At 32.8% G+C, this 52521-nt stretch carries 79 protein-coding genes (2 of these 79 running past the window's edge); 34 read left to right on the top strand and 45 right to left on the bottom strand.

Annotated elements, in window-relative coordinates:
- The 3 genes in view from ACQY2P_RS03590 to ACQY2P_RS03580 are tightly spaced (at most 8 nt apart) and all read right to left on the bottom strand, a layout consistent with a single transcriptional unit that may run on beyond the window.
- On the bottom strand, window positions 1-82 hold the beginning of the coding sequence (locus tag ACQY2P_RS03590) for a SemiSWEET family sugar transporter (RefSeq protein WP_428327035.1). The gene continues 200 nt to the left of window position 1, outside the view; 82 of the gene's 282 nt are visible here — the first part of the coding sequence; the start codon lies at window positions 80-82; its stop codon lies beyond the left edge, outside the window.
- Window positions 83-90: 8 nt separating this feature from the next.
- Window positions 91-2649, bottom strand: coding sequence for a DNA-directed DNA polymerase I (locus tag ACQY2P_RS03585; RefSeq protein WP_428327034.1), 2559 nt, complete (start codon window positions 2647-2649; stop codon window positions 91-93).
- Between the two features lie 4 nt (window positions 2650-2653).
- Window positions 2654-3199 carry a deoxycytidylate deaminase gene (locus ACQY2P_RS03580; protein ID WP_428327033.1) on the bottom strand — a complete coding sequence of 182 codons (546 nt, stop codon included), beginning with the start codon at window positions 3197-3199 and terminating at the stop codon, window positions 2654-2656.
- Between the two features lie 94 nt (window positions 3200-3293).
- On the opposite strand from ACQY2P_RS03580, the gene ACQY2P_RS03575 reads away from it, so the two are divergent.
- Window positions 3294-3482, top strand: coding sequence for a hypothetical protein (locus tag ACQY2P_RS03575; protein WP_428327032.1), 189 nt, complete (start codon window positions 3294-3296; stop codon window positions 3480-3482).
- A 23-nt stretch (window positions 3483-3505) separates the two neighbouring features.
- On the opposite strand, the gene ACQY2P_RS03570 is transcribed toward ACQY2P_RS03575, so the two are convergent.
- Window positions 3506-3751, bottom strand: a complete 246-nt coding sequence (locus ACQY2P_RS03570) for a hypothetical protein (RefSeq protein ID WP_428327031.1) — start codon at window positions 3749-3751, stop codon at window positions 3506-3508.
- Between the two features lie 173 nt (window positions 3752-3924).
- Here ACQY2P_RS03570 and ACQY2P_RS03565 point away from each other — a divergent pair, with 173 nt between their 5' ends.
- On the top strand, window positions 3925-5430 hold the full coding sequence (locus ACQY2P_RS03565; protein ID WP_428327030.1) for a DEAD/DEAH box helicase: 1506 nt from the start codon (window positions 3925-3927) through the stop codon (window positions 5428-5430).
- Here ACQY2P_RS03565 and ACQY2P_RS03560 read toward each other — a convergent pair.
- The 3 genes from ACQY2P_RS03560 to ACQY2P_RS03550 are packed head-to-tail and all read right to left on the bottom strand — an operon-like array spanning window position 5427 to window position 7278.
- On the bottom strand, window positions 5427-5702 hold the full coding sequence (locus tag ACQY2P_RS03560; RefSeq protein ID WP_428327029.1) for a hypothetical protein: 276 nt from the start codon (window positions 5700-5702) through the stop codon (window positions 5427-5429). The genes ACQY2P_RS03565 and ACQY2P_RS03560 overlap by 4 nt on opposite strands.
- A gap of 13 nt (window positions 5703-5715) precedes the next feature.
- On the bottom strand, window positions 5716-5994 hold the full coding sequence (locus tag ACQY2P_RS03555; protein ID WP_428327028.1) for a peptidylprolyl isomerase: 279 nt from the start codon (window positions 5992-5994) through the stop codon (window positions 5716-5718).
- Window positions 5995-6027: 33 nt separating this feature from the next.
- Entirely contained in the window at window positions 6028-7278 is a 1251-nt protein-coding gene (locus ACQY2P_RS03550; RefSeq protein ID WP_428327027.1) for a two-component system sensor histidine kinase NtrB, read from the bottom strand.
- Window positions 7279-7338: 60 nt separating this feature from the next.
- Between ACQY2P_RS03550 and ACQY2P_RS03545 the strand changes: the two genes are divergently transcribed.
- Window positions 7339-8007, top strand: coding sequence for a DsbA family protein (locus ACQY2P_RS03545; RefSeq protein ID WP_428327026.1), 669 nt, complete (start codon window positions 7339-7341; stop codon window positions 8005-8007).
- A gap of 117 nt (window positions 8008-8124) precedes the next feature.
- Window positions 8125-8322, top strand: coding sequence for a hypothetical protein (locus ACQY2P_RS03540; protein ID WP_428327025.1), 198 nt, complete (start codon window positions 8125-8127; stop codon window positions 8320-8322).
- A gap of 41 nt (window positions 8323-8363) precedes the next feature.
- Here the strand turns inward: ACQY2P_RS03540 and ACQY2P_RS03535 are convergent, their stop codons facing one another.
- Together ACQY2P_RS03535 and ACQY2P_RS03530 are read right to left on the bottom strand one after the other, a co-directional pair.
- On the bottom strand, window positions 8364-8768 hold the full coding sequence (locus tag ACQY2P_RS03535) for a pyridoxamine 5'-phosphate oxidase family protein (RefSeq protein WP_428327024.1): 405 nt from the start codon (window positions 8766-8768) through the stop codon (window positions 8364-8366).
- On the bottom strand, window positions 8765-9043 hold the full coding sequence (locus ACQY2P_RS03530) for a hypothetical protein (RefSeq protein WP_428327023.1): 279 nt from the start codon (window positions 9041-9043) through the stop codon (window positions 8765-8767). The genes ACQY2P_RS03535 and ACQY2P_RS03530 overlap by 4 nt, the downstream gene beginning before the upstream one ends.
- 71 nt (window positions 9044-9114) lie before the next feature.
- Between ACQY2P_RS03530 and ACQY2P_RS03525 the strand changes: the two genes are divergently transcribed.
- Complete coding sequence (locus ACQY2P_RS03525; RefSeq protein ID WP_428327022.1) at window positions 9115-9516, top strand: DUF2203 domain-containing protein; 402 nt, start codon at window positions 9115-9117, stop codon at window positions 9514-9516.
- A 33-nt stretch (window positions 9517-9549) separates the two neighbouring features.
- Here ACQY2P_RS03525 and ACQY2P_RS03520 read toward each other — a convergent pair whose 3' ends face one another.
- Entirely contained in the window at window positions 9550-9765 is a 216-nt protein-coding gene (locus tag ACQY2P_RS03520; protein WP_428327021.1) for a hypothetical protein, read from the bottom strand.
- Between the two features lie 85 nt (window positions 9766-9850).
- On the opposite strand from ACQY2P_RS03520, the gene ACQY2P_RS03515 reads away from it, so the two are divergent.
- From ACQY2P_RS03515 to ACQY2P_RS03500, 4 genes are all read left to right on the top strand, one after another.
- Complete coding sequence (locus ACQY2P_RS03515) at window positions 9851-10741, top strand: prenyltransferase (RefSeq protein WP_428327020.1); 891 nt, start codon at window positions 9851-9853, stop codon at window positions 10739-10741.
- Between the two features lie 30 nt (window positions 10742-10771).
- Complete coding sequence (locus tag ACQY2P_RS03510; RefSeq protein ID WP_428327019.1) at window positions 10772-11872, top strand: aldo/keto reductase; 1101 nt, start codon at window positions 10772-10774, stop codon at window positions 11870-11872.
- A 69-nt stretch (window positions 11873-11941) separates the two neighbouring features.
- A complete protein-coding gene (locus tag ACQY2P_RS03505; RefSeq protein ID WP_428327018.1) occupies window positions 11942-12307 on the top strand; it encodes a DUF6659 family protein in 366 nt (121 codons plus the stop codon).
- 48 nt (window positions 12308-12355) lie between these two features.
- On the top strand, window positions 12356-12493 hold the full coding sequence (locus ACQY2P_RS03500; protein WP_014963322.1) for a YHS domain-containing protein: 138 nt from the start codon (window positions 12356-12358) through the stop codon (window positions 12491-12493).
- Between the two features lie 2 nt (window positions 12494-12495).
- Here ACQY2P_RS03500 and ACQY2P_RS03495 read toward each other — a convergent pair whose 3' ends face one another.
- Window positions 12496-13440, bottom strand: a complete 945-nt coding sequence (locus tag ACQY2P_RS03495) for an asparagine synthase C-terminal domain-containing protein (protein ID WP_428327017.1) — start codon at window positions 13438-13440, stop codon at window positions 12496-12498.
- Between the two features lie 108 nt (window positions 13441-13548).
- Between ACQY2P_RS03495 and ACQY2P_RS03490 the strand changes: the two genes are divergently transcribed.
- Entirely contained in the window at window positions 13549-13965 is a 417-nt protein-coding gene (locus ACQY2P_RS03490; RefSeq protein WP_141975375.1) for a transcriptional regulator, read from the top strand.
- On the opposite strand, the gene ACQY2P_RS03485 is transcribed toward ACQY2P_RS03490, so the two are convergent.
- Window positions 13962-14276, bottom strand: coding sequence for a DNA-binding protein (locus ACQY2P_RS03485; protein ID WP_428327016.1), 315 nt, complete (start codon window positions 14274-14276; stop codon window positions 13962-13964). The two genes, ACQY2P_RS03490 and ACQY2P_RS03485, sit on opposite strands and share 4 nt — an antisense overlap.
- A gap of 51 nt (window positions 14277-14327) precedes the next feature.
- Entirely contained in the window at window positions 14328-14837 is a 510-nt protein-coding gene (locus ACQY2P_RS03480) for a DNA-directed RNA polymerase subunit K (RefSeq protein WP_428327015.1), read from the bottom strand.
- A gap of 88 nt (window positions 14838-14925) precedes the next feature.
- Here ACQY2P_RS03480 and ACQY2P_RS03475 point away from each other — a divergent pair, with 88 nt between their 5' ends.
- Window positions 14926-15276, top strand: a complete 351-nt coding sequence (locus ACQY2P_RS03475) for a cyclophilin-like fold protein (RefSeq protein WP_428327266.1) — start codon at window positions 14926-14928, stop codon at window positions 15274-15276.
- Here the strand turns inward: ACQY2P_RS03475 and ACQY2P_RS03470 are convergent.
- Window positions 15258-15569 (bottom strand): MarR family transcriptional regulator, encoded by a 312-nt coding sequence (locus ACQY2P_RS03470; protein ID WP_428327014.1) that lies wholly within the window; start codon window positions 15567-15569, stop codon window positions 15258-15260. The genes ACQY2P_RS03475 and ACQY2P_RS03470 overlap by 19 nt on opposite strands.
- Before the next feature lie 98 nt (window positions 15570-15667).
- On the opposite strand from ACQY2P_RS03470, the gene ACQY2P_RS03465 reads away from it, so the two are divergent.
- Window positions 15668-15880: a hypothetical protein gene (locus ACQY2P_RS03465; RefSeq protein ID WP_048069839.1), complete on the top strand. Its 213-nt coding sequence runs from the start codon at window positions 15668-15670 to the stop codon at window positions 15878-15880.
- Here ACQY2P_RS03465 and ACQY2P_RS03460 read toward each other — a convergent pair.
- Window positions 15877-16968, bottom strand: a complete 1092-nt coding sequence (locus ACQY2P_RS03460; protein WP_428327013.1) for a homospermidine biosynthesis protein — start codon at window positions 16966-16968, stop codon at window positions 15877-15879. The two genes, ACQY2P_RS03465 and ACQY2P_RS03460, sit on opposite strands and share 4 nt — an antisense overlap.
- A gap of 89 nt (window positions 16969-17057) precedes the next feature.
- On the opposite strand from ACQY2P_RS03460, the gene ACQY2P_RS03455 reads away from it, so the two are divergent.
- From ACQY2P_RS03455 to ACQY2P_RS03440, 4 genes are all read left to right on the top strand, one after another.
- Window positions 17058-17393: a hypothetical protein gene (locus tag ACQY2P_RS03455; RefSeq protein WP_428327012.1), complete on the top strand. Its 336-nt coding sequence runs from the start codon at window positions 17058-17060 to the stop codon at window positions 17391-17393.
- Window positions 17394-17450: 57 nt separating this feature from the next.
- On the top strand, window positions 17451-19319 hold the full coding sequence (locus ACQY2P_RS03450; protein WP_428327011.1) for a threonine--tRNA ligase: 1869 nt from the start codon (window positions 17451-17453) through the stop codon (window positions 19317-19319).
- A gap of 3 nt (window positions 19320-19322) precedes the next feature.
- Entirely contained in the window at window positions 19323-20198 is an 876-nt protein-coding gene (gene speB / locus ACQY2P_RS03445) for an agmatinase (protein WP_428327010.1), read from the top strand.
- 77 nt (window positions 20199-20275) lie between these two features.
- Window positions 20276-20848 (top strand): CDP-alcohol phosphatidyltransferase family protein, encoded by a 573-nt coding sequence (locus ACQY2P_RS03440; protein WP_428327009.1) that lies wholly within the window; start codon window positions 20276-20278, stop codon window positions 20846-20848.
- A 2-nt stretch (window positions 20849-20850) separates the two neighbouring features.
- Here ACQY2P_RS03440 and ACQY2P_RS03435 read toward each other — a convergent pair whose 3' ends face one another.
- Window positions 20851-21138: a 30S ribosomal protein S26e gene (locus ACQY2P_RS03435; protein WP_012215306.1), complete on the bottom strand. Its 288-nt coding sequence runs from the start codon at window positions 21136-21138 to the stop codon at window positions 20851-20853.
- 261 nt (window positions 21139-21399) lie between these two features.
- Between ACQY2P_RS03435 and ACQY2P_RS03430 the strand changes: the two genes are divergently transcribed.
- Together ACQY2P_RS03430 and ACQY2P_RS03425 are read left to right on the top strand one after the other, a co-directional pair.
- A complete protein-coding gene (locus ACQY2P_RS03430; RefSeq protein ID WP_428327008.1) occupies window positions 21400-22269 on the top strand; it encodes a PfkB family carbohydrate kinase in 870 nt (289 codons plus the stop codon).
- Window positions 22270-22308: 39 nt separating this feature from the next.
- Window positions 22309-23307, top strand: coding sequence for an NAD(+)/NADH kinase (locus ACQY2P_RS03425; protein ID WP_428327007.1), 999 nt, complete (start codon window positions 22309-22311; stop codon window positions 23305-23307).
- A gap of 4 nt (window positions 23308-23311) precedes the next feature.
- Here the strand turns inward: ACQY2P_RS03425 and pyrG are convergent, their stop codons facing one another.
- Window positions 23312-24913, bottom strand: a complete 1602-nt coding sequence (gene pyrG / locus ACQY2P_RS03420) for a glutamine hydrolyzing CTP synthase (RefSeq protein ID WP_428327006.1) — start codon at window positions 24911-24913, stop codon at window positions 23312-23314.
- Window positions 24914-24993: 80 nt separating this feature from the next.
- Between pyrG and ACQY2P_RS03415 the strand changes: the two genes are divergently transcribed.
- Together ACQY2P_RS03415 and ACQY2P_RS03410 are read left to right on the top strand one after the other, a co-directional pair.
- Window positions 24994-25836 (top strand): PEFG-CTERM sorting domain-containing protein, encoded by an 843-nt coding sequence (locus ACQY2P_RS03415; RefSeq protein ID WP_428327005.1) that lies wholly within the window; start codon window positions 24994-24996, stop codon window positions 25834-25836.
- Between the two features lie 254 nt (window positions 25837-26090).
- The gene (locus tag ACQY2P_RS03410; protein ID WP_428327004.1) at window positions 26091-26774 is read left to right on the top strand and encodes a hypothetical protein; all 684 of its coding nucleotides are present in this window, start codon (window positions 26091-26093) and stop codon (window positions 26772-26774) included.
- Window positions 26775-27303: 529 nt separating this feature from the next.
- Here ACQY2P_RS03410 and trpA read toward each other — a convergent pair.
- From trpA to ACQY2P_RS03380, 6 genes are read right to left on the bottom strand one after another with little or no spacing between them, the layout of a single operon-like run.
- On the bottom strand, window positions 27304-28110 hold the full coding sequence (gene trpA / locus ACQY2P_RS03405; RefSeq protein WP_428327003.1) for a tryptophan synthase subunit alpha: 807 nt from the start codon (window positions 28108-28110) through the stop codon (window positions 27304-27306).
- A complete protein-coding gene (trpB, locus tag ACQY2P_RS03400) occupies window positions 28097-29284 on the bottom strand; it encodes a tryptophan synthase subunit beta (protein ID WP_428327002.1) in 1188 nt (395 codons plus the stop codon). Before trpB ends, trpA begins: the two co-directional genes overlap by 14 nt.
- A complete protein-coding gene (locus tag ACQY2P_RS03395) occupies window positions 29281-30057 on the bottom strand; it encodes an indole-3-glycerol phosphate synthase TrpC (RefSeq protein WP_428327001.1) in 777 nt (258 codons plus the stop codon). The genes trpB and ACQY2P_RS03395 overlap by 4 nt, the downstream gene beginning before the upstream one ends.
- A complete protein-coding gene (gene trpD / locus ACQY2P_RS03390) occupies window positions 30050-31096 on the bottom strand; it encodes an anthranilate phosphoribosyltransferase (RefSeq protein ID WP_428327000.1) in 1047 nt (348 codons plus the stop codon). The genes ACQY2P_RS03395 and trpD overlap by 8 nt, the downstream gene beginning before the upstream one ends.
- Entirely contained in the window at window positions 31093-31689 is a 597-nt protein-coding gene (locus ACQY2P_RS03385; RefSeq protein ID WP_428326999.1) for an anthranilate synthase component II, read from the bottom strand. Before ACQY2P_RS03385 ends, trpD begins: the two co-directional genes overlap by 4 nt.
- Window positions 31686-33035, bottom strand: coding sequence for an anthranilate synthase component I family protein (locus tag ACQY2P_RS03380; RefSeq protein ID WP_428326998.1), 1350 nt, complete (start codon window positions 33033-33035; stop codon window positions 31686-31688). The genes ACQY2P_RS03385 and ACQY2P_RS03380 overlap by 4 nt, the downstream gene beginning before the upstream one ends.
- A gap of 151 nt (window positions 33036-33186) precedes the next feature.
- Here ACQY2P_RS03380 and ACQY2P_RS03375 point away from each other — a divergent pair, with 151 nt between their 5' ends.
- Window positions 33187-33375: a hypothetical protein gene (locus ACQY2P_RS03375; protein ID WP_428326997.1), complete on the top strand. Its 189-nt coding sequence runs from the start codon at window positions 33187-33189 to the stop codon at window positions 33373-33375.
- Between the two features lie 77 nt (window positions 33376-33452).
- Here the strand turns inward: ACQY2P_RS03375 and ACQY2P_RS03370 are convergent, their stop codons facing one another.
- The 4 genes from ACQY2P_RS03370 to ACQY2P_RS03355 all read right to left on the bottom strand — a co-directional run bounded on the left by ACQY2P_RS03370 (window position 33453) and on the right by ACQY2P_RS03355 (window position 35689).
- The gene (locus tag ACQY2P_RS03370; protein ID WP_428326996.1) at window positions 33453-34481 is read right to left on the bottom strand and encodes a hypothetical protein; all 1029 of its coding nucleotides are present in this window, start codon (window positions 34479-34481) and stop codon (window positions 33453-33455) included.
- Between the two features lie 230 nt (window positions 34482-34711).
- Window positions 34712-35041 carry a hypothetical protein gene (locus ACQY2P_RS03365; protein ID WP_428326995.1) on the bottom strand — a complete coding sequence of 110 codons (330 nt, stop codon included), beginning with the start codon at window positions 35039-35041 and terminating at the stop codon, window positions 34712-34714.
- A gap of 16 nt (window positions 35042-35057) precedes the next feature.
- Window positions 35058-35276: a hypothetical protein gene (locus ACQY2P_RS03360; protein ID WP_428326994.1), complete on the bottom strand. Its 219-nt coding sequence runs from the start codon at window positions 35274-35276 to the stop codon at window positions 35058-35060.
- Window positions 35277-35491: 215 nt separating this feature from the next.
- On the bottom strand, window positions 35492-35689 hold the full coding sequence (locus ACQY2P_RS03355; RefSeq protein ID WP_428326993.1) for a hypothetical protein: 198 nt from the start codon (window positions 35687-35689) through the stop codon (window positions 35492-35494).
- Between the two features lie 53 nt (window positions 35690-35742).
- Here ACQY2P_RS03355 and ACQY2P_RS03350 point away from each other — a divergent pair, with 53 nt between their 5' ends.
- Both ACQY2P_RS03350 and ACQY2P_RS03345 read left to right on the top strand, forming a co-directional pair.
- Window positions 35743-36144 carry a hypothetical protein gene (locus tag ACQY2P_RS03350; RefSeq protein WP_428326992.1) on the top strand — a complete coding sequence of 134 codons (402 nt, stop codon included), beginning with the start codon at window positions 35743-35745 and terminating at the stop codon, window positions 36142-36144.
- 35 nt (window positions 36145-36179) lie between these two features.
- Window positions 36180-36851, top strand: coding sequence for a PD-(D/E)XK nuclease family protein (locus tag ACQY2P_RS03345; protein ID WP_428326991.1), 672 nt, complete (start codon window positions 36180-36182; stop codon window positions 36849-36851).
- A gap of 74 nt (window positions 36852-36925) precedes the next feature.
- On the opposite strand, the gene ACQY2P_RS03340 is transcribed toward ACQY2P_RS03345, so the two are convergent.
- Together ACQY2P_RS03340 and ACQY2P_RS03335 are read right to left on the bottom strand one after the other, a co-directional pair.
- A complete protein-coding gene (locus tag ACQY2P_RS03340; RefSeq protein WP_428326990.1) occupies window positions 36926-37120 on the bottom strand; it encodes a hypothetical protein in 195 nt (64 codons plus the stop codon).
- 388 nt (window positions 37121-37508) lie between these two features.
- A complete protein-coding gene (locus ACQY2P_RS03335; RefSeq protein WP_428326989.1) occupies window positions 37509-37820 on the bottom strand; it encodes a hypothetical protein in 312 nt (103 codons plus the stop codon).
- 106 nt (window positions 37821-37926) lie between these two features.
- On the opposite strand from ACQY2P_RS03335, the gene ACQY2P_RS03330 reads away from it, so the two are divergent.
- Complete coding sequence (locus ACQY2P_RS03330) at window positions 37927-38334, top strand: hypothetical protein (protein ID WP_428326988.1); 408 nt, start codon at window positions 37927-37929, stop codon at window positions 38332-38334.
- Window positions 38335-38399: 65 nt separating this feature from the next.
- Here ACQY2P_RS03330 and ACQY2P_RS03325 read toward each other — a convergent pair whose 3' ends face one another.
- Both ACQY2P_RS03325 and ACQY2P_RS03320 read right to left on the bottom strand, forming a co-directional pair.
- Window positions 38400-38924 carry a hypothetical protein gene (locus tag ACQY2P_RS03325; protein ID WP_428326987.1) on the bottom strand — a complete coding sequence of 175 codons (525 nt, stop codon included), beginning with the start codon at window positions 38922-38924 and terminating at the stop codon, window positions 38400-38402.
- Window positions 38925-38967: 43 nt separating this feature from the next.
- Window positions 38968-39177 (bottom strand): hypothetical protein, encoded by a 210-nt coding sequence (locus ACQY2P_RS03320; protein ID WP_428326986.1) that lies wholly within the window; start codon window positions 39175-39177, stop codon window positions 38968-38970.
- A gap of 257 nt (window positions 39178-39434) precedes the next feature.
- Between ACQY2P_RS03320 and ACQY2P_RS03315 the strand changes: the two genes are divergently transcribed.
- The gene (locus ACQY2P_RS03315; RefSeq protein WP_428326985.1) at window positions 39435-39608 is read left to right on the top strand and encodes a hypothetical protein; all 174 of its coding nucleotides are present in this window, start codon (window positions 39435-39437) and stop codon (window positions 39606-39608) included.
- Window positions 39609-39630: 22 nt separating this feature from the next.
- Here the strand turns inward: ACQY2P_RS03315 and ACQY2P_RS03310 are convergent, their stop codons facing one another.
- Complete coding sequence (locus ACQY2P_RS03310; protein WP_428326984.1) at window positions 39631-39981, bottom strand: hypothetical protein; 351 nt, start codon at window positions 39979-39981, stop codon at window positions 39631-39633.
- 69 nt (window positions 39982-40050) lie between these two features.
- On the opposite strand from ACQY2P_RS03310, the gene ACQY2P_RS03305 reads away from it, so the two are divergent.
- The gene (locus ACQY2P_RS03305) at window positions 40051-40287 is read left to right on the top strand and encodes a hypothetical protein (protein ID WP_428326983.1); all 237 of its coding nucleotides are present in this window, start codon (window positions 40051-40053) and stop codon (window positions 40285-40287) included.
- 127 nt (window positions 40288-40414) lie between these two features.
- Here the strand turns inward: ACQY2P_RS03305 and ACQY2P_RS03300 are convergent, their stop codons facing one another.
- The 7 genes from ACQY2P_RS03300 to ACQY2P_RS03270 form a co-directional block, all read right to left on the bottom strand.
- Complete coding sequence (locus ACQY2P_RS03300; protein WP_428326982.1) at window positions 40415-40777, bottom strand: hypothetical protein; 363 nt, start codon at window positions 40775-40777, stop codon at window positions 40415-40417.
- A 592-nt stretch (window positions 40778-41369) separates the two neighbouring features.
- The gene (locus tag ACQY2P_RS03295) at window positions 41370-41831 is read right to left on the bottom strand and encodes a hypothetical protein (protein WP_428326981.1); all 462 of its coding nucleotides are present in this window, start codon (window positions 41829-41831) and stop codon (window positions 41370-41372) included.
- A 67-nt stretch (window positions 41832-41898) separates the two neighbouring features.
- The gene (locus tag ACQY2P_RS03290; protein ID WP_428324146.1) at window positions 41899-42132 is read right to left on the bottom strand and encodes a hypothetical protein; all 234 of its coding nucleotides are present in this window, start codon (window positions 42130-42132) and stop codon (window positions 41899-41901) included.
- A 449-nt stretch (window positions 42133-42581) separates the two neighbouring features.
- Window positions 42582-42731 (bottom strand): hypothetical protein, encoded by a 150-nt coding sequence (locus ACQY2P_RS03285; protein WP_428326980.1) that lies wholly within the window; start codon window positions 42729-42731, stop codon window positions 42582-42584.
- 123 nt (window positions 42732-42854) lie between these two features.
- On the bottom strand, window positions 42855-43190 hold the full coding sequence (locus ACQY2P_RS03280; protein WP_428326979.1) for a hypothetical protein: 336 nt from the start codon (window positions 43188-43190) through the stop codon (window positions 42855-42857).
- A 34-nt stretch (window positions 43191-43224) separates the two neighbouring features.
- On the bottom strand, window positions 43225-43815 hold the full coding sequence (locus tag ACQY2P_RS03275; RefSeq protein ID WP_428326978.1) for a hypothetical protein: 591 nt from the start codon (window positions 43813-43815) through the stop codon (window positions 43225-43227).
- A 40-nt stretch (window positions 43816-43855) separates the two neighbouring features.
- On the bottom strand, window positions 43856-44059 hold the full coding sequence (locus ACQY2P_RS03270; RefSeq protein ID WP_428326977.1) for a hypothetical protein: 204 nt from the start codon (window positions 44057-44059) through the stop codon (window positions 43856-43858).
- A 57-nt stretch (window positions 44060-44116) separates the two neighbouring features.
- Between ACQY2P_RS03270 and ACQY2P_RS03265 the strand changes: the two genes are divergently transcribed.
- From ACQY2P_RS03265 to ACQY2P_RS03250, 4 genes are all read left to right on the top strand, one after another.
- Window positions 44117-44368: a hypothetical protein gene (locus tag ACQY2P_RS03265; RefSeq protein ID WP_428326976.1), complete on the top strand. Its 252-nt coding sequence runs from the start codon at window positions 44117-44119 to the stop codon at window positions 44366-44368.
- 541 nt (window positions 44369-44909) lie between these two features.
- Window positions 44910-45113, top strand: coding sequence for a hypothetical protein (locus tag ACQY2P_RS03260; protein WP_428326975.1), 204 nt, complete (start codon window positions 44910-44912; stop codon window positions 45111-45113).
- 41 nt (window positions 45114-45154) lie between these two features.
- Window positions 45155-45691, top strand: a complete 537-nt coding sequence (locus ACQY2P_RS03255) for a hypothetical protein (RefSeq protein ID WP_428326974.1) — start codon at window positions 45155-45157, stop codon at window positions 45689-45691.
- A gap of 54 nt (window positions 45692-45745) precedes the next feature.
- Window positions 45746-45889: a hypothetical protein gene (locus ACQY2P_RS03250; protein WP_428326973.1), complete on the top strand. Its 144-nt coding sequence runs from the start codon at window positions 45746-45748 to the stop codon at window positions 45887-45889.
- Here ACQY2P_RS03250 and ACQY2P_RS03245 read toward each other — a convergent pair.
- From ACQY2P_RS03245 to ACQY2P_RS03230, 4 genes are all read right to left on the bottom strand, one after another.
- Window positions 45886-46152 (bottom strand): hypothetical protein, encoded by a 267-nt coding sequence (locus ACQY2P_RS03245; protein WP_428326972.1) that lies wholly within the window; start codon window positions 46150-46152, stop codon window positions 45886-45888. The genes ACQY2P_RS03250 and ACQY2P_RS03245 overlap by 4 nt on opposite strands.
- A gap of 87 nt (window positions 46153-46239) precedes the next feature.
- Entirely contained in the window at window positions 46240-46371 is a 132-nt protein-coding gene (locus tag ACQY2P_RS03240) for a hypothetical protein (RefSeq protein ID WP_428326971.1), read from the bottom strand.
- Between the two features lie 90 nt (window positions 46372-46461).
- Entirely contained in the window at window positions 46462-46707 is a 246-nt protein-coding gene (locus tag ACQY2P_RS03235) for a hypothetical protein (protein ID WP_428326970.1), read from the bottom strand.
- A gap of 63 nt (window positions 46708-46770) precedes the next feature.
- Window positions 46771-47088: a hypothetical protein gene (locus tag ACQY2P_RS03230; protein WP_428326969.1), complete on the bottom strand. Its 318-nt coding sequence runs from the start codon at window positions 47086-47088 to the stop codon at window positions 46771-46773.
- Window positions 47089-47178: 90 nt separating this feature from the next.
- Here ACQY2P_RS03230 and ACQY2P_RS03225 point away from each other — a divergent pair, with 90 nt between their 5' ends.
- Window positions 47179-48867 (top strand): helicase C-terminal domain-containing protein, encoded by a 1689-nt coding sequence (locus ACQY2P_RS03225; protein WP_428327265.1) that lies wholly within the window; start codon window positions 47179-47181, stop codon window positions 48865-48867.
- A 157-nt stretch (window positions 48868-49024) separates the two neighbouring features.
- Window positions 49025-49579: a hypothetical protein gene (locus tag ACQY2P_RS03220; protein ID WP_428326968.1), complete on the top strand. Its 555-nt coding sequence runs from the start codon at window positions 49025-49027 to the stop codon at window positions 49577-49579.
- Here the strand turns inward: ACQY2P_RS03220 and ilvD are convergent.
- Complete coding sequence (ilvD, locus tag ACQY2P_RS03215; protein WP_428326967.1) at window positions 49569-51245, bottom strand: dihydroxy-acid dehydratase; 1677 nt, start codon at window positions 51243-51245, stop codon at window positions 49569-49571. The two genes, ACQY2P_RS03220 and ilvD, sit on opposite strands and share 11 nt — an antisense overlap.
- Before the next feature lie 95 nt (window positions 51246-51340).
- Here ilvD and ACQY2P_RS03210 point away from each other — a divergent pair, with 95 nt between their 5' ends.
- Complete coding sequence (locus ACQY2P_RS03210; RefSeq protein ID WP_428326966.1) at window positions 51341-51535, top strand: hypothetical protein; 195 nt, start codon at window positions 51341-51343, stop codon at window positions 51533-51535.
- A gap of 4 nt (window positions 51536-51539) precedes the next feature.
- On the opposite strand, the gene ACQY2P_RS03205 is transcribed toward ACQY2P_RS03210, so the two are convergent.
- Window positions 51540-52139, bottom strand: coding sequence for a protein-disulfide isomerase (locus ACQY2P_RS03205; RefSeq protein WP_428326965.1), 600 nt, complete (start codon window positions 52137-52139; stop codon window positions 51540-51542).
- Between the two features lie 108 nt (window positions 52140-52247).
- Here ACQY2P_RS03205 and ACQY2P_RS03200 point away from each other — a divergent pair, with 108 nt between their 5' ends.
- Window positions 52248-52521, top strand: partial view of an HIT family protein gene (locus ACQY2P_RS03200; RefSeq protein ID WP_428326964.1) — the 5' portion only. The gene runs 131 nt beyond the window's last position; 274 of the gene's 405 nt are visible here — the first part of the coding sequence; the start codon lies at window positions 52248-52250; its stop codon lies beyond the right edge, outside the window.

The raw sequence follows: 52521 nt of genomic DNA, 5'->3' as shown, positions 1-52521 counted from the left end.
AGATTTGTTCAACCCATCCAGTTAGAATTAACACTCCTGCAGCTACTCCTAGAATTGTCAGTAGCGTTCCATCAACTTCCATTATTCTCACTAGTTCCAGAAAAATTCGTCTAATCCTGTTTGTTTTGGTTTACCTAAAATCGTGTCAAAATCTAAATCCATTGAGGATGTAATTTGTTCAAGCGTAGATTCCATAAATTCCATGTATTTTTTTGAATCAATCTCTTCCTTCTTTGCCATTTCTACAGGTTTGACTCCTGGTTTGTTTAGAATTTTGATGTATGAAATTCTGTCGCCTTTCTTAATCTCTCGTATTGTTTCAAGCTGTTTTGCAGCTCGTATGTGTTGTGGAATTGTTTTTGTGTATTCTGATGGTGCTTTGCTAAGCATGACATTAAATGTCAAATCTTCTAGAGGTATCTCTTTTGCTTCTACTTTTTTTCCACATGTTGCAATTTTCTCAGAAATTTGTTTTTTGGCTTTTTCGAAATCTTCTACTGTTTGAACTTCAGACAATACGTCAAGTAATTCATAAAATAATTTTTTGATAAATGGTGGAGTGTGTGATTTTTTTCCTGTTAGTCCTTTTACATCTACTTTTCCTTCTTTGGTAACTCCTAGGTAGTTTTTCTTTCTGTTACTTAACACACAATACCTGTATGTTTTATCAATCTCTAAATCAACCCCATGATCTTTTTTAGCTTGCTCAATAACTGTTTGAATCTGTTCTTTAGTTGGATTTTTGATAAACAATGAATCCGTATCTCCGTAAAGAACCTCTATTCCGGTGGATTCACATTTTTTAATCGTCTCTAAAATTGTGTGTCTTCCAATTGCAGTAGTGGCTTCTGCTGCTGGTAGAAAATATAACGGAAATATTTCAGCACCCATTACGCCATAACTTGCGTTGAGAATTACTTTGAGTGCTTGGCTGACTACTGTGTATTGCTGTCTTTGTTCATCAGTTAATGTCTCTTTTTTTGATAAACTCTTGTAGTAATTTACCCTCAAATCTCTTAGTGAACCAATAATCATTGATGTTAACCCGTTCTTCTTTGAGCATGTCCAGTGGTTTGTTCCTGGAATTGAATTTTTTTTACATTCTTCATGCGGACATCTTACAGTTTCATATGATAGATTCCTGACTTTGATTATGCTTGGATATAGACTTGCAAAGTCCATTACAACTACATCGAAATGAATTCCTTCTTTTGGTTCAACGACTAGTCCTCCTCTGTATTTTTTATCCTTGATTACTGCATCTGACATTACTCCTTCTGATCTTCTTTCTAATTCCTGTCTTTTTGGAATTAGACAATTTCTCTTTCTATGTTCATAATACAACAAACTACGAATCCATTGCGATACTCCCATCCTTGCAATATCATCAATTGGCATTCTCCCAATTCTTGAAATGATTACCAATAACTGCATCAACAATTCGCTGTTAAAGCTTGTAAGTTCGTATGTTAGCAGAGCATCATTGTAACAATAATTTGCAGTTTGATAGAGTGTTAATTCATCAAACTCTAATCCATAGTCTATCTTTTCTTTTCCAAGTAATGCCTTTGAAACTGAGTTTAATGAAAAATTTGTGTATTTTTGACTAAAGGCATAGATTTGAAATGATCTATTTGAAAATGTTCTATACAAATCAAGATGGACTCCTTGTTTGAGTGTTGCAGAATCTCTCATCATGTAAAATGGATTTTCTGAATTTTTTATTCCAAGTCTTTCTGCTCTGTTGTATAGATATGGTAAATCAAATTCATCTCCATTGTATGTTACAACAAATGGGAATTCTTTGATGATCTTAAACGCATCAAATATCATATCTTTTTCTTTGTCTAAATCATAAAATGTCACTTTGATGTTTTGGTCTAATTCGTTTGTGCCTTGCTCTGTTCCTTCTGTTTTGAGCACGAAAATTTGGTCAAATCCGTCTGTTCCTTTCATTCCAATTGCTGTAACTTTCTTTTCAGCTATTTTTGGATCTGGAATCCTCCCAATCTCAGCTTCTACTTCAATGTCTACACTGAGTCTTTTTATTTTTGGAATTGGTTGATTAAGCAAGTCTGCCCATTCTGAAACAAATTTTTTAAATTCTTCAGCATCGACCATACTTTCGCTGTCTACTTTATCCCACAACAAACTCTTCAGAGCAATCTTAACCTCGTCTGAAATTTCTAAATCATGTGATTTTATTTTTCCATCTATAATTTCATAATATTTTCCAACAATCAGTTTTCTGTCATACAGATAATTCTCATAATATTTGATATCAGACTCCCATGTTTCAATTACATTTCTGATACTCTTATCTCCTGCAGTTCCACCAATTGCTAGAGGATCTGCAACTGTGATTTTTGACATGTCAATTTCTTTGTCTTTCATCAAATCATAACGTTGAGTAGTTTTGATTTCTAAAACATCATCTCTTTCTTGAAGAAAATCTAATTCTTCTGGAGCTAATCGTGAATAACAATATGGTTTGTGACCAATTTCATCTTTCCATAAAAATAATTTCTGGGATTCTGGTTCGTAGAATTTTAAAACTGCTGATTTTGAATTATTATTGTATGTAGCTGATACCAACATGGATGGTGGCATTGATTCAATTTTTTCTGTTTCATCCATGTTAACTTGCATTTTATCATCCAGAATTGTATTTGTTAACTAATTCTTGAGCCCATTTTGCAATTTTTGCTTTATCTAATTGAATGACTTCTACTCCTGCTTCTTTTAGCAAGTCAAAGTCAGTTTCTGGATATGAATCAAGACATACAAATTTTCTAATTCCAATTGTAATTGCCATTTTAGTGCATTCTAGGCATGGAACAAACGTAGTGTATAGCACTGCTCCTTCTACTCCTGCCTCTATTCCTAATATTGCACAATGCATTATTGCATTGGCTTCTGCATGATTGCAAAGACATCTGTCTAGTGATGCTCCTGACTCTATTTTTCCCTCCATTCTTAATTGGCATCTTTTACAACCCCCATCAAAACAATTCTTGATTCCCGGAGGTGTCCCGTTGTACCCTGTTGCTAATTGTCTGTGGTTTCTAACAATAACTGCTCCTACTTGTCTTGTGACACAGTTTGAACGAAGTTTTGCAAGTTCTGCTTGGAGCATAAAATACTCGTCCCAATTTGGTCTCTCAAAAGTACTCAACACCAATTCTGTTTGTCTGTTCAATATATGGATCACGTTAGTGGTGATATTTTTGCGATCAATTTGTCTCTAGATAACACCCACAAACTTCTTTAGCATCTTTACAACTAGTGATTTGATGGCAAGCTATACAGCTGAAGTAAACGCTATTCACAAAAAATTCAATAACGCTGTAAAAAAAGCAAAGACCAAAACATCTTTGAACAAAGCTTACAGTGTTCATAAAAAGGCACATGAGCGATTACTGAAAAAGCACCTCCGTGAGGAGACTGCTATGATTAACAGAGCAAAGAAAAAACTAGACTGATTTTCTTTCTCATTTTTTCTTTTTTATTTTTTATTGAGATTTTGAGCCAATTCTAAGAATTTATCAATTATGATTTTTGGTTGTGAGTCTGCCAATGCTAACATTGCCCTTCCCATCTCAGAAATTATTGCTTGTTGTTCTTGTGTGAGATCTTTTTTGATTGATTCGTATTTTTCTAATTGTTCTTCTACTGTTCTCCAATTGGGATCTTTGTTTAATGATTCTAGTAATGATTGGAAATATTCTTCATTGGCGTTCTGGTCGCTCATATCTATTTTGAATAATTATGGGATAAAAATGGACTTGTTTTTTCATTTTTAATGGTAGAAAATGACTCCTCTAGGCACAAATCTTTGCTGATTTGGAATTAGATAGTATCTGTTTGTCAATGGTTAACTATACGAAAGCATAAAATCAATAAATTACAACTTTTCTTTATACGATGACAGAATTTATTGAAAAAAAATACGTCAAGAAAGACTCGATTGAAAAACGAGATTATCAAGTAAATCTTGCAAATCAAGCTATATCTGAAAACTGTATCGTTGTTTTGCCAACAGGACTAGGAAAAACTGCAATTGCATTACATGTAATTGCTGAATATCTTTCAAAAGGTATTGGTGGTGCATTGTTTTTGGCACCAACAAGAGTTCTTGTAAATCAACATTATGAATTTCTAAAAAATAATTTAACACTAGATGATGTATCTTTGATAACTGGAGAAGACACAATTCCAAAAAGAACCAAACTATGGAATAATAGTGTAATTTGTGCCACTCCTGAAATTGCAAAAAATGATTTGGATAGAGGCATTGTTTCATCTGATCAATTTAATCTTGTAATTTTTGATGAAGTACATAGAACAATTGGTGATTATGCATACTCTGGAATTGCAGAACGTTTTGTAAATTCTAGTGCAAGAATTGTTGGAATGACTGCCACATTGCCAAGTGAAAAAGACAAAGCAACTGAAATTCTAACTAAACTAAAAATTGCAAGTGTTGCTGAAAGAACAGAAAATAGTTCTGATGTTAAACCATACACCCAAGAGACAAACACTGAATGGATAAATGTTGAACTTCCTCCTGAACTAAAATCCATTCAAAAACTATTGAAATTAGCACTTGATCAAAGATATGATACATTACGTGATAATGGAATCAAACTAGCTGAACAACAATCCCTTTCAGCATTATTGAGAATTAGACAATTTGTTTTAAATCAAAACAGACGTTCGGCAAAACCGTTATTTACTGCAATTCGAATTCATTACGCTCTAAACATCTTGGAGGCTCATGGAATTACACCTTTTTTGAAATTTTGTGAGCGTGCCAAGGCAAAAAAAGGTGCGGGAGTAAAGGAACTCTTTGAAGTTGACCCGAATTTTACTCGTGCAGTACATCTTGCAAAAGAAGCACAATCTAAAGGAATAGAACACTCTAAAATTCCTAAACTAAAAGATATTCTAGAATCTGTTCCTGGAAAGGCATTAATCTTTACTAGCTATCGTGATTCTGTTGATTTGATCCATAGTAAATTAACTGAATTAGGAGTTTCTGCAGGAATACTTATTGGAAAAGCAGGAGAAACTGGTCTAAAACAAAAAAAGCAAATTGAAACTGTTCAAAAATTCAGAGATGGTGTCTTTGATGTCTTAATTGCAACACGTGTTGGTGAAGAAGGATTAGATATTGCTGAAGTAAACCAAGTTATTTTTTATGATAACGTACCTAGCTCTGTTAGATTTATTCAACGAAGAGGTAGAACTGGAAGAAAAGATACTGGAAAGTTAGTTGTATTAATTGCAAAAAATACTATTGATGAAACATATTATTGGATTGGAAAACGAAAAATGTCTGCATCAAAATCTATGGGTGACAAAATGACCAAAGTATTAGAAAAAAATCAAGTTGTTTCTAAGAAAACAGGTCTTGATGCTTTTATCTAATTTTTGTATTGGTTTATAATGTTTTGAAAAATTAATTGTTTTTTCTGAATGATTTTATTTTTAATTCCTGATTCTAAATGATGTGTACTGGAACCTTTTGCTACAAGTAAGTTCTCTAATCTTATGTCAAATTGATTTTCTAGAAAATTCATTGTGCCTTCAAATCCTCCTGATACTTCTAAATTCTCAAATGCATCTTTTGCTATGTTCATAATGGATTTTTCTAAATATGTCAAAATTTCTTCGATTACTCTTTCTGTTAGTACTGTCATGATCCTAACAAGATTATCCGAATCTTTTGATGATGTGATATCCAAATTCAGATTTTACAGGTTCAGATGTCTCTCCAACTTGTAGTTTGAATGCTGTTTCCTCAAATGGTTTTACCATCATGCCTTTTGTAAAATAACCTAGGTTTCCATCTTTTTTTGCACTTCCTGAATCAATGGATAATTCCTTTGCCAATTTTCCAAATTTTTCTCCACTCTTTAGTTTCTCCATTATTGCAAGTGCTTCGCTTTGTTTTGAAACAAGAATGTGAGAACATTTGATCTTATTACTCATTTGTATTTCTGAATTATTCTATATCTTAATTGTTTAGGAATCTATTGGTAATTTGATTGTAAATGTTGTGGGGTTGTTCTTTACTGTAATTGCCCCGTCGTGTTGTTTTATAATATTTTGACAACTTGTTAATCCTAAACCAGTACCTTTTTGTTTTAATGTAAATAATGGCTCAAAAATTTCTGCAATCTTATCTGATGGAATTCCTGGACCTGAATCCTCAATTTGGATTTCCAAGAAATTATTCATCTTTTTTGTAGTGATATTTATTTCACCTGAATTTTTTACTGCATCAACAGAATTAGAAATTAAATTAATTACTGCAATTTCTATTTTTACACCATCACATTTTATCTTACAATCTTGGCCTAAAATGTTCACCTTAACAGAATCTGGAATGTTGGACTTTTCTAAAGCTGACTTGATAATTTCAGAAATTAATTTTTCTTCTTTTCTAATTTCTTTTGTTCTAACAAAATCTAAAATATCTTCTACTTGATGAATCATTCTTGCAATTGCTGTATCAATCATCCTAAAGCGTTTATCAAGTTTCTCGTCTTTACCTGACAAATCATTTTTCATTAGTTCTGTTGCTCCGCGAATAACAGCTAGAGGATTTCTTAGATCGTGTGCAAACCTTGATGCCAGTTCTCCAATTGTTGCAAATTTTTCAATTTTTTTGTCTCTTTCTGCTTGTCTTCTTAAGATATCCAAAATTAAGAAAATCATCATAATGTGAATTCCTACATTTAAGATTGCTAATCCAACTTGTAATACTATGAGATTTTTACTTTGAGATCTGGATTCTTCTGTCATTGTTGATATTAGATAATCAACAGAACCGTTTGCATCAAATCTTTTAGTTTCTAAATTTATGAATTGCTCGTTAGCAAAATCTATTTGAAGATTTTCTTCTTTGATCGATTTTTCTAACTCATTTGTGTATTCGGTTATTTTCTGATTTGCAACATTCCAAGAATTTTGGAATTTTTTTGGCAAAGGCTCTAAACTCAAATTATGAGTAACACCTCCCTCATTCAATATTTTGAGATCTATCTCTATGTGTTTTATTTCAGAATGAGGATCAGCATATGGAATTTTGTTCAAATGTGTGTCTACTTCAAAAATTAATATGTCTAAATGGTGTCTCAATTGATTTGTTATTTCAATTGAATCTTCCAAATTATTTCTTTCAGATTCAAGAAATGATAAAGTTAGGAAGCTAGCAATAATTAATGCAATTTGTACTGATACCAATAATGTAATCTTATGAGTGGTTTTCATTTGGGAACTCAATTTGTTTAATCTAAAACATTAATTATCAATTGTGATATGATGAATTTATTGACTAATCTGCCAACCAAGATCGGAGTATCTATGGGAATAATTGCAGTTGGAATCATTCTGTCTATTTATGCTGTTTTTGAGATGAACATGGATGAAGGCTCTGCAGTAGCATCTATGGTTAACATAAATGAAATTCGTCAAGTTAGTCATGCTTTGGGAAGTGATTCTGCTCCTATCACTATTATTGAATTTGGAGATTTTCAATGCCCATTTTGCAGTGAATGGTATATTGAAACTGGCCAAGAACTAAATGAAAAATATGTGTTTACAAATCAAGTGGAATTAATTTTTATAGATTATCCATTTTTAGGTCCTGATTCTTATCCAACAGCTCATGCAAGTTACTGTGCTGAAGAACAAAATCGTTATTGGGATTTCCATGAAATTCTATATCTAAATCAGGGCGCTACAAATGATGGATGGGCAAATTCTGAAAATATTAGAGACTTTGCAAATCAAATTGGACTTGATTTAGAACAATATGATCAATGTATGTCCTCTAATGCATTTTCTGAAAAATTAGACACTAGTTTGGAGTTAGGAAATACGTATGATATTACACAAACTCCTACGTTTATCGTTGTAAACAATGAGGGCGAATATCAAAAAATTGAAGGAAAACAACCTTTGATTGTATTTGATGAATTAATTAAGAAATTACAATAAAATCTCCAAGAATAACGCATTCTTCTTTCAATGATTGATGTTTTGTTAAGATTTTATTAATTCAAGCAATTGAAAATAATGAAACTATTTTTCTATGTCTATATTTCATAGTCCCTTATGCACTGTAATGGGTCTTGTAAAAAATACAAGGCAACAAGTACCAGTATTGATGGCGGTAGATATGAACTGGGACAAAAGAGATGTCCTGAATGTGAATTGTTCATCACTTGGGAAGGATTATGGTGTCCTTGTTGTGGACGTTTACTTAGAACCAAACCTAGGGCTAAAAAACTAAAAAGTCGAAGTAAGCGATAATTTTGTATATTTTATTGAATGTTGTACGACTCAAATGTTTCTTATTTCGTGTCTAGGCCCCAACTGATTTTATTTTTAGGAATAATTTTTAGAAACGGCGCTTCGTTTTCTTTCCAAGGCTCTCGCCTGACCCATTCAAATTTTTCAAAAAATACATCATATAGTTTCTTGAATTCATTTCCGTTTTCTATTATCTCTGTTGTGCCTTGAATCAATATCGCTTTGTGCCCTCCTGATTTGTAAATATCAATTATTACACTTGAGTTTAGATTTATTTTTAGATTCTTGTATGTTCTTGTTTCATAGTCCGTTGCAATGATAATTGCATTTCCATTTAATACAAAAGAGACTGGTTTTACATGTGGAATATCATCATGTGATGTCGCTATCCTTGCCTCTTCTAATGAATTGAGAAACTCTGTTTCTTTTTCATTGAATTCTATCAACTGAAAATCCGTTCTCTAATATCTGGTATGTGTTTGTAGACGATATCTCTTACTTTGATTTGATCCTCTGCTGTTGGCATTTCTTTTTGTGCACTAAGTATTGCACCACTCATTCCTAATGCCATGCCCATAACAATCCCATAAACAAATTCTTTTGGGTCTTCTACTTTTAGGACGTCTTTGTTTTCTTTGATTTCATCAAGATATGCTGGAATTGTTGCTACAGCTCCATTGATTGTTTGAACTATTAATGCCTCTAATTGATCTTCGCTCATGATTCTATCTGTAGAGTTTTACTAATAAATTTGCACCTAAGATTTTTAATCCAGAAATGCTGAGAGTTTCCATGTTCTCCTTTTTTACTACCAATGAAGCAAATGAGGCACTTCCTGATGTAATTAAGAAATTTGAATATGCATTAGCAAAACAAAACGAAGTAAAAAAACTTGAACAACAACTGCAAATGAGTGTATCTACAACTAACTCTTTTGAAGAGTATGTTACTCTAAAACAACAACTAAACTCTGCAATAACCAAATTCTATGAGGCAGTTGAAATTCTTGAAAATACGGGGGTTGTGGTAAAAAGTATTGAACAAGGGTTACTTGACTTTCCTTCAAAACGATTTGATGAAGAAGTATGGTTATGTTGGAAATATGGTGAAACTGAAATAAAATTCTGGCATGAAAAAGACTCTGGATTTATGGGCAGAAAGCCTATAGAAGTAAATGATGAATCTCTAGTTTAGTCTATAACAAAATTTTTTGTTGATTAAAGTAGTTTAGAAAATATTCTGGTCTCTCCTCTTTTTGTCTCGACAAACTCCGCAAAGATAATTTTTCTTAAACTTCTCTAATTCTACCTGAAATTCTTGTGTTTTGTAGTATGACTCTCCTGTTTGTAGTCCTCCAGGTACTTTTTTACCACAATTTGTACATCTGATATCTGCATCAAATTTTATTTTCTTCTCATTTTCTAAAACCCTGCCAATGATCATGAATGAATTTAGTTGATTTTTTTAATAAACAATGGCCTAAAGTCTAATCTCATGAATATTATATTGAAAAATTGTATTGTTCTTAATGCTCTCTGTATGGTTTAGAGTAATTAGAATCCGCTTCCTTTTAGCATCTGTAATTGCAGTATCTGTGGGTCTTGCACTAAATTGGTGGCAAAATTCTACTATTGGACCACTTGAAGCTATTTTGACTTTTGCAGGGGTTATGGCATTACATGCTAGTGTTGATTTGCTAAATGATTTTTGGGATTTTAAACGCGGGATAGATGCCAACACTCCAAAAACAAAGATGAGTGGAGGAACAGGAGTTCTTCCAGAAGGATTACTAAAACCATCAAGTGTATATCGTGCAGGAATTGCTTTTCTTGTAATCGGATCTTCAATTGGAGCTTACTTTGTAATTACTGATGGAATTATCATTGCAGTTATTTTGGGTTTTGCAATACTGTCTATCTATTTTTATTCTACAAAAATTGTTGATTCTGGATTAGGGGAATTTTTTGTTGCTGTAAAAGGCTCTATGATTGTTCTTGGTACTTTTTTTATTCAATCTGGACAAATAACAATAGAATCAATTCTTGCTGGTGTAGTTGTTGGTTCATTATCTGCACTAGTATTGTTTATTGCATCATTTCCAGATCATGACGCAGATAAATCAAAAGGAAGAAAGACATTAGTCATTGCAGTAGGAAAACAAAAAGCCACAAAATTATTTTGGGTATTTCCTTTTGTTTCTTATTGTGCAATAATTATTGGTGTATCTTTGAATTTGTTTCCAATAGTTTCGTTGATCACTCTTCTTAGCATTCCCTTAATGATCAAATCTGGGTTTGGTTTAAAGAAAACTTATGACTCTGTTGAAAAACTAGTCCCTTTCATGTCTTCTACGTTGATGTTTAGTAGAATCACTGGTGCATTATTTGTTCTAAGTTTTCTGATTGGCTTTGCAGTCTAAACATAAATTTAGTAAAAATTTAGAGAATACATGATTTCTGGATTTGCAACTCCTCAGGGAACGAAAAAATTTGCTGAAAATTCAGGTGTAAATCAAGCCAATTTTAAGGAATTTCAAAATCTCACTTTATCTAATGTGGGAATTGGTACATATCTCGGTGATCCTGATGCTCGAACCGATGAATTAGTAACTAATGCAGTAAAACAATCTGTCTTATCTGGTGTTAATGTTCTTGATACTGCAATAAACTATCGTTCTCAAAAGGCAGAGCGTTCTGTTGGAAAAGCCATTTCAGAATTAATCCAAGAAAATAAAATTTCACGTGATCAAATATTTGTCTCCTCAAAAAATGGATATGTCACAAATGATGCTGATGTTCAACTCGGATTTTGGGAATATGTCAAAGAAGAATATACTCAAAAGGGTGTTGTCAAAGAAGGTGATATTACATCTGGCTATCATTGCATGACTACTTCTTACCTTTCAGATCAATTAGATAGAAGTTTGAAAAATCTTGATTTGGACTGTATTGATTTGATGTATCTTCACAATGCAGTTGAAGGACAAATTAAAGATATTTCAAAAGAACAGTTCTTGAAAAATTTACAATCTGTCTTTGAATTGTATGAACAAAAACGAAATGAAGGTAAAATCAAATTTTATGGCATGGCTACTTGGGAATGTTTTAGAGTGCCAACTGATAATCCACAATACCTTTCTTTAGAAGACACAGTAAATATGGCAAAAAAAGCCGGTGGAGATAATCATGGATTTAGATTCATTCAACTACCATTCAATTTGTATTATGATCAAGCATTGCTTGGAAAAACACAAACAATTGGCAGCAAACCTGTTTCTGTACTAGAAGTCGCAACAAGATTGGGAATTGGTGTTTTTACAAGTGTTCCATTAATGCAAGGTAGATTATTGCAACCTGGCGTCATGCCTGAATTTAGCGATTTGAAACCCTCTATGCGAGCATTGCAGTTTATTCGCTCTTCTCCTGGAGTTATTGCTCCTTTAGTGGGTCAAAAATCTTCAGAACATGTATCTGAAAACCTCGAAGTAATGAAAATCCCTCCTTACTCTGAGGATGAGTTTCTTAGTCTTGTAAAGAAACTGACTTCCTAACATAATTCATTTTCTCACATTCAAAATTTTATAGAAAGCTAATAAGTGGGAGATCTGGGTAGAGAACGCATGTCTGGAAAGATATATGATTACTCGAAAATCTGTGATTTAATTAAAGATGCTGACCCAAAAATCAGATTTGCTGGTGTAATTAATGAGAGAGGAAGATTGGTTGCAGGTGGAATGAAACCAAATGTTGAACCTCTTGAAAGTGAAAAAGATGATGAGATGATTTTCATGGAGCTTGCATTACGTGTAAAAATGAGAAGAGAATTTGATAAACAACTTGGAACAGTAAATTTTGCATTGGCTTCTCGTGAAAGAGCACTGGCAATTAGTGTCCCAATTAATGAAGATATTTTGTATGTTGCAGCTGAACCTGACTCTGATTATGGTACATTGCCAAAAAAAATCCTTGAAATTGTTAATTCTTAGTACGATCTTTTAGTGAATCTATAAATAGAATTTACATAAGAAAAATTTGTGCCAGTAGATCCTGTTTGTGGAATTGAACTTGATGAGGAATTAGCGTTATTACATGAACATGATGGAAAAAAATTCTATTTTTGTTGTAATGGTTGCAGAAGAATATTCATCAAAAAACCTCGTAAATACAAATAATCTCAAATGGGAAATGCCCCACACATTCTACAAAATTTTGAATTTTCAACTTTGTGTTTGCAATAAGGACAAACACTTTTTGCCTCTTTGTCTACTGGAGAACCATATAATTTCTTAAAAATTTCATAATAATGCATTGATTCTCTGCTTCTAATAATGACATCATCTTCTTTTTCTACGGTCAATTTTTTCTCAACATATTTTTCTTCTTCAATGATTGACTCAAACAGATTAGTTAATCCTGATGTTCCTGATCCTTCTTGCATAGGGGATTTCTCTCTCCATACAATCTGTTCTGGAATGTGATCTTCGAATGTTTTGCGTAATATCCACTTACCATGTTTTTTCTCATTCTCTACTTTTACCTTCAAATTTACTGGAATTTTTTTTGCTAAACTGATCACTTTCTCACTCAAGAATGGAGATTCTATTTCAATTCCTAATGCCTTTCCAATTTCTTGTGTTGGAAAATGCATAATTGAGCATACTCTGTTAATTTCTGCTTCTAATTCTTCTTCTGATTTGTGTACTAGAAAATTATATCCTGCAAATAATTCATCTGCCCCGTCTCCTGTAATAATTGATTTTTCACCATTATCTTTTGCCCATTTTATGGCAAGATACATGACAACATTATTTCTGATTTCAATATCGTTGAAATTTTTCAGAATTTTTATTGTTTCTTCTACTGCTTCAAGAATTTCTGCAGTTTTTACATTGTAAATTGTTAGTGGCAGTACCATTTCTTTTGAAACTAGTTGACAATATGTTAGATCTGTTGAAACAAAATCTTCTGCAATTATTGCTAACGTCTTTGGTTTTCTTTCTTTAAGGAAATGTGAAATAATTGAACTATCTAGTCCTCCTGATAAAGAAATCAAATTTGATTTGCAGGAATTACATGATTCTTTTAATGTCTCATAAAGTTCCTTGGAGGTGTTATCCAATGCAAAACAGATCCTTTTGAAATTAAAATAGATATGCCTGATATTAGGTCAATTTGGCTAGACTAATTTCTGCAAACTTTAAATTCATTATGTAATACCTGTGAGTAAATGCTACTTCCTGCTGAGATTGAATCTAAAACCCTAATTCCTGCATTGCGTGCAATTCTTGCAAAAAAATTAGCAGAAGATCATAACATTAGAGAAGATGAAATTTCTAAAATGCTTGGAGTAACACAAGCTGCAGTTAGTAATTACATTAGAGGCACTAGAGGTGATCCATCTTTAATTGCAAAACTTTTGGCAGAAAAACAAGTTTCAGACATGATTGATGAACTCAGTGAAAATCTTTCATCTGATATGGCATACACTCCATCCAGCTTATCCAAGTTCATTGGATTGTGTAACTATATCAAATCAAGTTTGTTAATTTGTGAGATACATCATAATTTGGAATCTAATATTGATGAGCAAGTGTGCAAAGAATGTGAAAATATGCTTCTAAAAGGTCCTGGTAGCGTTTACTAGATTTTAATTAAGATAATTTCTATAGTTGATGTCATTTTTCCGATACCTGCTGCTGCATCAGTATCTAGTGTAATTTTTTCTACTTTAGAATTTCCATTTAACATCTTCTCTGTTATGATATTTGCAACTGCCACTGCATTTGGAATTGCGTTTCCTTTTGATTTGATTATGACCTTTTTCTTACTTCCTAATGTGGATAGTACATCTAATGCTGATTGCATTACAGGATCATTTCCAATATACGCTATAGTTTCATCAGACTTTTTGGTCTGCTCTTGACCATGCGGTTCATGTGTCTCGTCCATGAGCATTATTCAACAATCAGCAAGTTTGTCTTCTTTTAAGTTTTATCGACCAATGATTCATTTTTCAAAATAGTCGATAGGGATATTTTGATAATCTCCATTTGGAAGAACTCTTCTAATTGTGATTGGGATCACTCTTTGTTCTAATTCTTCCATTGAAATATCCAATGATATTCTTGCAGTTTTTGGAATTGGGATAAATGGTGGTGCTCCTAGAGATAACTGTAATGCTCTTGCACCCATAATTCTTGCCTTTTCAAATCTAGTTAATGTTGGGGGGCCAATTGTGATCTTGTTTTTTTCACAAGGAATCTCTATTGGATCGTGTTCTTCTATAGTTTCAACAATTTCTCTGCTTTCAATCTCTTTGATTTTCTTTTCAAGATCGTCTTGTTCTTTTTCAGTTAATGGTTCAGCATCAACTTTTTTCTCAATTAATTTTCGATAAGTATCAAGTGCTTTGTTTAACCCTGCATTGGTTTCAACTTCTGGTTCAACAATTTCTTCTGTTGCAGAAATTTCATCTTCGGCAACTGCTACTGCTTCAGTTTTATTGGCATCAGACAAGTACCGATTTTTTCTTAAAACGTTATATAATCTAATCATTTTAAGCTACGAATTGAGTACCTCTTCTGTATCTAGAAAACAACTGATTTTGGAAATTCGAGGCAAAACAAAAATTTCTTGTGATCTTAAACGACATCTATCTCCTCGAACTGTTGGAACAATTATGAGATCTTTGCCTTTAGAGGGACATGCACATCTTTTGGGAAAAAGTATTGTCTACTTTGAAACTTCTGTTGATTCTGGTATCGAGAGAGCAAGATCTGAATTCAAAAAAGGTGACGTTGCATTCTTACCTTCTTCTGGAAGTTTTTGTTTTTTTACAAATGACGTTGCATCTGCAAAAACAATGACTCCTATTGGGAAATTATCTGATAATGTTGATGCATTAAAGGATGTTAAATCTGGAGATGTATTGTGTATCTATGAAGAAACTGCTTGATACAAATGGTGTCCTGAATAACCGCCAACTTTTTTGACAATTCCTTTTTCAGCTGATTCTTTTAGGAATTTGTTTGCAGCAGAAATTTTTACTCCTGTTTGTCTTGCCATATCTTGAACAGTAATTACTTTGGCATTTTGGATGATCTTCATTGCTTGTTGTTCATTAACCATTACTGTGATCTCTGCTTTCTTTGGACCACCTTCACCTTTGTCCTTCTTACCTTTCTTAGAATCTTTAGAACTAGATGATGTGTCTTTTTTTGCAGCAGTTGGTTTTTTTGCTCCACCCATGAACTGAGAAAAAAATATTCCTCTTATAAACGATGAACCTGTAACTTGGTTCACTTTCAAATTTTCAAATATAAATAACATCTTGGATAATAGATGATATGGGTGTAGTATCAAAAGGTGCAAAATGTAATGTTGATGGATGTGACAATGATGGTGCACGTTCACTAAATACTACCAAAGTTGAAAATGCTGGTTTGAGAGTAAATTCTGCAGGCAAAAAAACAGTTCTCTGCAAAGAACATTACAAAGAATACAAAAAAGAATCTAAAGATGACCGTGAACTAGAGCGGGCAAGATTTGACAGATTTTAACTTCTCTTTTTAGCTTTTTTCTTGTTTACTGGATTTTTGAAATAATCATTGCTTAATTTTTCATACATCTTATCTAATTTCTTGTATAGTCTTTTTGGTTTTCGTGTTTTTTGATTGCTTAGAACATACAATGCAAGAATTGGAAATGCAATTGTTGCATCTGCATACACTGTAACCATTCCGTGGTGTGCATCTTGGACTTTACCCCAGCTCTTTCCTTCTTGTAGTGTGGCACCTGACAATCCTCCTGTGTCTGGCCTTGCATCCGTTATCTGTATGACATAATCTTGTCCTCCGTCATTTCTTCTTAGAATTTGGTCTAACAATGGGCCTGTCTGCTGAGCTGTATTCTTTGGAACTCCTCCGCCCAACTCCAAAATGCCTGATTTTTTAGAATCATAAAGAATTGCTGCCTGTTCAATTATCTCTCTTACAAAGTCTAAACTGTATGTTTTGTCTTGTAATCTGTGAACTGCAAGATTTAGGGCAAGTGATGAGTCTTTCATAGTTGAAATGTATACTGGTACATCATAATCATATGCAGTTGTTATGAAACTTTTTTCTGGATGTTTTGATTTCTCTTTACTAATTTTACCCATTAAATTACAAAATTCAGCAGTTGTAAATGGTTTGTCTGTAAATTTATTTTCAAACATTTTTTGAATTACTTGATCTTCTGCTTCTAACGTCTCATAGAATTTAATGTACACATCTCTAATTCTAACAATTTCATTTTCATACAATTTCATATCATCTACATCAAAACTACCTTGTTTGACAGGCAATCCCCATGCAAAATGATCTTCGTGATACACATTTGCACCTGTGGTGACTATCCAATCCACAAACCCTCTCTCGATTAATGTCTTGATTATTCCTCCAAAACCAACTGGTGTCATTGCACCTGAAACTGTAAGACATATTGTTGCATTGTCTTTGATCATTTTTGCATAAAGCTTTGCAGCTTCTCCAAGCTGCCTACCATTAAATCCTGAACTTGCAAAAACATTTACCAAATCCTCTATTGTCATTTTAGGATCTAGTTTGATGTGAGGGATGTCTTTGCCGTGAAATTTGTGTGGGTCCACATTCAAAAAATTATTTCTGCTGTAAATAATACTTGCGTAAACACGATGAAAATATTACTTAATTAGGAATACTCTAAAAATAACATCATATGGATATTGTTGATTTACATGATCCTCAGAGAGTAAATAAAACTCCTGATGAGACTGTGATTTTATTTTCTTCAGGCAATTTCATTCAAGATGAATTCAAGGTTTCAAAAGTAGAATTGCGTCTTTATTTAGAAAAAACTGATGAAAAATTAGGAAATTACTCTCTAATCACCTCTTTTGTTCAAACTGACAAAGGTTCTGTAGAGATGGTGTATGATGAGGGATTTAGAGGCCAAGATTCATTGAAGAGAGCATCTGAATTTCTTACATCTAATTTGGGGATATCTGGCTTGATTTTACGCTCAGTGATTTCCTTACGTGGCAAGATACCTTGAAAAAATTCTGATCAATTCAGCAAACACTTATTTCAATTATCTTTTCTGTTTGAAATTATGCGAATATTGCAACTACATTGTGATAGTATAGAATACACTCCTACAAAAAAAGAGATCAAATCTGCTGAGGATATTGAAAATCCTCAAACTCAAAAACTAGAAGAACTTGTAGTTGCATTTGTTGCAATTGAAGATGGGGATGATTCATCTGTTGCAAAAAACGCAATATCTCAGATAAAAAACTCAATGGAAAAAATTGGATGTAAGAAATTATTACTATACCCATATGCTCATCTTAGCTCAAATCTTGCAAAACCTTCCACTGCAATGTCTTTGTTAAAAGAAATGGAAACAGAAGCCTCTGATCTTGAAGTTTCTCATTCTCCTTTTGGTTGGACAAAGTCTTACAAAGTTCAAGTCAAAGGACACCCATTAGCTGAAAGTTCCAAAGTCGTAACCAAAGATTCCTCTACATCTAAAGAAGATGATGAAGTCACTTCTGATGCGCTAAAGGGAGAATCTACAATTCGCTCCTACTGGAAAATAATGTCGCCAGATGGAACGATGACTAACATTGGTGATTTTGATTTTTCTAACCATAAAAAACTAGAAGTGTTGGCAAAATACGAATCTGCAAAACAACGTCAAGTTGATGAACCTCCTCCACATGTTGCATTGATGAAAAAACTTGCAATTGCAGATTATGAACCTGCATCTGATTCTGGAAATATGAGATTTTTTCCAAATGGGCGTTTAATGAAATCTTTAATTGAACGATATGTTACTGATAGAGTCAAAGAATATGGTGGATGCGAGGTTGAAACTCCCATCATGTATGATTCAGAACATCCAAGTATGGTTAGTTACTTTAACAGATTTCCTGCAAGACAATACAATATTGATTCAGAAGGAAAAAAACTCTTTTTGAGATTTGCCGCATGTTTTGGGCAATTCCTCATGGCAAACCAATTCCAAATGTCCTACAAGAACTTGCCATACAAACTCTATGAACTTACTAGATACAGCTTTAGACGTGAACAATCTGGAGAATTAGTGGGATTGAGACGACTTCGTGCATTTACCATGCCTGATTGTCATGCATTTTGTAAAGATATTCCTCAAGCAGTAGATGAGATTAAGGTTAGATTTGATTTGTCTCAAAGTGTTCTCAAAGAATTGGGAATTGATGAATCTGATTATGAAATGGCAATTAGATTTACTGAGGACTTTTACAATGAAAACAAATCTGCAATTGAAGAATTAGTCAAGAAACATGGAAGACCTGTATTGGTTGAAATGTGGAAAGAAAAATTCTTTTACTTTGTTTTAAAATGGGAATTCAACTTTATTGATAATTTAGGCAAGGCATCTGCATTGTCTACTGATCAAATAGATGTTGAAAATGGTAATAGATATGGAATCGAATTTGTAGATGAAAACAACACTGCACAACATCCAATCATTCTACACAATTCTCCAAGTGGTGCAATTGAAAGAATAATCTATGCATTATTGGAAAAAGCTGCAACTGATTCACAAAAGGGTAAAAAACCGCAACTTCCATTGTGGCTTGCCCCAACTCAAGTCCGAATCATTCCTCTAAAAGAGGAATTTTATGAGTTTTGTAACAATCTATCTGAAAAGATTTCTGCTCAAAATGTACGTGTAGATGTTGATGACAGAAATGAGAGTATTGGTAAACGAATTCGTGAAGCTGAAAAAGAGTGGATTCAATACATTTTGGTAATAGGTGAAAAAGAAGCAGGTTCTGAGAATCTTAGTATTCGTGATAGGCAAACTGGAAATGTCCGAGAAGTTTCATTTGGGGATTTCATGAATGAAATTAATGAACAGACTTTAGGTAAACCATTTACTGGATTAAATCAATCAGTACATCTCTCAAAAAGACCACAATTAATGGTGTAGATTATGAGTTTTCTTGATTTATACATGAACAAAAATCCTCTGATAACTGCATCTGATGATGATTCTGAACCTGTAGCAACTGTTTTTGGAATTCCTTTTGATGCAACTCATTCATACAAACCTGGTTGTAGATTTGGTCCTGACGCTATCCGTGATTCGTTTAACAACATTGAGATCTTTCATCCTGAACTCTCTGTAGATTTAGAGACTGTAAACATTGAAGATTTGGGAAACACTCGCCACACTGTCGTTGCATCTGAAATGATTGATATGGTAAAAAAAGTCACAGCTGAACTTGTTGCAAAACAAAGACAGTTGTTCATTTTAGGCGGAGAACATTCAATCACTTATGGAACATACACTAGTTTCCCAAAAGAAACTGGATATGTTGTCTTTGATGCACATTATGATCTAAGAGATGAATTTGCAGACATCAAACTAAGCCATGCATCGTATCTGAGACGCATAGTTGAAGAACGTGGCGCTGAAAATATTTTACATGTTGGAGCTCGTGCATTTGTGAAAGAAGAATTAGAGTTTTTGACAGAGCAAAAAATCAAAACTATTTCTGATAAAGACATTCGAGATGGAAAAGGTCCACAACTACTAAAAGATCATGTTTCAACCTTTGATACTCTTTATTCTAGTTTTGATCTTGATGTACTTGATCCTGCTTTTGCACCTGGTGTTGGAAATCCTGAAGCATCTGGTATAACTTCAAGAGAATTGTTTGACATGATTTACTCTCTTCAAGAAACTAAAGTAATTGGAGCTGATATTGTAGAACTAAATCCATATCATGATAATGGTGCAACTGCATCTCTTGCAGCAAAGATAATGTCCACCCTTATTGCAATCAACTTATCTCAAAATCAATAAATTTCAAAAAATTGACTATTGCTTGCCTAGATTTTACTCCTACTCACTTTATTAGCTAGTATTGTTGGGGTTATCACGTGTTAAACAACCTCCGAGATAACCTAAAACCAACTCTTGAAAAGATTGGAAAAGGGTTTGCATCTACAGGGCTATCTCCTAATTTTTGGACTGCAGTAGGTTTAGGTGTTGCATTTCTTTCTGCAATAGTCTATGGACTTGGAATTGAATTTGGGTTAATTATTGGAGGTATTTTGTTACTTGTTTCTGGATTCTTTGATATGGTAGATGGCCAAGTTGCACGTGTTACTGGTAAAACATCTCAAAAGGGGTCGTATCTTGATTCAATGTTTGATAAAATTGCAGAGACTGCAATATTTTTAGGAATTCTAGTTGGTGGCTATGCTGAACCATATTTGGTATTTCTTGCAATTACTTTATCATTATTGGTAAGTTATGCTAGAGCAAAGTCTGATGCAATAAATGTAAAATTACAAGGTGTGGGAATTGGTGAACGAGCTGAGAGATTGCTAGTAATTGCAATAATCGGAATTATTGGATTTATGGAAATAGCTGTAATTATTGTAGTAATAATTGCTGCAATCACATTAATTCAAAGAATGATTGTTACTGCAAAAAACATTAAAGAATAAGACTATCGTAGTTTTCCGCGTTTTCTTCTATTGTCTGCAGATCTAATTTTTAGAATCTTAAAGTGAATTGCACATGAAATACAATACCATTTTAGAACTGTAGGTGATGCAATGTATGCGCCTTGTGCACGTAATTCTTTGGCCAATGTATGTTCAACTAGATTTAATCTAGATGTGACTTTTTTTGCCTTGTCTTTTGGAACAGTTTGTCCGCAGTTTGTACATTGTACAACGCCTGAAGATCCTTTTCCTCCTTTTGTACGACCTCTACTTGCACGCTTAAGTGGCATGACAATAAACTGATTTCCCTACTTATATTCTTGTGGACAATTTTGAACTATTCGTGGATTTGTGCCTAAAAATAGACCAAAAATACTTCATGTTTTAATTCTAGATCGAGTAATTTTATTTGAATAATATGCGTGGTCTTTGTCATGGTTGTTTTAGTTCTGGAGTTGAATTGTTCTTGTTAAAAGGAGAGATTTTTTGCAAAACCTGTTTTGATAAAAATAATGCAAAAAACTAAATCTGTTATCATTTGATGAAGAGAAATGAAATTAGCAGTATTTGCTCATTGTGCAATTGATACAATAACAATTGGTGATTCAAATTATGAACAAATTGGTGGTTCTGCTTGTTATTGTGGACTTACAGCACGTCAATTCAAATTTGATGTAGATCTGTACACTAAATTTGGAAATGACTTTCCAAAACAGTACATTTCGGATAATAAAATAAATTTGATAAATTCTGAATCTAAAAAAAATACTACAAAGTTTGCAATATCAATTACTGGCGCTGATAGAACATTAAAACTTGAAAATGAGTGTGAGCCAATAGAATATTCTACTACAAAAGCTGATGGACACCTTGTAAGTCCAATTTATCATGAAATTACAAATGATACATTAAAAAAAATTAAAGATGATTCAAATTTTTTATTTGTAGATCCTCAGGGATTTCTTAGAGAAAAAGATTCTCAAAATAATGTTAACTTGCAAAAAAATGATATTGATTTATCAAATGTTAGTGCAATTAAAGTAAACCCTGAAGAAGCACAACAACTTGTTACTGGAAGTCATGATGAAATGATGGTTGCACTTCAAAAAAAAGGTGTGGAATATGTGTTGCTTACAAATAAAACTGAAGTTTCAATGTTGGTAAAAGACAAAGTATACTCTATAACTTTACCCAACAAAGATATTCATGATACCACGGGTATTGGTGATATTTTTTGTGCTGCATTTTGCTGTACTATGCTTAAAGAAAAAGACTATCTGTGGGCTCTATGTTTTGCTGGAGGTGCTGCACAGGCTGCACTTGACTCAAAAAATGTCGGATTGCAAAAAATACCTCGTAAGGGAACTGTTCAAAACAATGCCTCGTATTTTTACAATTTAGTAAAATTCCGAGATTTGTAGTCATTATTCTTTTATTGAAGCATTTCAAATCTTTACTCTATGCAAATAGGTATCTATGGTTCTGGAACAACTAGTAATGCAGCTAAATATGTAAAAAAAATACTGGATGATGCTGGAATCAAGTCATTTGCAATTACAAAATCAAAGAGTAAACCTGCTGATTGTGTTATCGTTTTAGGTGGTGATAAAGGAGTCCGCAATTATTTTCATAGAACATTTGATTCTACACTGCCGATTTTAGGAATAAGTGAAGGTGAAACCAGTGGTTTTTTGGCTCAAATTGATCTTAAAGAATTTGCATCATATGTCAATATTCTAAAAAAACAAAAGTACACAATTGAAGAAGTTCCTCGACTTGGAGTAAAGATAGATGGCAAAAATGTCTATCCTGTTCTTAATGATGTTGCAGTATTTTCATCACGAAGTGCAATGTTGATGGAGCATACATTACGTGTCAATGGTGAAGAAGTTTGGCACGATAATAGTGATGGAATAATTGTTTCAACTCCTATAGGCTCTTCTGCTTATTCTATGTCTGCTGGTGGACCTGTATTGTTTCAGGATTCTGCAGTGTTTGAAATCATATCTGTGAACTCTCTTGATGTAACAAGAAGACCTATCATTGTATCTAATGATAGTTCAATTGAGATTGATGATATTTCTGCCAGATTGCATTGTGAAGTTGTGTTAGATGGTCTTGATAGGTACAAAGTAAACAAAACCGTTGAATGTACTCAATTCTTCCCTCCTGCAAAAATAATTCGTCTAAAAAAAGATTCTACTGCTATATCTGCACTGGCAAAAAAAGTTCATTTGGCTGAAGAATTACTCAGTATGCCTCCAAGCTCCAAACTACTTTTGAAGACATTGGAGTATGAAGGTGCATTGACTCAAAAAGACTTGGCAAACAAAACACTTCTTCCTGATAGAACTGTTCGATTGGCGCTAAGTCATTTATTGAAAAAAGGCTATGTCAAAAAGAAAGTCTCTATCCGTGATGCTAGACAGAAGATCTATGAAATATCTAAAATAGAGTAACTTATTATTTTTCAGATGCTGCTTTGATAAAAGCTGAAAATGTTTCTTCTGGAAATCCTGGTCTACTGTTAAATTCTGGATGAAATTGTACTCCTAGGTAGAATTTATGACTAGGAATTTCTAATATCTCCATTCTCTTACCATTATCACTGTCTGCTGAAAATATCAAACCATTCTCTTCAAATTTTGGAATGTATTCTTTGTTGATTTCGTATCTGTGCCTGTGTCTTTTGCTAATTGTCGTTGTGCCGTAAATTTTTTGAGCGTTTGTGTTTTCTTTGATTAGTACATCATTTGCTCCTAATCTCAATGATCCTCCCATGTCTGAAACATCCTTTTGTTCTGGAAGCAAATCTACAATTGGATTTTTTGCATCCTGTTTAATTTCTGTAGAGTTTGCATCTTCTAATTTCAAAACATTCCTTCCAAATGCAATTGCAGCTAGTTGGAATCCAAAACATATTCCAAGATATGGAATGTTGTTTTCACGTGCATAGTTTGCAGTATGAATAATTCCTTCAGAACCTCTTGTACCAAATCCTCCTGGGACTAGTATTCCGTCATAATCTGATAAAACAGAATAGTCTGTAATTGATTCAGAATCAATCCAATCAATGTCCACTGATTTTCCAATCTGTGCCCCTGCATGTTTTAGTGCATGATTTACACTCACATAACTATCTGCTAATGTGACATATTTTCCAACCATTGCAATCTTTACTTTTTGGTCTTCATGGTTTACCATATTTTGTGCAATTGCATTCCATTTGTCCCAATTTGCTGATGCATTTACCATTCCTACTATTCCAAATTTAGTAAATATTGCATCCATGATTCCTTGGTCATACAACATTTGTGGAACTTCAAAGATTGATTTTGCATCGTGACATGAAAGAACATCTTTTGCAGTGACATTTGTAAACATTGCAATCTTTTTCTTTGTTTTTTCTTCTAGTGGTAATGTGCATCTTACTGCCAAAAAGTCTGGTTGAATACCAATTCTTCTTAATTCTTGTGCACTATGTTGAGTAGGTTTTGTTTTTTGTTCTCCAACTACATCAAGTGATGGTGCAAGTGTTACATGTACAAAAATTACTCCTTGTGGTCCTTCTTCAACTTTCATCTGTCTTAATGCTTCAAGGAATGGTAATGATTCAATATCTCCTACGGTTCCTCCACATTCTACGATTAGAAAATCAAGTTTTTCATCTTCAGCTATTTTCTTGATTCTGTTTTTGATTTCATCAGTTACATGAGGGATGATTTGAACACATGCTCCTAGATACTCTCCCTTTCTTTCTGACTCTATTACTGAGGAGTATACTTGAGCAGTTGTAATGTTATGGCTTTTTGGAATATCTTGATTTAGAAATCTCTCATAGTTTCCAATATCCATGTCACACTCTCCTCCATCATCTGTGACGAATACTTCCCCATGAGCTACGGGATTCATGGTCCCTGCATCATAGTTCAGGTATGGATCTATCTTGATACAGGATACTTTTTGATCTGCTAATTGTAATAATTTCGCAATCGAGGAAGTTGTTACGCCTTTTCCAAGGCCAGACATCACACCACCTGTGACAAAAATAAACTTCGTCTGCACATTAATAAAACGAGTATCTGGTTTTTGTATGTTTTGTCGATCATGGTTTGGTTGAAATACTACTTGACAGTTATATGATTATGAAGTATGCACTTGCAGTTTTGCCTCTGATGGCAATATTGATGGTGAGTTCAGGTTTTGCCTTTGCTGAAAACTATGAAATTAAAATTCCTTCAGGTGCAGCTGATGAAAACTTTCCTTACTATTGGTCTCAAAAAGACACTGGTGAAACAACTGGCATAATCACTGTTTTTCCAGGAGATTCTGTAACCTGGTCAAATGCTGATACTGCATTTCATACTATCACTTCAATTAATCCTACAGGCGAACGAACCCCTGCTCCTGATGATGAGAATGGACTCTTTGATAGTGGATTTTTCACTGCAGGAAAATCTTTTACTCATCAGTTTGATGAACTTGGTGACTTTTACTATTATTGTACATTACATCCATGGATGAATGGTGTAGTTCATGTAGTGTTAGATCCTGGTAGTGTCAAGTCTGTAGATAAAATTGCATCCGGCTATAGCGATGATGGATTAGGATTTGAAGTAAAATACTTCTTGGATGCTTATCTATCTCCTGCAGTTCATGTAAACCCTGATGAAAAAACTTTGACATTTACTCTTACTAGTGAAAGCAATAATGATGAGATTACACTAACTTTACCTAAAGAATTGATTGACAACCCAACAACAGTATGGATTGATGGAAACATGGTTGATTTTGAATCTGATTCAACAATTAGTGGTGACACTGCAACTCAATTAGTTATTCCAATTGACTCTGATTCTCGTGAAATCAAGATTATGGGTTCAAAAGTTATTCCTGAATTTGGAGGAATTGCCCTTTTGATTCTAACTGTCTCTATTGTCTCAATCATAATCTTTTCAAAAAAGACTAGTTTGATTGCTCTTAGATGAGTCTATTTTTACAATAACCTCCTCTTTTAGGCTCAATTCTACTAACTTATCTGGTGAGAGAGATTCGCCTTAAACTAAATGATAATGACTATCTTAGATTTCTAAGCATTGCAACTGCTGATCAATTAACCGTTGAAGAAAAATTAAAACAAATTATCAATTACCATCTGATCGTATATCGAAATAGACAGAAATTAAAAAACGAACGTTTGATGTAAATTAAAACTTAAGTTCATACAAAATTCAGAAACTTTGTGACAAGTAATGATCCAAACTATAGGGCTACTTTAGTTATCTTAAATGACATTGAAAAAAAGGGATTATGCCATTTTAATGCTGACTACTATGATGAGAAATTCTTTCTAAATTTCATCGAATTCCAAAAAGGATTTTCTAATTCTTTTTCAGAAATAATTAGAAAATTAGATGAGTTTGAAACAAAACGTAATGATGTAATCCTTTTTGCAATTTACTCTATGACTTCATATGTTAATTCTCATATCACAGTATTTGAAAAATTTCTAAAAATAATCATTGATCCTACAAAACTAAAAGGTGGATTTGATGAAGATACTACACTAAGTCAAATTCTTAAAAAAACTTGTAATAAAATGCAATATAATCCAAAATTAAAAAACGCTATACGTGGTTTGTTTTTGGTTGATTTTGCAGATGCCATTACATATCACCAATATCTAATTTCAAAAGATGGTCATCTGATAATCTATCCTAAAGATAAAGACAAAAAGAAACAAATCTCCATAGATGCCCTGTATGATGATTCATTACAAGTTCGTGCCATATTTGATGCCATGATTGATTGGGCCGATGTTACTGATGATCCTCCAAAAAATAAAACTGAGACAATTGATGACATTGTAAAAAATTTGATAAATCAAGTTAGTTCATTAGATAAGAAACTAGACCGTATATCTTGATAAATTTGAGCCTAAATTCACTCAAATTATTTTCTTAGAATGTTGGATGTTTTGAACAACTTGTTTCTTATGACCATAAATCATCATTAATCATATGACTAATCCCGATTGTGACCATTATTGGTCAAAAAATGGCTCTTTTTTTTGCATTCATTGCGGTGAGGATATACAGAAAATTCACTAGTTTTGATTATTCTTTTGATTAGATTCTATCAATATGCTTAAGTTACTTGATTTTCTAACTTGATTATGGGATTTAAGAAAACTCTTGCAAAATTTTGTGTGATGAAAAAAGTAAGAGACAAAGCAAATGAACCAGACGAATCTGACGAAAAATAATTTAATTTCACAACTATACAATTGTAAAAAAATTTGTTAATTTTTGGACAGTTTTTCATTTTTTAGATAATGGATTTTTTATTTTTCTTTCACTATACTATTCTGAGAACATCTAGTGGGTGGTCATAACTGAAATCGAGTTTCCCCTCAATGCCAGTTTGTAAACTTGGCCACCTTACTTAGACGGTTCTTATTTTTTCTGCAATGTTTGTCTTTTTAGTGATTTTGTAAATTCAGCTATTTTTGATTCTAATTTGTTTTGAGGAGTTTTTTCAATTAATTTCAAGAAAGCACTGCCAACAATTACTCCATCTGCTCCTGCCTTGATGTATTTTTTTACATCTTCTGGTGTTGAAACTCCAAATCCTACCCCCACTGGAATTTTGCCTTTGGTTTGTTTTTTGACATTTTTGATTGCATCTATGGTGTAATTCTTAATCTCTGTTTTTACGCCTGTAGTTCCATATACTGCAACTAGGTACAAGAAACCGGATGATGCTTTAGCAATTTTTTGAATCCTAATCTTGCTTGTGTTGGGTGATATCAGGAATATTGTATCTGCATTATTTTTTGCAGCTTGCAGATAATCTCTTGATTCTTCTACAGACATGTCTGGTAGAATGAATCCGTCAATTCCTGCTTTTTTAGCCTCTGTTATGAATTTTGAATATCCTTTGTGGTATAGAATATTGGTATATGTCATCAATACTAGAGGAATATCTGTCTCTTTTCTGATTTTTTTTACTAGCGCAAAGAATTTGTCTATCTTTGTGCCTTTTTCAAGGGATATTGTGCTTGCATTTTGAATAACCGGTCCATCTGCCAGAGGATCTGAAAATGGAAATCCTAACTCAATAATGTCTGCCCCTCCTTTGACTAATCCTCTTACAACTGAAATGGTTGACTTTTCATTTGGAAAACCTGCCATAATATATGAAATCAAGGCTTTTTCTTTTCTTGTTTGCAACTCTGCAAACTTTTCTTTAATCTTTGACATTTTTACTCAGATAATTTTGAACCTCTTCTACGTCTTTGTCTCCTCTTCCAGAAAGTGTAACTACGATTGATTCGGATTTTTTACTCTTTCTTGCAACTTTGATTGCCTCTGCAATTGCATGAGCTGATTCTAAAGCTGGGATAATTCCTTCTGTTCTTGTTAACATTAGAAATGCATCAATTACTTCTGTATCTGTTGCTGCGCGATATTTTACTCGTTTAGTATCTTTGAAATAGGAATGTTCAGGTCCAACCCCTGGATAGTCTAATCCTGCTGAAATACTATGTGTCTCTGTAATTTGCCCTTCTTTGTCTTGAAGTAGATATGTCATCATTCCATGAAGAACGCCTTTACTTCCAGCTGAAAGTGTTGCTGAATGTTTCTTTGATTTTAATCCATGACCTGCAGCTTCAACTCCAATAATTTCTGCATTAGAATCTACAAGTGGATAAAATGTTCCAATTGCATTAGAACCTCCACCAACACATGCAATAACACTGTCTGGTGTTTTGTTTAGTTTCTTCATTTGTGATTTTATTTCATTTCCAATCACACTTTGAAAATCCCTAACCATTACTGGGTATGGATGAGGTCCTACTGCTGAACCAAGTAAATAATACGTAGTCTCTACATTTGTTATCCAATCTCTGATTGCCTCGTTGATTGCATCTTTGAGTGTCTTTGAGCCTGATTTTACTGGGTGAACCTTTGATCCAAGTAAATTCATTCGAAATACGTTTAGTTTTTGCCTGATAGTGTCTTTGTAGCCCATGTATACTTCTGCTTTCATTCCTAATGCTGCGCATGCCATTGCAGTTGCAACTCCATGTTGACCTGCCCCAGTTTCTGCAATGATTCTTTTCTTTTTCATTTTTTTTGCAAGAAGTGCTTGTCCTAATGTGTTGTTAATTTTATGAGCTCCTCCGTGTAACAGGTCTTCTCTTTTTAGATAGATCTTTGCACCTCCAAGTTTCTCTGACAGATTTTTTGCATAGTATAGTGGGGTTGGACGACCTGCGTAAACTTTGAGATAGTAATCTAATTCTTTTTTAAAATTTTTGTCATTTTTGAATTTCAGATAATTCTCTTCCAACTCTTCAATTGCTGGAACTAGAGTTTCTGGAATGTATTTTCCACCAAACTCTCCGAATCTACCATTTTTTGGATATTTCAATATGCATTCACCAATTTTCTTACCTGTTCTTCAATGTTGTTACTTTTCATTATGCTTGATCCTATTAGAAATGCATCTGCCCCACACTTTTTTAGATATTGGATATCTTCAGGTGTATCTATTCCACTTTCAGATAGTATTGGTCTGGTCTTGTCTATTCCTGATAATATTGTTTCAGTTGTTTTAAGGTCAATTTCTAACGTATCTAGATTTCTGTTGTTGATTCCAATCAAATCTGCTTCTGTTTTTAATGCATTTTCAAATTCTTGTTTGGTGTGTACTTCTAGTAAAATTTGGAGTCCTTGCTTATGTCCATATGCAATAAACTCATCAATATCTTTGAGATAATTTTGATCAAACAATGATTGAATAACTAACATAAAGTCTGCCCCAATCTTTTTTGCTGCATCTATCTGCACTTTTTCAATCATAATGTCTTTCATCAGCATTGGGACATCTACTGCTTGTCTTACTTTCATGAAGTATTCTGGAGATCCGTTGAATAGATGTGGCTGAGTTAGTACTGATAATGCCTTTGAGCCTCCTGCTATCATTTGGGATGCTATGCTTACTGGGTCTGTGATTGTTCTAATTTTGCCTAGAGATGGTGATGAGAATTTTACTTCTGTGAGTAGTGGTGCATGTCCGCTTGTCTTGATGATTTGAATAAAATCTTTGTTTGATTTTTCTAAATTAGATTCTATTTCATATACGCCATCATCAATTGCCATTCGTGAATTGTTTACTAATTTTCTAAGAATATTTTCAGCCATTAGTAACCTCCTTTAACTTTGAAATGTCTCCTGTGTCTTGTACAAATTTCTCCAATAATGAGAATGCTTTACCATCTTTAATTATGTTTAATGCAAGTTCTACTGCCTCTTCAAAATTGTTTGAAATGTTTGCAACAATTAATCCCCCAGCTGCATTGAGTACTGTTGTTTCAATCATTGCTTGGTTTGCAGTATTGTTCAAAACCCCTACAAATGATTTTATTGCATCTTCTTTAGTCTGGATTTGAATATCTTTTAATGATGATTTGTGTAATCCGACAACTTCAGGATCAATTGCATTCATCAGAACTTTTTCATCTCTTAAAATACATACTCTGTTAGTTGAACTAGTGGAAAATTCATCCATTCCGTCATCTGAGCGTACTGTCATTATGTTTTCTGCACCTTTTCTTTTCAATATCTTTGGCAATCTGTCAAGATATTCTATTGAAAAAACTCCTACTAGTTGATTTTTTACTCCTGCAGGATTTGATAATGGTCCAAGTAAATTAAATGCAGTTCTTTTTCCTAACTGTTTTCTTGCTGTAGAGACATGTTTCATTGCAGGATGAAACTTCTGTGCAAACATAAAGCAAATATTGTGTTTTTCTAAAACTCCTGCAATTTGAGGTGGTTCTAAATTCAAATCATATCCAAAATATTCAAAAATATCTGCACTACCTGATATTCCTGAACTAGAACGATTTCCATGCTTTGCTACGATTCCTCCTGCGGCTGCTACTACAAATGATGCTGTGGTGGATATGTTGAATGTCTGAAGTTTGTCTCCTCCTGTCCCACACATGTCAATAATAGTTCCAGCATTTTTAGGCTCAATTTTTAGTGAGAATTCCTGCATTTTATCTAGCATTCCTAGTAATTCATCATCTGTTTCTCCTTTATCTGCTAGATTTGATAGAAAATCTGCATTTTCAGAATCACTTGTCTTTCCAGAAAGAACATCTGCCATCACTTGATTCATTTCTTCATATGTGAGATTTGTTTTTTCTTGTAGTTTTGAAATTAATTCTACGATCATTTCTTTTTCTCCTTCACTTGATCAATAAAGTTTGATAGAATTTTTTTGCCATCTTCTGTCATGATTGATTCTGGATGAAATTGTACTCCTTGAATTAGATAGTCTTTGTGTTCTATTGCCATGATTTCTCCATCGTCTGATGCAGTAGCTGTAACCTTTAGAACTTCTGGAACTATTGTTTTATCTCCAACTAGACTGTGATAACGTGTTGCTCTAAATGGGTTTTTTACATCTTTGAACAACTTTGAATTAATGTGATCCACGGGACTTGTCTTCCCATGTCTAACACATCCCGCGTTAGTCACCTTTCCTCCAAATGCATCAATTATTCCTTGATGTCCTAGACAAACTCCTAGTATGGGTGTACTTGAACCAATGTCTTTAATCACATCACTACACACTCCAAAGTATTTCTTGTCTTCGGGTGTTCCTGGACCTGGAGAAATAATTATTGCATCATAATTTTTTTCTTGAATTTCCTTTAGAGTAATCTTGTCATTTCTAATCACATCACAGTCTACCCCCAACTCTCCCAAATATTGTGCAATGTTGTAAACAAATGAATCGTAATTATCTATGATTAAAAATTTCATGATGATGCCTCCTTTAGTGCTTGTAACATTGCACCTGCTTTATGCTCTGTTTCTTTAAACTCATTTTCTGGGATAGAATCTGAAACAATTCCTGCCCCTGATTGAACAAATCCTTTTTTATCTTCAATGAATATACTTCTAATTGCAATTGCAAAATCACAACATCCATTATATGAGAAATATCCTACTGCTCCTGCATATGGGCCTCTGGCTTCAGTCTCTAACTCATCAATAATCTCCATGGCTCTGACTTTGGGTGCTCCTGATACTGTTCCTGCTGGAAATACTGCCTGAAATGCATCAAACATGTCATTTTCAGGCGCCAAATTGCCTACTACATGACTTACTATGTGTTGAACATGACTGAATCGTTTTATCTCCATTAATGACTCTGGATGTACTGTACCATATTTGCAGACTCGACCAATATCATTTCGTCCTAAATCTACTAACATCGTATGTTCTGCTAGTTCTTTTTCATCATGAATTAATTCTTCTGCTAATTGTTTATTCTTCTCTTCATTATCTGTGATTTTTCGTGTTCCTGCAATGGGGAATGTTTCTACTTTGTCATCTGTAATTCTAACTAACATTTCAGGTGATGCACCAATTATCGTTTTGTTGTCTTGTTTTAGATGATACATGTATGGTGATGGATTTAATTTTCGTAATGTTTTGTAAAGTGTTAAGTCGTCTCCATCTGTATTAAATGCAAATTTACGAGACAATACCACTTGGAAAATATCCCCATCATGAATGTACTCTTTTGCTTTGTTTACAATTTCTGAAAATTTTGTTTTGTCCATGTTTGGTATTACTTCACTTGAATGAAATTCTCCAAACTCATCATCACTCATAATTAATTTATCAAATCTATTTTCATCATGATAAAAATAAAATAATTTTTTGTGTACATTATCATACAATAACCCATCATCATAAATTCCAAATTCCATTAATGGTTGAGGTGAATCATGAGTATCTGGAATATCTTCTACCATTCTAATTGCATCGTAATTTACTACTCCTACTGCCCCTCCGAGATATCTGTAACTTTGATCATCTGATTTTCCAAGTAATTTTTTCAACTCTGAAAATGGGCCATTAGTTTGTATGATCTTTATTTCTCCATCTTGAATTATCTCCACTTTATCTGAATATCCCTTGAGAATTATTTTGGGGTCAAAACCCATTACTGATGTTTCAGCTAAAACTTCAGGACCTGTAAGTGACTCAAATAGAAATGAATGTGAATAATTTCTTGAAATTTTATTGTAAATCTGAAATTGGTTTTCAGATAAATCTAGGGGTATTACTTTTGCTTGAGCCTTTCCAAAGGTGTCCACCCATAAACAAAATTCTAGTGGTTTATTATTTAAATTGTAAAGTAGGTTTTGTTAGCACAATTTTTGTCTAAATTGGCTTATCTTACAGGCTCATCATGGTTACCGTATAGTACGGTACCTTTATAGGATGGTTGATCGTAGTATAGTTACCATGCAGGGGGTAAATCAAGCAATTATGCAGGACATGCAAATTCTCAAAAAACAAGGTATTCAGACTTCAGTAAGCAAAGTAGAGTGTTATGTATGCGGAAAAGGGTTGGAAGATGGCCATTCTATTGCCGCAAAAACTTTGCCAAATGGAACTGTGCTTTTTTGTGACGTCCATTATTCATTACAGTAAAACAAGAAAAGCGAGATTATTCTAGTAATTTCGTTTTTCTTCTCCTATTTCTCAAAAACAACCTTGGTTTGTTGACGTTATGCATTATTTGATATCGTGTACGTAGTTACAGTTTCTAGATATTCTGCATTTAGAAAATATGTTTTTTCTTCTGGATTCATTTCAACTGGCAAATAAAATGTTCCATTATCTAGACTTCTGACTTTTACATGTTGAATTTCCTTGTCTAGATTTGTTACATATTTTATATCAATTCTAACGTCTCTTGGAAATCCTGTACCTTCAAACGATACAATATCGTTACCATTTTGACGGTCTGTACGTAATGTTATTTTTGGTCCTACGTTCTCTAATTCTATGTTTAAAATCTCTGACTCATTTAATTTCACGTCAGATTTTCCTGGTTCATCTTTCTCTACATGATCATAAATTTCACTTACTATATCATTAAGCAAATCATAATGTTCAATTTTGACTTCATGATTATTCATTAATTGAAAAATTTTTTGAAACTTTTGTTCAATTACATATTTCATTTCTAAAGGAATTTCATTAGTATTTTCAAAATACATGTGTGCTCTTATTGCCATAGTATCCGCATGTTGTTTTTTTAATATTGATTCAATACCTCCTACCTCTTGAGATTCGATATATTCAGTTTTTACCGATTCTAATAATAACATCACAACAACTAATCTGAAGGATTTATCATCATTTAGATCAGTTGTAATTAAATCTGCACCTGAATTCAATAATGGAAACAGCTTTTTTGCATGTTCAATAAACACTGCTTTTTCATCAATACCGCTATTTTGTATTTCTAATAATGTTTGTTTTAATTCATTTTGATAATCAGTGTGTTCTGAATAATATTTTTTCATAACTTCCAAATTGTGTTTTAGAATATGTTCAAAATGCATATTGCTCAACTCGTTATAGATTCCATTTTTTCCAAAATTATCGTATATTGCAATCATATGAGCTATAACTTTTTGAGATTCAACGGCATATGCAACTTTTTCATTGTATGTGAATTCTTCTGCATATGTTTCTAAAACACTCCCAATAGCTATGAACATCATAATGATGGCAAAGAATACCTTCATACCATTCCCAAAAATGGGAATTGTATTTAAATCTGATCGATCGTTATCTGATCAGTTATATCATTAAATCTTTAAAAAACTAAATATTTTTTTAAAATTATGGTCATATTTTAAACGTCTAAATTCAGATTAATTCATTAATTATCTAATTGCATTCATAATCAGAATTTTTGACATGAATATTTTTGTGGATAAATATTGTGCTGCTCACTTGTAATGTTCTTAATTTTCTAAATCCCATGTTTTTTTCGATGAGCATTTTTCCATGCTGTTGCAACATCTCTTTCTTCTTTGGTTATGTCAATATCTAATGGTGGCTCTGGTAAAGCTCCATACTTTGTCAATACTTTACGGTATTTTCTATAATACGCTTCAATTTCTTCTAATAACAATTGTACTAACTCTTGAATTTTTTTTGCTTCTTTATCCATTTCCATATCATGTAATTTGTTTGCCTTTTTTTGAGTAATTTTCATTTGTTTAAGTCTTCGATTGTATTCTGCAAGTATTCTTAATTCTGTATTCTCTTCCACTGATTTTGAATCTTTTTTAAATTTCATAATTTTCTAACCTCATTTATCTTGATTCTATTTTTTTTATCTCTTTTTTGATTTTTTCAATATTTTCTGTCCATATTTTTATCATTTTTCTAGAGTTTTCAAGTTCTTTCACGTTGTCTGTATTTTTAATTTTTTCAAGTTTTTCCATTTCATGAATATATTTTTTCAAAGTCTCTTCTGCTGATACAAGCTTCTTTTTTTGAAAGTCTAGAACTTTTTTTGATATGAAATTCATTGATCCTTATCTGGAGTATTCATTAAAAAATCAATTCTTTCAAAAAATTCCTTTTGAGCCTATATCTACTACTTTTTACCCCCACCTGTGTTCCATTTGCAGATGATCTTCTAATTTTCTAGGAGTTCTCAAAACAACATTGCAAATGAGGCATCTGTAACTCAAGGAGATTATTATGCTGCTTTTAGTTTAAAATCCAAGGTTATTGTGAAAAATTACTCCTCATCAACAGTCCTGTTATATTCTTCTACTTTTTTGTTATACTCTTCAATCTCTTTATTTTCTCCATCTGTGTCATCAAAAAATTCTGGATTTTCTTCTTGTGCTTTTTTCATTAATTTTGCAAATGTTTCTGGATCATCTTTTTGTAATTCTAGTAAGATTTTTCCAATTGAATCATCTAGATTACTCACAAATTTACTGAAAAATCGTGATACTTAACAATACTGTGATTCTTTGATAGAGTGTGCCTCTAGATAAGATGACTAATACTGAAGATTTTATCCCTACTCACAAATCTATTATTCTACATCTTCAAGGAAAACCTGTTGCATGCATAATTGACACTCAAAATAATTATGATGAGATAAAGGACAACTCTTCTCTTCGAGCCAGTCTCACTGGATTTTTGAACAAAGATGATGAACTTGGTCTTATGATGGGGTTTCAATTAAAAATAAAGACTGATGAGCAGTTTCTCCAATTCACAGTATATCCTAACGATGAGTTTATTGAAACTGTAATTTTTGATGAACAAATCTTCATGATAAACGAAAAAATGGATCCTCTTTTTCATTTGAAAATCAACACGGATCAGTTTGTAAAAACAAAATCTGAATTTGATAAATTCCAAAAGATGATCAAATGACTTAGCATTAAATTACTAGTATTCTAAATTAATTCATGCCTAATTTTGCTCAAATGCTAAAGATAAGAGAGCCTACACTACTTGACCGAGAAGATGGACATTGGTATCAAACAAAATTTGATAAAATTTATCCCTCAATAAACACCATTTTGTCTGCAACTGCTCCTGAAGAAAAGAAAAACGGATTAACTTCTTGGAAAGAAAATGAACCTGCTCATGAATACATTACAGCACAATCTCAACATATTGGAACTCAATCCCATCAAATAATTGAAGATTATTTGAGTAGAAATCTAAATTTAGAAGAATTTGATTTACTCCCTATTGCTCACTTTCATAATCTAAAACCCTACTTAGAAAATATCTCAGATGTTACATGCATTGAACAAAGAATGTATTCTGATAAACTAAAGGTTGCAGGAACTAGTGATCTTATTGCAAAATACAATGGGGAATTGTCTATTATTGACTATAAAACAAAAAGAAAACCTCAAGTTGATGAATACATGTATGAATACTATTTACAAACCACCTGTTATGCTCAAATGTTTCATGAAGTGACAGGTCAAAAAATTAATCAGGTAGTAATACTTGTCAGTAGTGAAAAGAACACTCGTCAAGAATTTGTTAAGCCATGTGCTGATTATCTTGAACCCCTACATGAACGACTAGACAAATATTATCTAAACAACGAAGTGATGTCATGAAATCTTGGATGCCTCCTGCAATTCTGATAGTCATCTTGTCTGGAGTTTTAATTTACATGTCTTATGGAAAATAATTATTCTCTAGAACACCCACATTTCACATAAACAACTTTGAATTCTCCATCACTCTTTATGTTGTGAGACATTGGCTTTCTACAATGTTGGCACTCTGTAAATCCATGATATTCTTCAACTGGAACCACTTTGTATTGCCATGATTTTGATTTCTCATCCCAATACACCGAATTTATCTCAGTTGGATTTTCCATGACTGTGTCTCTGGTTTGACAATATTTGAGAATTTCTAGGCTCAATCTAACTATATAGAATCATAGAATGTCATAGTTCCTTTACTGAAGATCTATTTACTTTGAAAATCAAGTGTTATCATGAAATACGAAGAATTTGATTTCATCGAATGTTATGATGACGATGATTATGATTTCGATGACGATTAGTTAGTTTTCTTAACTAATCATTAATTTCTTGAAAAAGATCTTCTATGAATTTGATGCTCTCCTCTAGTCTAGCATATTCTTCTTGACAATCTCGAATGAAAGTGTAATTTGGAGAACCATTCATTATCTCAAAATCAAAGTTTGATAATAAAAACAATCTTAGAATTTCCCAAATATGGCACAAAAATATTTTGAAGATCTAATTTTTTAATTTGTTTTTAGGCCTTTTTCGAGGATTTTTCTCATAGTATTTCTCAACATTATCGTTCCATTCTTTGTTTTCTGGCAATCGTGAACGTGGATGAGGTCTTTTCCCTTTTTTTGATAAAAGATCACTGTTCTCCTCGTAAAATCTGTCAATTTCTGTAATTAACACATCAAGAAATTTTGATGCGTCTTTTGCTTCTTGACTTTTAGGATCTCTGTGAGATAATATTGATTTTACAAGCGTATCTACTCTTGCAGTCTTTATTTTGTACTCATATCGAATCCTATTTTCAAATGTGATCATTAGGATTTCTAGTATGATCCACTTGTGTATATTCATTTCATTTTGGAATGGTTTTGTGCTTGATTCTTACCCTCTAGTTTAAATCTACAAAATTAATAAAAATGTCGTGTCTGAAAATTCTAATTTTGAATTATTTGAAAAAATAAGCAAAAAATATTTTCTAGAAATAGAACAAAATGTTCCTCACATTCAACAAACTTTGTTTGATTTACAAAATGAATATTACAAACTGTGGAAAAACTATGTAACTTCTCAACTTTCTCTTCAAAAAGAATTTTTCAATAAATCTGGGTTTAATTACTCATTTCCTGATGATACAAAAAACATAATTGAAAATATGTCTGATGAGACAATAAAATTCCGTTCAATATTCCATAAAATGACAATTGCAAATATTGAACAAGGTAAAGATTATGCAAAAACATTGAATGATAATTCAGATACTTTTGTTAATCTGAATAAAAAGATCATGCAAAACTGGATTTCAATGTTTAACCCAAATCAACGTACTTAATCTGAAAAAGTCTATTATTGCACAATTTTGATTGAATTCTTAGATGCTATTGTAAAATCCCAGGTTTAGATTTTTGACAAAATTTTCTTTTTTGTTTCTTGAAATTCTTTTGCGGTGATTAATCCTTGTTTTTTTAATTCTCCAAGTTTTTCTAGTTCTTCCAAGTGTTTTTGCGTGGAAGTCATCAGTCTTTTTGAAATTTTCTTCTTAACTGTACCTGATTTTGCAGATTTTTTGAGTTTGGTGGTAAGATTTGCTTTCTTTTTTGATATCACTTGGCTAATCTCAAATCCCTTCTTTTTTGCATGTTTGATAATTTCATCTGATTTTTGTTTGGTAACGTCATCAACAAGTTTGTGACTTTTTGCCATTTTACCTAATTCTTGGGTTTTTCTGCGTGCTAGTCTGCTTTGATATTTTAAATCCTTGATTATCTCATTTTTTGTCTTTTTCTTGAAGCGCCTGGTATATTCCTCAATTACTAGGATTGGAAATGGGCTGTACTCTACATCTAGATAATATTTGATTATTGTATCATCTGGTAATTTTTTGAGATATTCTTTTATTGATTTTTCTGATTTTAACATCATAATTTTTTGTTACATCATTCTCTTAAAAAGATTGATTTGATGATTAAATCTCAAATCTGTTTTCTTGATATTCCTCATCATAAATTTTTTTGATTTTCTTCTCATCAAATAATCCCTCAAGAATTTTTTCAATTTCTTCTTCTATCATGTTAAACCTCCTGTGAATATGCCGTATGGCTGTTGTTTCATTAATTTCTGATCTGTTTTTGATATATTCAAAAATTTTTTCTTTAATGTCAGTACCTTTATTCATAATTAACAATTGAATGAATGTTATTTTAAAATTAGTATCCAGAAATTAATGTACATTCCATAGAACAAACATTGGAGTTTGAGTTGAAATTCTTCCCGCAAACTTTACAATTTTTTTCCATGAAAAGTTTTGAAAAAATTTTCTATTAAATGCTTTGAAAATTAGTCTCTTCTAATTAGTGGAAACTAATTAGCATAACCTAATTAGTCCGTTCTAATTTTACTATGGTTTAAATTCATTTTCAACAAAAACAAGTCATGAAAGATACGTCTTGTAGAAAATGCGGTGAACAGTTACAAGTTTACAAGAAATGTAGTGTTTGTTTCAAACCTAACCAATTTACTTGTGGAAAACTCGGACACACTACAGATGAGGAAATCCATTTGCAATGCATGATGATACACATGGATCATACAATTCTTTCACATTAGATTTGAAATTTTACTTTTGAAATTATTCGTCCCAGATAGGCTGTGATTTTAGCCATGCAATCAAGTCTTTGTACAATTTACTTTTACGCATGTTTAGGACTCCGATTTCAAGATTAGTTGAGGATTTTACTGTCTTAGAATAGTTTTCATATTTTGCAAAAATGATTTTATCAAGATACATCTCATTTTGCATCTCTTTTTTGGCCAATTCTTCAGACTCTGTCATTGCAAAACTGGCAAAAAGTACTCCGTCTACCCAATATGCGTGAGCTGATTCAAGTGATGACATCATGCCAATTAGATCGTCTAAATCCAGTTTGATCATATCTCGAACATAGATTTTGTCATATGGCTTATGGATAAATTCTGTCATATGGTGAATCTGTTGTGTAGTTTTATGAGTATTTGGAAATTTTATAACTGGTTTTTAACAAATTGCTTCATGGCTGAAACACCTTCAGATATTTCTGAATATGACTTGTTTATTACAGAATTTCCTAAACAGGGATATGGAATAGTAGATTATCTTCAAGGACGTGTACATTTTGCATTACTTGATCAAATGAAACTCATGCATACTTCAGGTATGACTCAAGATCAAATCAAAGAAACAATCATGGTTCGAGTTACCGAAATCATCGAAAATTTTGAACCTGAAAAAGAATCAAAAAGTCCTTGATTCCATCTTAGCAGAATCTGCCATAATGATCTTGTGGCATTTACAATAACAATTAGTATGTGGCATATCATTGTCCATTCTGTATTTGCACTCTTTTGTGTGTTCTATTCCTGACAATACCTTTACGTTATTCTTTAGTTGGGTCGCGACTAAGTATGTTTAGAACATGCTCAACAATTTGTTTTTGACCGCCTTCATGAACGTCTGTTCTTACTGTATCTGAACCCATACTAACAAAGATTAGATTGTCATCTCCTAGTGGAAATGTCATTCTTGTAATCTTTTCAAACGCTGCTACTGCATACAAACCATTACCAATTTTTGGTTTGAGTTGTTTTCTTCCTTTCCAAGCTTGAGCTGCTCTTTTTAGAGATGCTTCTGTTTCTTCTTGTGACAAATAATTTGTCACGCCTTCTCGATGACTTGTAGCAAGTATGTCTCCTTCATTATCTGTGACTATGCTATGTCGTATGTTTACATCTGAATCCATTATTCTCTTTAAGAGATTTTCAAAATTCATCCAATATTATACGTCAAAATATTACTTAAGCAGTTCTGCAATTATGCTGATTTTTTGTATTCAAAATACTCTTGTATCTCTGTGTTGAGTTTTTTCATTAAATTTTCATCCGCAAAATCGGATTTTCTTAACAAATCCCACGTTTCTTCAATTCCTTGTTTTAAGACAAATAACGTTCTTTTGTCATCACAATGCATATTCTTGCTCTTTTGATTACAGAATTTATGTATTAAAATAAAAAAATCCTTAGATTGTTCTAAGGCGTTTCAATGATATTTTTTGTTTTTTTACACCAGCAGTCTGGACTGCATGAGAATTCAGGCATATCACTCTTCAGATATTAGCCATGAAAGACCAATTGCTTCTTCCCATGATGAATTGTAATTGTTATTATTCATGATTTGATATTGAAAATTTTCTATTTAACAAGAATGAACGATTCATCAGTATCAAAAATATGAACAAATTAGTAGTTATTCTTTATATGAAATTTTGATTATACTTGTTACCCGACCATAGATGGTATGATTCAAATTTTTTTGAATCCTACCATTTTTTCACTTTACAAAGTTGACATTTTTTCATAATAGTATTCTTGCTTTTTCAAATCTTTTTCATTGATAATTCTGAATTTTCTAATAGGAATTAGTTTTGATATCTCTTCATATGTGGTGATATCTATGGCATCTGCTGCAAAAGCAATTTGTAATAGTGGGGCTTTTTCTTCTATGATTGGTTTTACTTGATTGTACCCACTACTTTGTCTCATTCCTGTTCTAAACAATCCAATATGCTTGTCTGTTTTTGACACTTGAGGATCTTGATAGCAACATAATGCAAATTCATCTTCTTCTTTTTCAATAATTGTTAATCTGGTAAATTTCTCACTCCAATTTTCTATATTCTTTGAGATTTCAACAGCTTCATCTTTATCTTCAAAAACTATTGAAACTACTATTCTGTCTTTTTCATGAGCCCATGAAATTCCGTAAAAATTCTTTCTCCAGTCAATCTCAAATGACATGAAATTCCTAAAAAAATCTCACATTAATTCTTTCTATATTGTTAAGATCTTTGCAAGAAAAAAAACACTAGCATTCTTTGTCGCATTCACATTTTCTGCTTGTAAACAGATTTTTGAATGCTTCAAATCTAGATTGGGTTATTGATGGTTTTGTCCTTCCAACAATTTTGAATAATTTGATCCCAGTCTCAGAGCTAGTTCCTTTCAATGCCCATGAACCATTCTTCATAAGATATGGTTGTGGGTCTTTCATTGACACCTTTTTTCGTGCCTTGATATCGTATGCCTCTATTACTGACATGTGCCTTTATTGTAAAATTTCTATTATTAATCACAAGTGAATTTTTTCGCAGTTTCTAGTTGAAAAATCATTTTCAATTAGGCATGTAAATTTTTAATCAAATATTTCTGAGAAAAAATATTATGGAATAGTAAGCACACCTATCTCGCACTCACATTCCTCACGTTTTCCACAATATGGGCAATTGCAATCACAGTTTAGTAAAGCAACTCCGCATGTTCTACATTTGGTATATTCGGCGAAATCTTCTCTCATGATATATGGATACCATATCAAATTGATAAATCACCTGTCTGAAATTGTGTAAATTAGTTTCAAATTTGGTTTTAATTTAAACAGATGTTTGAAAATCAATTGTTCGTTCTTTTATATTTCGAGCCCAGACTAATAGTAACGCCTTCGATTAGTGGTCTAGGCATGCTATAAACGACCACTATTCCAAGACGTTGTTAGTCTCTTTTTTTCAATAATGCTTCTTCGGGAGATTTATCTTTGTTTGATTCCCAGTGCCAATCATGATGTTTTTTCCAATGGGTTTCTAATTCTTCTGTTGTTGGTTCTTTTCCCAATGGAGTGCCGCATAATTTACACTGTATCATTTTTCTTACTCTCTTCTTTTTTCTTTTTTGGTTTTATTATGGGATGACACTGCACTGGTAAATTTTCATCCTCCATATTATGACAAATTAATTCTTGAAGATAAGTATTTGTTTAAACCATGTTTATGGTGATTTTGATTTTTTCTTTTTAAAATTATTTGGTTTTTGTCTTTTTCTTTTTTGTTCTGAATTCATTATAGAATACATTTGACCTGTTTTGCATAACTTCATCTCACCTGAAATCTCATCATGCATTGATTCTATTTTCCCATCTGAGAGTAACTCTCCAACAATATCCCAAGCCTTGCTTTCGGATATTTCAAATTTGTATGGGATTGTAGTGACTTTGGTAAAAAAACCATTTTCAGAATTTCTTAAAATGAATTTTTCAACTTTTTGCTCTGTAGTTAATGAAGGACCTTTCTTCGGAAATTTCCTATATGGTCTTCTCTGTGACATGTCTTATCAAGAAATAATCTAGTATTTTAGATAATCATTTTGCATTTATTGTATCTGGATCATTATTCCCTGGCAAATATTTGTCTCCTAGAATTCCTTTCATTCTTTCATCAAATTCTTCTTGAAGTCGTGTTAGATACATTTCAGCTTCTGTTTCATCTTCTGGTATACCTGTATCTGTATCATAATTGAAACCTGTTGCCAAATGATAAAATTCTTCAAAAAATTCTTTACAATCAATCACATCTGCATCTGAATCAATAGATACTACAAAACATTCCTTCTCGATTCTAAAATTCAGACATATTTCTTCTTCAATCATCACATCAGCCATAACAGCCATGAGATAAGGTGTGTATTTCTCATCAATCTTTCTATCATTTTTGTTTGAAATCCATAATTCTTCACCATCAAGCATATTGTCAAATGTTCTGACTACCATATCTCGTATTTCTGAATCTAGATAAGCTGATTTTGATTTCCACACATTTTCATCATAATCTTGAGGTTTTACATAGGTGGCATCAAACCTCAAATCCTCGTTTAATTGATCAAATTCCCAAACTTGTTTGTTAGTCCACATTGGAGAAAATTTTCTGATTAACTCCCTTGTTGTTTGATTCAATACTTGTTTCTAATTTTTCTATTGTTTAATCTTAACTAGATTATTGAATTCCAGATTTTAGATATTCAATAGTGCACTCTGCAAGCTCTTTGTCTGAGTGTTTCTTTATATCGTGTCTACAATTAGGACAAATCCCTTCTTGTTCCTCAGTAAATTCATCTCCTACCTGTTTCATACAGCATTCCATTAACTCTGATGTAGAGTGAGATTCCATAGAAAGTTTGCACGTGGGACACTCTGTCATGTTTTTGTAAATTATTGATTGCTAATAAATTATATTTAATTTTAAAAGTTGTATTTTATGGATCCTCAAAAATTCCAAAATCAAATTAGATGTATTTGCGATGAGTCTGTTAATTTTGAAATTATCGATGAAATAGAATGTGATTGGGGTTCTCATGTAGTTGTTCAATGCCCTAAATGCCAAGAATTGTTTTCAATTGATAATTCATGTCCTGCATTTCATAATGTTTTAGATTTGGAAAAGAATAATTTTGAATTATTTTCTGATAAGGAAAAATTTGATTATGCTTCAAATTCTCATCCTAATTAATTGGGCCACAGATAAAAGTTGATAATCAATGCCGTGATGCGTTAGTGCGATTATCAACTATCCAGCTACACCTATGGCAATACTTTATCTCTAAAAATCTGGATAAAATAAAAAAACGATGTAAAAATTGATTTTTCTAATCAAAAAAACTAATCTGATTAACTGAACAAAAGTATGAATCCTACTGCTAACGCTGCAACTGATACGCCCATCCACATGTAAAATTTACTATTCATTACAAGTCATTGAAATTATCTGAAATTAATAGTTTGGATTCAAATTTGTATCTTAAACTTGAAATTGAGAATAAAGAAAGCAAGCAAGCCTGACATTATTTTGCCTCGGTTCTTTGGGAACTACGTACAAACATCGAGCCAGCAATCATCTTGCTTTCAATATTTCTTGATTTTATTATTGAAAAATTCTTAAAATAAAATGTGTCTTGTATTTTGATCAAAATGGGTTGTTCTTGTTTACTTAATTTTTACAGATTTGTGCCTATACACAAAATTTTTCAATTCTAAAATTCAATATTCTTTGCTTGCTAATCACGTGTAAAGGTATTCAAAAAAATGGTCTGCATGAAAAATGTCCTTTTATTCATGATGGTGACTGGGAAGATTCTGAATTAATGGAACATCAAAATTTCCACAACTCTCAAGAATCTCAAAATTACTCCTGGTTGGGATTTGACACCTCACAACCTATTGGAAAATTCAGTGGGCGTGATGGAAAACCATCCTAATCACAATCTAATTATTCTGAAATTTTCAAATTATCAAGATAATGAGCGAAAATGAAATTCTGTCTTGGACTAAACACTGTTCTCTAAACTGGTCTGATTTTAAGGCCGAACATAATCCTGCATCCTATGAGGATTCTCATAGTGTGATAAAGTATGGATTTACCTGGACTGTTGATTCTGAGAAAATGGGCAACGATATTCTATTTCTCATAAAAAATATCCAGATCTCAGTTGAATTCTGTCCTTTACTATCTTCAGTTAGAACTTCAGAAACAAACGATCAGCTGTTAAGATATGAACAAGGACGATTTGATTTGGCAGAATTAGTAAAACGTGAAAATCTTTCTAGATTACAAACGATGTTTGAAGGAAAAACATTTCCTACACGAGGAAAAAATGAAGATCAAAGAAAACAACTTGCCAAAGAGGATTCTGGAAAAATGATTGCTCAAGAAGTTGAAGAATTGCAAAACATTCTAGAAAAAAGACTGCATGAATATGATGAAACTACTGATTATGGAAATAATTTAGAAAAACTCTCTGAGTATGGTTTGAAATTTGAACATTTAAAATCATAAAGTATCTTGCACTGCAGACTCGTTTTTTATTAACTTCAACTTGCTCAAAAAACCATGAAAACTGCCAAACTACCTAAATTCAATTGGGGTGAGGTATCAGAGCTCAATTCTGGACATACTTCAGAAGAATGGGGAATCAATACAAAAAAATCATTGCCTAGAACCTTTGTTGCGTACACTGTGTCCTGGGATGATTAGTGTCGTTTCTCAAAAATTTTATTTTCTTGAATTGAATTAATGTAATTCACTAAACTTCGATAGTATTTTAGATGAAAATCAATATCTCTGATTTCTGTTTGCTTTAATTCTTCTAACTCTGGTCCAAAATCTCTTTTGTCTGATTGAATTTGATTGAGGGTGTTTTCATTAACTTCAATCATGTGAAATAGACTATGAAGAACCTCTTCTTTTGTTAGTGTTCTGTCACATGATTTTTGCAATAGTGCTTCAACCCAATCCATATTATTTTGCAACCGAGTTGTTATTTCACCACCTGAATGTGATTATTTCTTACCTTTACTCTATTTTTTTTAATTGAGGCTAAAAAGCTAGTTTTTTTCTACTTTCTTTTTTCTATCCATTATCTCCTTATTTCTTTCTGCATCTGAATGCACTTCTACATGCTCATATAGTGCTTCTTTTGAATCAAAAATTTGTTCACAATAATAACATTGATGCATTGCTAAATTACGCCCTTCTTAGATTAATTACTTTCTCTGATGTTAGGTGTGTGGAATGACTAAAAATAAAATAAAAAGAAACTTGGTGGATTATCCACCAGATTCGTATGCTGCTCTAACTTCAGCTGCTCTATCACCAAATGGGTCATCGTGCCATTGTTCTTTATTCAATTGCACCATTCCTGTCTCTGATGAAAATGCGCCTTGTTCTGCAGCTGGGGCAAGTACTGCGTCATCTTTAAGATAATTTTCTTGGTTATCATGTGCATAGACCATAATTCCGGCCAAAGCTGCTACTCCGACTGCAATACCTGCATAAATCATTGCGTTTCCCATGTTGAAATTTTTATATTTTTTCTATTAATTCAGTAGGTCTTCAGTGCAATGCAGTGAAAGAATTTAGTGTGTTTCTACTTTGATCTCAGAATTACATGAGGGTAATTCATTTGTCTCATTTCTAAATTGGTCAATTAACTGTAATTGCAATTCTTTTGGATTATCTTCAAACACTCTTTGATAAAATTGTGTTTTCTGCATACATTCATTGCCTTCAAATTCTGTGTCCACATATTTTGTGAATGTCTCTTCAAGATTGTTGGTCTCTCCAATGTATATTGGGTGCTTACTTCTGTTGTACAGGACGTATACCCCTGAGTGTGGTTTAACAAATTTTGCACTTTCTAACCACACTCTCATCTTATCGTCAAGTAATTCCATGATCTATAGTGTATTTACTAGATATTAAACTAGATTGCTATATTTCTGATATTACAAGAACCTTCATGCTTTTAATATAAAGAATAAATCATATTAATCCTGTCACTTTTAGAAAAATTCCCTGAACAGTTTACTCCTAGAGGTATTCAAAAAGAAATTATTTCTGATATTGAAGAACAACTTCGTTCAGGATATAAAAAAATTGTTTTGTGTGCTCCTACTGGAGTTGGAAAGTCTTTAGTTGGTGCAACTGTTTCAAAGTATTTTGATAGCTCATTTACTGTAACTGCATCAAAACATCTTCAAGATCAATACATCAAAGATATTCCATTTTTGAAGCCTGTTAAAGGGAAACAAAATTTTCCTTGTTTGAAGTTGATGTCTGCTGAAAAAGTCGATAATTCTCGGAGAGCCATGCGATGGGGTCTTACTTGTGAAAAAGGAGAATGTCTTGAACGCACTAGTAAAAATGGCAAAGAGGTTATTGAGACGTGTAAATTCAAGCCTACAATTAAACAAGTTGAAGAAAATACTCAGGATTCAAATTCATGTCATTACTATCTTCAAAAATATGAGGCACTAGTTTCAAAACACTCCCTTTGGAATTATCATGCTTTTTTCCAAATTATGAAGTTTAACAAAAAATTATTTGAAGATTATTTGGATAGAAAGGTATCTGTTTTTGATGAGGCACATAAAATCGAAGACCAAATTATTCAATTTGTAGGATTTGATATCTTTGCAGGACAAGTTGATGAATGTAACCTCAATGCTGACAAATATGATTTTACAGATTTAGATTCAATGATTTCCTTAACTGATGATATTGCGTATTCTTATGCAAAAAAAATCAAAGACATTAAGGAAAGTCCTGGATTTGAAAATGATCCTGACTACGAATTAATTTCAAGATTGGAGAGACGATATGATAGAGCAGCTCAGGCAAAAATTGACATTGCATCTGATAAAGATAATTTTGTTGTAAATGATCCTGTTCGTGACTTGAATGGTAATTTTAGAACCATATCTGTAAAACCTATTGATGTTTCAAAATTTGCAAATACATTTTTTGAAACTGAACATCAAATTTTCATGTCAGCTACAATTGATAAACAAAGTTTTTGTGAAAACATGGGTTTGAACAAAGATGAGGTGGCATTTGTTGATGCACCAAAATCCCCATTTCCGATTGAAAATAGAAGAATTGACTTGCTAAATATCAGGCGATTAAGTTATGGTTCTACAGAAGAAGATGAATTAGAAGTGGTCAAAACAATTGATCGAATTTTAGATGAACATTCTACTGAACGTGGATTAATTCTTACATCATCTATTCCCAGATGTCAAAAAATTCTAAGGTTTCTTTCTCCAAAAAATACTCGAAGAATTAGAATCTGTCACAGCAAGAACAAGGATGGAAAAACACAAGATGAAATAATATCTGAACATGCCTCAGATCCTACAGGTGTTTTACTTTCATCATCACTTTGGGAGGGCGTTGATCTCAAAGATGATCTTTCTCGCTTTCAGATTATTGCAAAGGTGCCATATCCCAATTACAAAGAAAAGAGAACAAAGGCTAAGATGGATAAATTCCCACTTTGGTATACCTCTCAAACCTTGACAAAATTACTGCAGGGATTTGGGCGCTCAATTAGAAGTGAGGATGATTGGGCCCGAACATATGTTCTTGATGCTGCTGCAAATAACGTCTTTTTTAAGGCACAACAAATGATTCCAAAGTCATACTATGATGTTTTAGGCATAGAAAACCTGTAGTAGATAACAGTATTTGATAAATGATAATTTTGATTTTCTTTCCTGCTATCTCTGAAGTAATTTCTGATCGCTGATCTATAAAGATTATGGACAAATTGATCATCTTTTCTTGAAAATCTTCCAAATCCTTAATTGATTGATGAGATTTTGTTGCCACATGAGCGTTTCAAAGTTTTTGACAGATGTCAAAAAAAGTAAAACTGTTTCTCCCAAAATCCGATTGTATTTAGTTGACAAAGACAAACATTATTTCATCAATGATGGTTCCATCAAAAATGGATTTAATTCTAAATTAACTATCTCAAAAAACAGAGACAGTGTTTTGTCTGCCTTCTCAAAGATGGCTTTTTTGTTTGATGAAATAATTCGATTACGAATTGTACGCTCTTCAAATCAAAAAGATAGTGATGAATTACTTTATCTTCTTAATCTTGTTCCAATTAATAGAAAAATCAGAACATTTCTTGATTGGAAAGTGTTTGATCCTGAATTCACCAGAGATATGTCAAGACTATTTGAAGTAAGAAACGATGCAGTTCATTGTATCTCTATAAATGAAGTAAATTATAATCCAAAATCAAAAATTTCCCTATCTACTACATCTGGATTTAAAAAATTTACAACTGACTTTCAAAAAGCATGGAAGACATTATTGAAAATCTATGTTGTCGAACAAGAAAAATTAGATTTGAAAAAACTTTCTATAGATTAGGTTTTGTAATGGCGCCCTCTGCAGCAGAACCTACTAGTGTTGCAAATTTTGCTAATGCCCCTGTTGTGTAGTTTGGTTTTGGTGGACTCCATTCCTTTCTTCTATTCTTCAACTCTTCAGATGATACATGAAGATCAATTAGGTTAGTTTCAGTATCTATTGTAATCTCATCGTCATCTTTTACTAGTGCTATTGGGCCTCCAACATATGCTTCTGGTGCAACATGTCCTATCATGAATCCCCTTGTTCCTCCTGAGAATCTTCCATCTGTAACCATTGCTACTTTTTTGCCTAAACCTTGACCAACTAGTGCTGCAGTTGTTGCAAGCATCTCTCTCATGCCTGGTCCACCTTTAGGTCCCTCATATCTAATCACTACAACATGTCCTTCATCAATATCTCCTCTTTTTACTGCCTCAAAGGCAAATTCTTCTCTGTCAAACACACGAGCCTTTCCAGTAAATTTTGTCATTTCCACTCCTGCAGTCTTTATCACTGCCCCATCTGGTGCAAGTGAGCCTTTGAGAATTACTGCCGTTCCAACATTGTGAATCGGATTTTCCATGGGTCTGATTATTTGTTGTTCTGCTTGAGGCAAAACCATGGAATTCAAATTTTCCTTGATAGTTTTTCCTGTAATTGTAATGCAATTATCATTCAGTAATCCCTTGTCAAGTAGTTTCTTTAACACAAATGGAATTCCTCCAATTTTATCAAGTGAATTCATTACATAATTTCCACCAGGTTTCATATCTGCTATGTGAGGTGTCTTTTTTCTAACTCGCTCAAAATCATCATATGTTAATTTGATACCTACTTCATTTGCTAATGCCAATAAATGTAAAATTCCATTTGTTGAACCTCCAACAGAGTTCAACATTGTGATTGCATTTTCAAACGCTTCAAAAGTTAGAACTTCTCTTGGTCTGATGTCCATCTGTAATGCTTTTGCACATGCAACTCCTGTGTCATACACCATTTTCTCTCTTCTGTCATCTTCAGCAGGTGGGCTGGCACTACCTGGTAATGCAAGACCGATTGCTTCTGAAATGGATGCCATTGTATTTGCAGTAAACATTCCTCCACAAGATCCTTCATTTGGACATGCAGTGTTTTCAATATTTTTTAGACCTTCTAATGATAATTGTCCTGCATCATATGCTCCAACTGCTTCGTAAACATCTACAACTGTTAATTCTTCTCCGTTTAACATTCCTGGCATGATAGTGCCTCCATAAACAAACACCGATGGAACATTCAATCTTGCCATTGCCATCATTGTTCCTGGAAGACTCTTGTCACATCCTGCAATTCCTACTAATGCATCGTATTGATGTGCTCTGACCATTAATTCAATAGAATCTGCAATTACTTCACGAGAAATCAAAGAGGATTTCATTCCTTCATGTCCCATTGCTATTCCATCACTTACTGCAATTGTTGAAAATTCTCTAGGTGTTGCGCCTGTATCTGAAACACCTTCTTTTGCTTTTAGTGCTAATCTTGGAAGATGGATGTTACATGGTGTTGCTTCATTTCCTGTATGACATACACCAATCATTTGTTTTGATAAATCAGTATCATCTAATCCCATAGCTTTGTACATTGCTCTTTGTGGTGCACGAGAAGTACCTTCTACAACATTTCTACTAGAGATTTCTCCCATGATGGAATTCTTGATTGCTATAATTTAGACTTTGTTGAAAATATCAATTCCAAAACTTTCACTGAGTTTAAATTCTAACTCCTTGTTTGAAACTCATGGAACAAAAAGCGCTAGAATGTCCTGTTTGTAAAAGCAACAAAGCCGAAATTGCAGGTGAGAATGTAAAACTCAGTGGTAGATTTGAAGACAAGGAATTTCTTACAACAGAATTAACAGTTCTTAGATGTTCTCGTTGTGGATTTTACATGTTCTTTGATAAAATGGCACAATTTACTACAAAAGAACCCTAGAATTCTATTTGACTATTCTCTGATTCTCTAATTCTACCAATTGACCTTCAATTTCTTCAGATGTTTCTCCACCATATGATATCAGAATCCTGTCATCTTCCATGATTTCAATATCTCTAATGTCTTGCACTTGTTTTCCATTATAAAAGAACTTTAGAGAATAATCTTCATTACTACAGAATTCTCTACCGTCTTGGAATACAAAGCATTTGTCGTCAAGACCTAGTGATAGTGATTCAAACAGATAGTCTAGAGTTACACCTGTTGCGTGTTTGTGTACTGTGGAACCATCTCGTCCTTCAAAGTGAATCCATGGTGATTTGATTTGATATGCTGGAGCTGAAAAGTCAAAATGATCTCCAAATATTCTTACTGCAATTGCAGCGTGTGTGTGATCACTGCCTAACGCTCCTGCATTTTCAGGTCCTCCTGGGGCAGTACTTTGATCCATTGTAGCAAACATCCATGCAGCATATCCTACAATTACTGCAATTACTGCTAAAACTCCGACTGCAATTAGTGTCTGTTTTCTTTGTGCAGCTGAATGTTTTGTAGCATAGTTCTCACGTTTTTGTTCACGTGCTCTTCTCTCTTTTCTGCCCATAGGATGCTCAAACTCTGAAATTTGCCCTAATTAACCATTCGATAAACTCGTATTCTCAAAGAATTATTTTCCAATAAATAATAAATAAAATCAAAAACTGCTGAATTTATGACTTGTATTTTTTGTGATATTTTAGATGGAAAGAGAGAAGGCCATATTTTGTATGAAGATGATTCTCATGTCTCATTTTTAGACAAATACCCCATTGACGTTGGACATAGTTTGTTAATTCCACGTGAACACCATGAACGAATTACAGATATGACTCCTGAAAATGTCGGAAAACTTTTTTCACTTGTTCCAAAAATTGCCAAAGCAATTTTGACTGGTGCCAATGCTGATGCATTTAGTATTGCTCAAAATAATGGACGTGCTGCAAAAC

Source organism: Candidatus Nitrosopumilus sp. (assembly GCF_965262695.1).
Lineage (GTDB): Archaea > Thermoproteota > Nitrososphaeria > Nitrososphaerales > Nitrosopumilaceae > Nitrosopumilus.
The sequence above is the reverse complement of the archived record's forward strand: the minus strand, read 5'-3'. Positions and strand labels throughout refer to the sequence as shown.

Coding starts and splice junctions, on each gene's coding strand:
- ACQY2P_RS03585 (WP_428327034.1), bottom strand. CDS start 2,649: ATGCAAGTTAACATGGATGAAACAGAAAAAATTGAATCAATGCCACCA.
- ACQY2P_RS03575 (WP_428327032.1), top strand. CDS start 3,294: ATGGCAAGCTATACAGCTGAAGTAAACGCTATTCACAAAAAATTCAAT.
- ACQY2P_RS03570 (WP_428327031.1), bottom strand. CDS start 3,751: ATGAGCGACCAGAACGCCAATGAAGAATATTTCCAATCATTACTAGAA.
- ACQY2P_RS03565 (WP_428327030.1), top strand. CDS start 3,925: ATGACAGAATTTATTGAAAAAAAATACGTCAAGAAAGACTCGATTGAA.
- ACQY2P_RS03560 (WP_428327029.1), bottom strand. CDS start 5,702: ATGACAGTACTAACAGAAAGAGTAATCGAAGAAATTTTGACATATTTA.
- ACQY2P_RS03555 (WP_428327028.1), bottom strand. CDS start 5,994: ATGAGTAATAAGATCAAATGTTCTCACATTCTTGTTTCAAAACAAAGC.
- ACQY2P_RS03550 (WP_428327027.1), bottom strand. CDS start 7,278: ATGAAAACCACTCATAAGATTACATTATTGGTATCAGTACAAATTGCA.
- ACQY2P_RS03540 (WP_428327025.1), top strand. CDS start 8,125: ATGCACTGTAATGGGTCTTGTAAAAAATACAAGGCAACAAGTACCAGT.
- ACQY2P_RS03530 (WP_428327023.1), bottom strand. CDS start 9,043: ATGAGCGAAGATCAATTAGAGGCATTAATAGTTCAAACAATCAATGGA.
- ACQY2P_RS03525 (WP_428327022.1), top strand. CDS start 9,115: ATGTTCTCCTTTTTTACTACCAATGAAGCAAATGAGGCACTTCCTGAT.
- ACQY2P_RS03520 (WP_428327021.1), bottom strand. CDS start 9,765: ATGATCATTGGCAGGGTTTTAGAAAATGAGAAGAAAATAAAATTTGAT.
- ACQY2P_RS03515 (WP_428327020.1), top strand. CDS start 9,851: ATGCTCTCTGTATGGTTTAGAGTAATTAGAATCCGCTTCCTTTTAGCA.
- ACQY2P_RS03510 (WP_428327019.1), top strand. CDS start 10,772: ATGATTTCTGGATTTGCAACTCCTCAGGGAACGAAAAAATTTGCTGAA.
- ACQY2P_RS03505 (WP_428327018.1), top strand. CDS start 11,942: ATGTCTGGAAAGATATATGATTACTCGAAAATCTGTGATTTAATTAAA.
- ACQY2P_RS03490 (WP_141975375.1), top strand. CDS start 13,549: ATGCTACTTCCTGCTGAGATTGAATCTAAAACCCTAATTCCTGCATTG.
- ACQY2P_RS03485 (WP_428327016.1), bottom strand. CDS start 14,276: ATGCTCATGGACGAGACACATGAACCGCATGGTCAAGAGCAGACCAAA.
- ACQY2P_RS03470 (WP_428327014.1), bottom strand. CDS start 15,569: ATGGGTGGAGCAAAAAAACCAACTGCTGCAAAAAAAGACACATCATCT.
- ACQY2P_RS03465 (WP_048069839.1), top strand. CDS start 15,668: ATGGGTGTAGTATCAAAAGGTGCAAAATGTAATGTTGATGGATGTGAC.
- ACQY2P_RS03455 (WP_428327012.1), top strand. CDS start 17,058: ATGGATATTGTTGATTTACATGATCCTCAGAGAGTAAATAAAACTCCT.
- ACQY2P_RS03450 (WP_428327011.1), top strand. CDS start 17,451: ATGCGAATATTGCAACTACATTGTGATAGTATAGAATACACTCCTACA.
- speB (WP_428327010.1), top strand. CDS start 19,323: ATGAGTTTTCTTGATTTATACATGAACAAAAATCCTCTGATAACTGCA.
- ACQY2P_RS03435 (WP_012215306.1), bottom strand. CDS start 21,138: ATGCCACTTAAGCGTGCAAGTAGAGGTCGTACAAAAGGAGGAAAAGGA.
- ACQY2P_RS03430 (WP_428327008.1), top strand. CDS start 21,400: ATGAAATTAGCAGTATTTGCTCATTGTGCAATTGATACAATAACAATT.
- ACQY2P_RS03425 (WP_428327007.1), top strand. CDS start 22,309: ATGCAAATAGGTATCTATGGTTCTGGAACAACTAGTAATGCAGCTAAA.
- ACQY2P_RS03415 (WP_428327005.1), top strand. CDS start 24,994: ATGAAGTATGCACTTGCAGTTTTGCCTCTGATGGCAATATTGATGGTG.
- trpA (WP_428327003.1), bottom strand. CDS start 28,110: ATGTCAAAGATTAAAGAAAAGTTTGCAGAGTTGCAAACAAGAAAAGAA.
- ACQY2P_RS03395 (WP_428327001.1), bottom strand. CDS start 30,057: ATGGCTGAAAATATTCTTAGAAAATTAGTAAACAATTCACGAATGGCA.
- trpD (WP_428327000.1), bottom strand. CDS start 31,096: ATGATCGTAGAATTAATTTCAAAACTACAAGAAAAAACAAATCTCACA.
- ACQY2P_RS03385 (WP_428326999.1), bottom strand. CDS start 31,689: ATGAAATTTTTAATCATAGATAATTACGATTCATTTGTTTACAACATT.
- ACQY2P_RS03375 (WP_428326997.1), top strand. CDS start 33,187: ATGCAGGGGGTAAATCAAGCAATTATGCAGGACATGCAAATTCTCAAA.
- ACQY2P_RS03370 (WP_428326996.1), bottom strand. CDS start 34,481: ATGAAGGTATTCTTTGCCATCATTATGATGTTCATAGCTATTGGGAGT.
- ACQY2P_RS03365 (WP_428326995.1), bottom strand. CDS start 35,041: ATGAAATTTAAAAAAGATTCAAAATCAGTGGAAGAGAATACAGAATTA.
- ACQY2P_RS03360 (WP_428326994.1), bottom strand. CDS start 35,276: ATGAATTTCATATCAAAAAAAGTTCTAGACTTTCAAAAAAAGAAGCTT.
- ACQY2P_RS03345 (WP_428326991.1), top strand. CDS start 36,180: ATGCCTAATTTTGCTCAAATGCTAAAGATAAGAGAGCCTACACTACTT.
- ACQY2P_RS03340 (WP_428326990.1), bottom strand. CDS start 37,120: ATGGAAAATCCAACTGAGATAAATTCGGTGTATTGGGATGAGAAATCA.
- ACQY2P_RS03335 (WP_428326989.1), bottom strand. CDS start 37,820: ATGATCACATTTGAAAATAGGATTCGATATGAGTACAAAATAAAGACT.
- ACQY2P_RS03325 (WP_428326987.1), bottom strand. CDS start 38,924: ATGATGTTAAAATCAGAAAAATCAATAAAAGAATATCTCAAAAAATTA.
- ACQY2P_RS03320 (WP_428326986.1), bottom strand. CDS start 39,177: ATGAATAAAGGTACTGACATTAAAGAAAAAATTTTTGAATATATCAAA.
- ACQY2P_RS03315 (WP_428326985.1), top strand. CDS start 39,435: ATGAAAGATACGTCTTGTAGAAAATGCGGTGAACAGTTACAAGTTTAC.
- ACQY2P_RS03310 (WP_428326984.1), bottom strand. CDS start 39,981: ATGACAGAATTTATCCATAAGCCATATGACAAAATCTATGTTCGAGAT.
- ACQY2P_RS03305 (WP_428326983.1), top strand. CDS start 40,051: ATGGCTGAAACACCTTCAGATATTTCTGAATATGACTTGTTTATTACA.
- ACQY2P_RS03300 (WP_428326982.1), bottom strand. CDS start 40,777: ATGGATTCAGATGTAAACATACGACATAGCATAGTCACAGATAATGAA.
- ACQY2P_RS03295 (WP_428326981.1), bottom strand. CDS start 41,831: ATGTCATTTGAGATTGACTGGAGAAAGAATTTTTACGGAATTTCATGG.
- ACQY2P_RS03290 (WP_428324146.1), bottom strand. CDS start 42,132: ATGTCAGTAATAGAGGCATACGATATCAAGGCACGAAAAAAGGTGTCA.
- ACQY2P_RS03285 (WP_428326980.1), bottom strand. CDS start 42,731: ATGATACAGTGTAAATTATGCGGCACTCCATTGGGAAAAGAACCAACA.
- ACQY2P_RS03280 (WP_428326979.1), bottom strand. CDS start 43,190: ATGTCACAGAGAAGACCATATAGGAAATTTCCGAAGAAAGGTCCTTCA.
- ACQY2P_RS03270 (WP_428326977.1), bottom strand. CDS start 44,059: ATGACAGAGTGTCCCACGTGCAAACTTTCTATGGAATCTCACTCTACA.
- ACQY2P_RS03265 (WP_428326976.1), top strand. CDS start 44,117: ATGGATCCTCAAAAATTCCAAAATCAAATTAGATGTATTTGCGATGAG.
- ACQY2P_RS03255 (WP_428326974.1), top strand. CDS start 45,155: ATGAGCGAAAATGAAATTCTGTCTTGGACTAAACACTGTTCTCTAAAC.
- ACQY2P_RS03250 (WP_428326973.1), top strand. CDS start 45,746: ATGAAAACTGCCAAACTACCTAAATTCAATTGGGGTGAGGTATCAGAG.
- ACQY2P_RS03245 (WP_428326972.1), bottom strand. CDS start 46,152: ATGGATTGGGTTGAAGCACTATTGCAAAAATCATGTGACAGAACACTA.
- ACQY2P_RS03240 (WP_428326971.1), bottom strand. CDS start 46,371: ATGCATCAATGTTATTATTGTGAACAAATTTTTGATTCAAAAGAAGCA.
- ACQY2P_RS03235 (WP_428326970.1), bottom strand. CDS start 46,707: ATGGGAAACGCAATGATTTATGCAGGTATTGCAGTCGGAGTAGCAGCT.
- ACQY2P_RS03230 (WP_428326969.1), bottom strand. CDS start 47,088: ATGGAATTACTTGACGATAAGATGAGAGTGTGGTTAGAAAGTGCAAAA.
- ACQY2P_RS03220 (WP_428326968.1), top strand. CDS start 49,025: ATGAGCGTTTCAAAGTTTTTGACAGATGTCAAAAAAAGTAAAACTGTT.
- ilvD (WP_428326967.1), bottom strand. CDS start 51,245: ATGGGAGAAATCTCTAGTAGAAATGTTGTAGAAGGTACTTCTCGTGCA.
- ACQY2P_RS03210 (WP_428326966.1), top strand. CDS start 51,341: ATGGAACAAAAAGCGCTAGAATGTCCTGTTTGTAAAAGCAACAAAGCC.
- ACQY2P_RS03205 (WP_428326965.1), bottom strand. CDS start 52,139: ATGGGCAGAAAAGAGAGAAGAGCACGTGAACAAAAACGTGAGAACTAT.